The sequence below is a fragment of the Flavobacterium sp. genome (genome assembly GCF_041911335.1).
In the GTDB taxonomy this organism is placed as follows: Bacteria; Bacteroidota; Bacteroidia; order Flavobacteriales; family Flavobacteriaceae; genus Flavobacterium.
On sequence record NZ_JAYRPD010000058.1, the window covers coordinates 1 to 53,030 of the forward strand.

Annotated in this window: 46 protein-coding genes; 35 read left to right on the forward strand and 11 right to left on the reverse strand. The window is 31.9% G+C overall.

Features of this window, described 5'->3' with window-relative positions; genetic code table 11:
- The first annotated feature begins 256 nt into the window (after positions 1–256).
- Positions 257–1,645: a phosphoglucosamine mutase gene (gene glmM / locus ACE3PD_RS09690; protein WP_374401913.1), complete on the forward strand. Its 1,389-nt coding sequence runs from the start codon at positions 257–259 to the stop codon at positions 1,643–1,645.
- A gap of 37 nt (positions 1,646–1,682) precedes the next feature.
- On the opposite strand, the gene ACE3PD_RS09695 is transcribed toward glmM, so the two are convergent.
- Positions 1,683–2,123, reverse strand: a complete 441-nt coding sequence (locus tag ACE3PD_RS09695; protein WP_374401915.1) for a hypothetical protein — start codon at positions 2,121–2,123, stop codon at positions 1,683–1,685.
- Between the two features lie 111 nt (positions 2,124–2,234).
- The gene (locus ACE3PD_RS09700; protein ID WP_374401917.1) at positions 2,235–4,208 is read right to left on the reverse strand and encodes an endonuclease; all 1,974 of its coding nucleotides are present in this window, start codon (positions 4,206–4,208) and stop codon (positions 2,235–2,237) included.
- Between the two features lie 245 nt (positions 4,209–4,453).
- Here ACE3PD_RS09700 and ACE3PD_RS09705 point away from each other — a divergent pair, with 245 nt between their 5' ends.
- The 11 genes from ACE3PD_RS09705 to ACE3PD_RS09755 all read left to right on the forward strand — a co-directional run bounded on the left by ACE3PD_RS09705 (position 4,454) and on the right by ACE3PD_RS09755 (position 18,833).
- Complete coding sequence (locus ACE3PD_RS09705) at positions 4,454–7,204, forward strand: aminopeptidase (RefSeq protein ID WP_374401919.1); 2,751 nt, start codon at positions 4,454–4,456, stop codon at positions 7,202–7,204.
- A 183-nt stretch (positions 7,205–7,387) separates the two neighbouring features.
- On the forward strand, positions 7,388–9,790 hold the full coding sequence (locus tag ACE3PD_RS09710; protein WP_374401921.1) for a thiamine pyrophosphate-dependent enzyme: 2,403 nt from the start codon (positions 7,388–7,390) through the stop codon (positions 9,788–9,790).
- A 206-nt stretch (positions 9,791–9,996) separates the two neighbouring features.
- The gene (locus ACE3PD_RS09715; protein ID WP_374401922.1) at positions 9,997–11,397 is read left to right on the forward strand and encodes an anthranilate synthase component I family protein; all 1,401 of its coding nucleotides are present in this window, start codon (positions 9,997–9,999) and stop codon (positions 11,395–11,397) included.
- Positions 11,398–11,549: 152 nt separating this feature from the next.
- Positions 11,550–12,113 carry an aminodeoxychorismate/anthranilate synthase component II gene (locus tag ACE3PD_RS09720; protein WP_374401924.1) on the forward strand — a complete coding sequence of 188 codons (564 nt, stop codon included), beginning with the start codon at positions 11,550–11,552 and terminating at the stop codon, positions 12,111–12,113.
- 92 nt (positions 12,114–12,205) lie between these two features.
- Complete coding sequence (gene trpD, locus ACE3PD_RS09725) at positions 12,206–13,198, forward strand: anthranilate phosphoribosyltransferase (RefSeq protein ID WP_374401926.1); 993 nt, start codon at positions 12,206–12,208, stop codon at positions 13,196–13,198.
- 2 nt (positions 13,199–13,200) lie between these two features.
- Positions 13,201–13,986 carry an indole-3-glycerol phosphate synthase TrpC gene (gene trpC, locus ACE3PD_RS09730; RefSeq protein ID WP_374401928.1) on the forward strand — a complete coding sequence of 262 codons (786 nt, stop codon included), beginning with the start codon at positions 13,201–13,203 and terminating at the stop codon, positions 13,984–13,986.
- Entirely contained in the window at positions 13,983–14,618 is a 636-nt protein-coding gene (locus ACE3PD_RS09735; RefSeq protein WP_374401930.1) for a phosphoribosylanthranilate isomerase, read from the forward strand. Before trpC ends, ACE3PD_RS09735 begins: the two co-directional genes overlap by 4 nt.
- Complete coding sequence (gene trpB / locus ACE3PD_RS09740; RefSeq protein ID WP_374401932.1) at positions 14,608–15,789, forward strand: tryptophan synthase subunit beta; 1,182 nt, start codon at positions 14,608–14,610, stop codon at positions 15,787–15,789. Before ACE3PD_RS09735 ends, trpB begins: the two co-directional genes overlap by 11 nt.
- Before the next feature lie 108 nt (positions 15,790–15,897).
- Positions 15,898–16,659, forward strand: a complete 762-nt coding sequence (gene trpA / locus ACE3PD_RS09745; RefSeq protein WP_374401934.1) for a tryptophan synthase subunit alpha — start codon at positions 15,898–15,900, stop codon at positions 16,657–16,659.
- A gap of 83 nt (positions 16,660–16,742) precedes the next feature.
- Positions 16,743–17,300, forward strand: a complete 558-nt coding sequence (locus ACE3PD_RS09750; RefSeq protein WP_374401937.1) for an NfeD family protein — start codon at positions 16,743–16,745, stop codon at positions 17,298–17,300.
- A gap of 12 nt (positions 17,301–17,312) precedes the next feature.
- Complete coding sequence (locus ACE3PD_RS09755; RefSeq protein WP_374401939.1) at positions 17,313–18,833, forward strand: flotillin family protein; 1,521 nt, start codon at positions 17,313–17,315, stop codon at positions 18,831–18,833.
- A 65-nt stretch (positions 18,834–18,898) separates the two neighbouring features.
- On the opposite strand, the gene yaaA is transcribed toward ACE3PD_RS09755, so the two are convergent.
- The 3 genes from yaaA to ACE3PD_RS09770 form a co-directional block, all read right to left on the reverse strand.
- Entirely contained in the window at positions 18,899–19,657 is a 759-nt protein-coding gene (gene yaaA / locus ACE3PD_RS09760) for a peroxide stress protein YaaA (protein ID WP_374401941.1), read from the reverse strand.
- A 139-nt stretch (positions 19,658–19,796) separates the two neighbouring features.
- Entirely contained in the window at positions 19,797–20,834 is a 1,038-nt protein-coding gene (locus tag ACE3PD_RS09765; RefSeq protein ID WP_374401943.1) for an RluA family pseudouridine synthase, read from the reverse strand.
- A complete protein-coding gene (locus ACE3PD_RS09770) occupies positions 20,821–21,474 on the reverse strand; it encodes a PASTA domain-containing protein (protein WP_374401945.1) in 654 nt (217 codons plus the stop codon). The genes ACE3PD_RS09765 and ACE3PD_RS09770 overlap by 14 nt, the downstream gene beginning before the upstream one ends.
- A 180-nt stretch (positions 21,475–21,654) precedes the next feature.
- Between ACE3PD_RS09770 and ACE3PD_RS09775 the strand changes: the two genes are divergently transcribed.
- Positions 21,655–22,629 (forward strand): D-alanine--D-alanine ligase, encoded by a 975-nt coding sequence (locus ACE3PD_RS09775; RefSeq protein ID WP_374401947.1) that lies wholly within the window; start codon positions 21,655–21,657, stop codon positions 22,627–22,629.
- Between the two features lie 3 nt (positions 22,630–22,632).
- Positions 22,633–23,091, forward strand: coding sequence for a pantetheine-phosphate adenylyltransferase (gene coaD / locus ACE3PD_RS09780; protein ID WP_374401949.1), 459 nt, complete (start codon positions 22,633–22,635; stop codon positions 23,089–23,091).
- Positions 23,092–23,153: 62 nt separating this feature from the next.
- Here coaD and ACE3PD_RS09785 read toward each other — a convergent pair whose 3' ends face one another.
- From ACE3PD_RS09785 to ACE3PD_RS09800, 4 genes are all read right to left on the reverse strand, one after another.
- The gene (locus ACE3PD_RS09785) at positions 23,154–23,789 is read right to left on the reverse strand and encodes a class I SAM-dependent methyltransferase (protein WP_374401952.1); all 636 of its coding nucleotides are present in this window, start codon (positions 23,787–23,789) and stop codon (positions 23,154–23,156) included.
- A gap of 1 nt (position 23,790) precedes the next feature.
- Entirely contained in the window at positions 23,791–24,090 is a 300-nt protein-coding gene (locus tag ACE3PD_RS09790) for a type II toxin-antitoxin system RelE/ParE family toxin (protein WP_374401954.1), read from the reverse strand.
- A complete protein-coding gene (locus tag ACE3PD_RS09795) occupies positions 24,090–24,335 on the reverse strand; it encodes a type II toxin-antitoxin system ParD family antitoxin (protein ID WP_374401956.1) in 246 nt (81 codons plus the stop codon). Before ACE3PD_RS09795 ends, ACE3PD_RS09790 begins: the two co-directional genes overlap by 1 nt.
- A gap of 68 nt (positions 24,336–24,403) precedes the next feature.
- Entirely contained in the window at positions 24,404–25,750 is a 1,347-nt protein-coding gene (locus ACE3PD_RS09800) for a DEAD/DEAH box helicase (protein ID WP_374401958.1), read from the reverse strand.
- Positions 25,751–25,868: 118 nt separating this feature from the next.
- Between ACE3PD_RS09800 and mnmE the strand changes: the two genes are divergently transcribed.
- The 8 genes from mnmE (at position 25,869) to ACE3PD_RS09840 (ending at position 33,405) form a co-directional block, all read left to right on the forward strand.
- Entirely contained in the window at positions 25,869–27,269 is a 1,401-nt protein-coding gene (gene mnmE, locus ACE3PD_RS09805) for a tRNA uridine-5-carboxymethylaminomethyl(34) synthesis GTPase MnmE (RefSeq protein WP_374401962.1), read from the forward strand.
- A 219-nt stretch (positions 27,270–27,488) separates the two neighbouring features.
- Entirely contained in the window at positions 27,489–27,863 is a 375-nt protein-coding gene (locus tag ACE3PD_RS09810; RefSeq protein ID WP_374401964.1) for a helix-turn-helix domain-containing protein, read from the forward strand.
- A gap of 4 nt (positions 27,864–27,867) precedes the next feature.
- Positions 27,868–28,962: a site-specific integrase gene (locus ACE3PD_RS09815; RefSeq protein ID WP_374401966.1), complete on the forward strand. Its 1,095-nt coding sequence runs from the start codon at positions 27,868–27,870 to the stop codon at positions 28,960–28,962.
- Positions 28,963–28,964: 2 nt separating this feature from the next.
- Entirely contained in the window at positions 28,965–29,960 is a 996-nt protein-coding gene (locus ACE3PD_RS09820) for a DUF6617 family protein (protein WP_374401968.1), read from the forward strand.
- Between the two features lie 203 nt (positions 29,961–30,163).
- Positions 30,164–30,466 carry a helix-turn-helix domain-containing protein gene (locus ACE3PD_RS09825; RefSeq protein WP_374401970.1) on the forward strand — a complete coding sequence of 101 codons (303 nt, stop codon included), beginning with the start codon at positions 30,164–30,166 and terminating at the stop codon, positions 30,464–30,466.
- Complete coding sequence (locus ACE3PD_RS09830) at positions 30,463–30,747, forward strand: helix-turn-helix domain-containing protein (RefSeq protein WP_374401972.1); 285 nt, start codon at positions 30,463–30,465, stop codon at positions 30,745–30,747. The genes ACE3PD_RS09825 and ACE3PD_RS09830 overlap by 4 nt, the downstream gene beginning before the upstream one ends.
- 1 nt (position 30,748) lies before the next feature.
- A complete protein-coding gene (locus ACE3PD_RS09835) occupies positions 30,749–31,654 on the forward strand; it encodes a BT4734/BF3469 family protein (RefSeq protein ID WP_374401974.1) in 906 nt (301 codons plus the stop codon).
- Positions 31,651–33,405 carry a DUF3987 domain-containing protein gene (locus ACE3PD_RS09840; RefSeq protein WP_374401976.1) on the forward strand — a complete coding sequence of 585 codons (1,755 nt, stop codon included), beginning with the start codon at positions 31,651–31,653 and terminating at the stop codon, positions 33,403–33,405. The genes ACE3PD_RS09835 and ACE3PD_RS09840 overlap by 4 nt, the downstream gene beginning before the upstream one ends.
- A 40-nt stretch (positions 33,406–33,445) precedes the next feature.
- Here the strand turns inward: ACE3PD_RS09840 and ACE3PD_RS09845 are convergent, their stop codons facing one another.
- Both ACE3PD_RS09845 and ACE3PD_RS09850 read right to left on the reverse strand, forming a co-directional pair.
- The gene (locus ACE3PD_RS09845; RefSeq protein WP_374401979.1) at positions 33,446–33,955 is read right to left on the reverse strand and encodes a GNAT family N-acetyltransferase; all 510 of its coding nucleotides are present in this window, start codon (positions 33,953–33,955) and stop codon (positions 33,446–33,448) included.
- Positions 33,933–34,238, reverse strand: a complete 306-nt coding sequence (locus ACE3PD_RS09850; RefSeq protein WP_282787711.1) for a DUF1778 domain-containing protein — start codon at positions 34,236–34,238, stop codon at positions 33,933–33,935. Before ACE3PD_RS09850 ends, ACE3PD_RS09845 begins: the two co-directional genes overlap by 23 nt.
- Before the next feature lie 485 nt (positions 34,239–34,723).
- Between ACE3PD_RS09850 and ACE3PD_RS09855 the strand changes: the two genes are divergently transcribed.
- From ACE3PD_RS09855 to ACE3PD_RS09915, 13 genes are all read left to right on the forward strand, one after another.
- A complete protein-coding gene (locus tag ACE3PD_RS09855; RefSeq protein ID WP_374401981.1) occupies positions 34,724–35,020 on the forward strand; it encodes a helix-turn-helix domain-containing protein in 297 nt (98 codons plus the stop codon).
- Complete coding sequence (locus tag ACE3PD_RS09860) at positions 35,017–36,027, forward strand: virulence RhuM family protein (protein ID WP_374401983.1); 1,011 nt, start codon at positions 35,017–35,019, stop codon at positions 36,025–36,027. The genes ACE3PD_RS09855 and ACE3PD_RS09860 overlap by 4 nt, the downstream gene beginning before the upstream one ends.
- 23 nt (positions 36,028–36,050) lie before the next feature.
- Positions 36,051–37,616 carry an N-6 DNA methylase gene (locus ACE3PD_RS09865; protein WP_374401985.1) on the forward strand — a complete coding sequence of 522 codons (1,566 nt, stop codon included), beginning with the start codon at positions 36,051–36,053 and terminating at the stop codon, positions 37,614–37,616.
- Positions 37,606–38,730, forward strand: coding sequence for a restriction endonuclease subunit S (locus ACE3PD_RS09870; RefSeq protein WP_374401987.1), 1,125 nt, complete (start codon positions 37,606–37,608; stop codon positions 38,728–38,730). The genes ACE3PD_RS09865 and ACE3PD_RS09870 overlap by 11 nt, the downstream gene beginning before the upstream one ends.
- A gap of 12 nt (positions 38,731–38,742) precedes the next feature.
- Complete coding sequence (locus tag ACE3PD_RS09875) at positions 38,743–40,536, forward strand: DUF262 domain-containing protein (RefSeq protein WP_374401989.1); 1,794 nt, start codon at positions 38,743–38,745, stop codon at positions 40,534–40,536.
- Positions 40,526–42,745 (forward strand): DUF262 domain-containing protein, encoded by a 2,220-nt coding sequence (locus ACE3PD_RS09880; RefSeq protein WP_374401991.1) that lies wholly within the window; start codon positions 40,526–40,528, stop codon positions 42,743–42,745. Before ACE3PD_RS09875 ends, ACE3PD_RS09880 begins: the two co-directional genes overlap by 11 nt.
- A gap of 7 nt (positions 42,746–42,752) precedes the next feature.
- Entirely contained in the window at positions 42,753–45,899 is a 3,147-nt protein-coding gene (locus ACE3PD_RS09885) for a type I restriction endonuclease subunit R (RefSeq protein ID WP_374401993.1), read from the forward strand.
- A 6-nt stretch (positions 45,900–45,905) separates the two neighbouring features.
- Positions 45,906–47,978, forward strand: a complete 2,073-nt coding sequence (locus ACE3PD_RS09890; RefSeq protein ID WP_374401995.1) for a Piwi domain-containing protein — start codon at positions 45,906–45,908, stop codon at positions 47,976–47,978.
- 32 nt (positions 47,979–48,010) lie between these two features.
- Positions 48,011–48,577 (forward strand): hypothetical protein, encoded by a 567-nt coding sequence (locus ACE3PD_RS09895; RefSeq protein ID WP_374401997.1) that lies wholly within the window; start codon positions 48,011–48,013, stop codon positions 48,575–48,577.
- A 21-nt stretch (positions 48,578–48,598) separates the two neighbouring features.
- Entirely contained in the window at positions 48,599–49,159 is a 561-nt protein-coding gene (locus tag ACE3PD_RS09900) for a hypothetical protein (protein ID WP_374401999.1), read from the forward strand.
- Between the two features lie 37 nt (positions 49,160–49,196).
- A complete protein-coding gene (locus tag ACE3PD_RS09905; protein ID WP_374402001.1) occupies positions 49,197–50,051 on the forward strand; it encodes a TIR domain-containing protein in 855 nt (284 codons plus the stop codon).
- A gap of 1,043 nt (positions 50,052–51,094) precedes the next feature.
- Positions 51,095–51,511 (forward strand): hypothetical protein, encoded by a 417-nt coding sequence (locus ACE3PD_RS09910; protein ID WP_374402003.1) that lies wholly within the window; start codon positions 51,095–51,097, stop codon positions 51,509–51,511.
- Between the two features lie 271 nt (positions 51,512–51,782).
- Positions 51,783–52,427, forward strand: a complete 645-nt coding sequence (locus tag ACE3PD_RS09915; protein ID WP_374402005.1) for a DUF6266 family protein — start codon at positions 51,783–51,785, stop codon at positions 52,425–52,427.
- Positions 52,428–53,030 lie beyond the last annotated feature (603 nt).

The window sequence follows — 53,030 nt, forward strand, 5'->3', positions numbered from 1 at the left end:
AATGATAATATTTGCCCAAGTATAGGTTTATTTGTATTTTTGGAACGCCTGAAGAGTGACATGTTTGAAAATTTTTGAAAGTTTTTTCAAAATAAATCATTCTCAGGCACTTTTAAAAATTAAACTTTCGGACGGTAGTGTAAATATATAAAAATCTTTCTAATTTTTGACGAATTCCAATTTCTAACTTTTTATATTTGTGACACAATTCGGTTTACTATTAACCTTTTAAACCTGTAACCTTTTAAACAAAAAAATGACATTAATAAAATCAATATCAGGAATTCGTGGAACCATTGGCGGAAAAGTGGGTGATAATTTAACTCCGGTTGATGCGGTAAAATTTGCTTCTGCTTACGGAACCTTTCTAAAACAGAACATTGCAAAAGATAAATTAAAAGTAGTTATTGGTCGAGATGCTAGAATTTCGGGACCAATGATTCATAATTTGGTGGTGAATACATTAGTTGGATTAGGAATTGATGTTATCGATTTAGGTTTGTCTACTACTCCAACGGTTGAAATTGCAGTTCCTATGGAAAAAGCGGATGGCGGAATTATCTTAACAGCTTCACATAATCCAAAACAATGGAATGCTTTGAAATTATTGAATGCAAAAGGCGAATTTTTAAGTGGTGCCGATGGAGCAAAAATTCTAGAAATTGCCGAAGCCGAAGCCTTTGATTTTGCTGATGTGGATTCATTAGGAGAAGTTACTGAAAATCATGCTTACATGGATATTCACATTGATGAAGTATTAGAATTGCCTTTGGTTGATGCTGAGTTGGTAAAAACTAAGAAATTCAAAGTAGTTGTGGATGGTGTAAATTCTTCTGGTGGAATTATTATCCCAAATTTATTAGAACAAATGGGCGTTGAAGTGGTAAAATTATATTGCGAACCAAACGGCCATTTTCCTCACAACCCAGAACCTTTAAAAGAACATTTGGGTGATATTTGCAAATTAGTTGTAGAAGAAAAAGCTGATTTCGGAATCGTGGTTGACCCAGATGTGGATAGATTAGCTTTCATTTCAAATGATGGTGAAATGTTTGGTGAAGAATATACTTTAGTTGCTGTTGCGGATTATGTTTTATCGAAAACTCCAGGAAATACAGTTTCCAACATGTCGTCTTCTCGTGCTTTACGCGATATTACCGAAAAACACGGCGGAACCTATCAAGCGAGCGCTGTAGGAGAAGTAAATGTGGTAGAATTAATGAAGAAAACCAATGCAATCATTGGTGGTGAAGGAAATGGCGGAATCATTTATCCATCGTCGCATTACGGCAGAGATAGTATTGTTGGAGCAGCTTTATTTTTAACGTATTTAGCGAACCAAGATAAAACAGTTGCAGAAATTAGAGCAAGTTTTCCTCAATATTACATGAGTAAAAACAAAATCGAATTAACTCCTCAAATTGATGTAGACAATGTTTTAGCTACGTTAACCGAAAAATACAAATCGGAAAACATTTCCACTATTGACGGAGTTAAAATTGATTTCCCAACAGAATGGGTGCATTTAAGAAAATCAAATACAGAACCAATTATTAGAATTTACACAGAAGCACCAACACAAACAGAAGCTGATGTTTTAGCAGAACGATTTGTTAAGGAACTGAAAGAAATAGCCGGAATATAAAAACAAAAAGGTCAGATTTTAAATCTGACCTTTTTTATTATTTACCATTTCCTTTTCCATTATTTCCATTCCCATTATTCCCTTTTCCTTTTTTATGGTGATGATGGTGGTGATTATGACCTTTGTGTTTTTTTACTTTATATTTTGTTTTGTGTGAATAATTATAACGTTGAGGTCTGTCGCCATAAAAATCTAATTCTATTTGAGTACTTCTACCTAAATTAATTCCAACAAAAATTGAAGGAACTTTTACACTTACCGACCATTTTCCGTTATTGAAATAAATATAAGTTCCTTTTTGAATGTCATAATACATATTTTGGTCGGGAAAGTAAATATGTCTTGTTTTTGCTCTATACCCATGAGCAGGCGCCCAAGGTGGTGGCCCTTGTGAAAAAACGTCTGTTGGCACAACCAACATAAATACTAAAATTAATACCCCAAAAAGCGTTGCTATTCTGTTTTTACTAGTTTCCATAGTGATTAAATTTAATAGTTACTTTTATTAATAACCCAATAATACTGCCAAAAATTATGTTATTAGGAAATTTTAACTTGTTTTAACATATTTTTAAAAATAAATTTAACGCTATTTTACAATGATTTTTTTAGTTGTGTTTTGAACTCCATTTGTCACTTTAACCAAGTACATTCCGGCATTTAAATCTAACTTGACACGTGTTTCGTTTTCAAAATTTTCTGTCTGAAGTAACTGTCCTGTAATGGTATAAATTTCCACTTTTGAAGTTCCTTCTAAACCAGAAATAATTAAGTATTCAGAGGCTGGATTTGGATAAATTGCTACTCTATTATCAATTGGAGTTTGAGTCGATAAAGTAGAAAACCATGGCTGACCAAAATTAGCTCCAAAAATATAATCAGCTAAACTAGGATAATCTATAAATGGATTACGATTCATTTGCCAAGTGTAGATGTAATTATTACGATTCATTTCAAAATCGTCTCTTGGGTCGGTTGTATTCCAAGTTAGTAAAGTAGCTAAATCACCTAATATTTGGTTTCCTGAAATATCTGATGGATTACCATTAACTAAACTTAATGCGTTATATCTAACAGCCATATAAAACAATGATCTTGCTACATCTCCTTTCCATTTTCCTTGTGTTCCCAATGGTCCATTATAATCTCCTAAACCAAAATCTTTATTACTTTTAATAATATTTTCTTGTCCATCTTCAGCGTGTAAGTGATGTGCATCTGAATGAGCAGATAAAATATCATTTGCATTTGTTGGCAACCAAATATTAATTCCATCTGCAGTAGAGGATGTTCCTCCAGAAAAACCTCCTCTTGCTTGCGCAAAAACATGCTCTCTTACCCATTTTCCTACACCACTACTTCCAACTTGCTGATCTAATTTTGGTTTTGGTGACTCAACATAATACATCCAAACTTGATTACTATTTTCAGGATTTATATCAGCACTTTTGAGTATTTCCCAAATATCACCATAACTATGTGCTCGAACAACCGCTGGATTTGCAATTATATCTTGTAGCGCTTGCTTTAAAGCACTTCCTGATAATCCTTCTAATGAATCATAATATCCTACTGGAATTGTTGGTGTAACTAATCCATAAGTTGGATTTAAAGGGGTTCCATAGGATTGAACAATAAAATCGTTATCGTAAACTCTTACTGTAATATTATTATTATTTGAAACATAACCTAAAGATAATGGTTGAACATTAATTAACATTTCTTCATCTCCCTCATCAAAACTATCGTCTGTTAAAATAATGTTAGTTTGAGCTGAGCTTTGACCTATTGGAATTGTAACAAATAAATTTCCCGAATAATCGCTATTGTTAAAATTACCATTATTAATAGAGAAATTTATATTGAGGTCTGCAGTAGTAACGGGCTGACTTGTCGTAAAAACAATATCAAAGTTGTTTCCTTCATTATAACTTGTTTGAGAAGTTGAAACAGAAACATAATTTAATACTATTCCACTTCCGTCATTATTAACTCCTGGTGTTGGAGCTTTAACCTCATAAGTACCATCATTTTTTCTTTGAATTGATTTTGAAACCGAAGTTGATGTTTCAATATCGGCAGAACTTACTGATAAATTTAAAATCGACATTAAATTTGTTGCCACTGCAGTATTACTATTTGAATAAGCAACCGCATCTACTAAATTTATTAGAGTTGCCAAAGTTCCTGTAGTAGTTGTGTATGGAAAATCAGAACCATTGCCAAGATATAATGCTACTACATCTGGTCCGTTTTGAATTTTATTATTTGGAATATTACCTGCTGGAGAAGGCTCAACCATAACATTTCCAAAATGAATAATTCCGTTTATGTCTGTTACAAAACCATCTAAATCATAGGTGTAATAGCTAGAAGAATTTGATTCATTAAAAAAAACGAGTACATAACCATCCAAAGGAAAATTTGGTGTAGATGATTTTAATTCAATAAATTCCTTAACATCACTTCCAGGATTATCTGCATCTACCTCGTTAATAACAACTTGAGAGTAGTTAAACATTCCTAACATAAGGAATAATAGTGTAAGTAATTTTTGGGGCATAAAAACTAATTTTATCAAAAATACGAATATAAAAATGAAAGCACCATCATTTTTTAACAATACTTATTAATTTTAAGCATTTTTTAAGGCTATTGTACGAGTATTTTTATATTTTGCAGTCGTTAAGCAACTTTTTGCTTTGTTTGCCATCTAACAATAAAACTGATAAATTAATTTTGAAATATATTATTAAAATAATCATTTTCTTATTTCCAATTCTTGTTATCTCTCAACATTCTACTAGAATGATTGTTAGAGTTAATACAGAAGATAAAACGCTATTGATTAAACAGATTTTAACTTTTAACAATACTAGTAACGATACTTTAGACCATATTATTCTTAACGATTGGAATAATGCCTTCTCCTCAAAATCTTCTGCATTAGCAAAAAAATATTCCGATGAATATGTGAGAGCATTTCATTTAGCAACTGAAAAAGAAAGAGGGTTTACAGTAATAAAAACAGTTGTAGATGCTAATTATCAATCTGTAAATTGGAAAAGACCAAATGGGAAAGTTGATTTAATTAAAATAGAACTAAACCAACCTATTTTACCTTGTTCAAAACAAACCTTTACATTGGTTTACACTGTTAAAATTCCAGACTCAAAATTTACCAAATACGGCTACTATAATGATGGACGAATCATATTAAAAAACTGGTACTTAAACCCTTCTCGATTTGAACACAAACAATTCGTGCAGCAGAGCAATGAAAACTTAGACGATATTCCTAATGCTTTTTCCGATTTTAATATAGAATTTGAACTGCCAAATAACTTCAATTTAGCAAGTAATCTATTGGAAACCAATTCCATTGAGCAAGCTGAAACAAAAAAAATTACTTTACAAACTGAAAACAAAAGTGAAGTCGAATTGGTTCTTCAACCTGTTCTTACATATCAAACTTATAGAAATGAAATTATTGAAGTAAGTTGTGGAATTGATGACAAAAGAGTGAGTGACATTGACAAAGCCATTATTTTTGATCGAGTGAGTAGATTCACAGCTTCAAAATTAGGATTACCGATTGCTTCAAAGATTTTAATTTCACAAGAAGATTATGCACGTCAACCATTCTATGGATTAAATCAATTACCAAGTTTTTTGAGTCCGTTTTCTGACAACTTAATGTTTGAATTGAAATTTTTAAAAACCTATTTAAACAATTATTTAAAGGAAAACTTAAACCTAAATCAAAGACGCGATTATTGGATTTATGATGGAATTCAAATATTTCTAATGATGCAATATGCCGATGAATATTTTCCAGACCTTAAAATGACGGGAAATGTGGCAAATTTAAAAATATTAAAACCCTACCATTTTATCAACTTGGATTTTAACCAACAATACAACTACTTGTACATGTTGATGGCGCGAAAAAATTTGGACCAACCTTTAAATGAGCCAAAAAATAAACTGATAAAATTCAATGAACAAATTGCAAGTAAATATCGAGCAGGTTTGAGTCTTAAATATTTAGACAGTTATTTAGGAAATGACATTGTTCATAAAACGATTAAAGAATACATTCAAGAAAACCAATATTTTGGAACAAATTCACGTCAGTTTGAAACCGTTTTACTGAAAAATAGTCCAAAAGATATTAACTGGTTTTTTAGAACCGTTATAGAAACTCGCGATTTGATTGATTATAAGTTTGGAAAAGTAACTAAATCAAAAGATTCGCTATCGGTTAACATCATAAATAAAACGGGAACAAATGTTCCTATTTCTCTTTATCACATGAAGGATAATAAAGTGGTTCATAAGAGTTGGATTACCAATATCACTTCAGATTCCACGATTGTAATTCCGAGATTTGATGCTGACAAACTTACGTTGAACTATTACAACGAAGTACCCGAATACAATCTTAGAAACAACTGGAAATCACTAAAAGGTTTCTTTTTCAATAACAGACCCTTTAAATTTTTATTTTTTAAAGACTTAGAGGAACCTCATTACAACCAACTTTTCTTTGTTCCCGAAGTTGAATTTAATATTTATGACGGAATTGCTCTAGGAATGCGATTCAACAATCGCTCCATTTTAAACAAGCCGTTTACTTTTAGCGCAACTCCAATGTACTCAAGTAATACCGGAACACTCGTTGGAAAATTCTCTGCTGTTGTTGAAGATAATATTAGAGAGAAAGGAAAATTATACAATATTCGATATTTAGTTACTGGAAGCCGTTTTCATTACACCAAAGATGCTTTTTATACCAATTTTGTTCCAATTGTTCAATTTAGATTTAGAGATGAAAATTTAAGAGTCAATAAGAATGAATTCATTCAATTACGACAAGTATATGTAAACCGAGAAAAATCAGAATTTGTAACCGATTCCAATACAGAAAATTACAATGTTTTTAATCTAAAATATGGAAATTACCAATCAGAAGGAACCAAACACTTTTCCATCTTAAATGATCTACAAATATCAAATTCCTTCGGAAAAATAGCAACCGAAGTACATTATCGAAAACTCTTCGAAAACAATCGCCAAATTAGTTTACGATTTTTTGCCGGTGCCTTTATGTTTAGAAGTACGAATTCCGACTTTTTTAGCTTCGGATTAGATAGGCCTAATGATTATATGTTCGATTATAATTTATTAGGAAGAAGCGAAACTATTGGGATTTACAGCCAACAATACGTTTATGCTGAAGGTGGATTCAAGTCTAAATTAGATACAAGATTTGCCAACCAATGGATGACTACCATAAACGGAACTTTCAATATTTGGAATTGGATTCAAATTTATGGCGATGCCGGAATGTTTAAAAATCAATATTCAAGTGCGAAATTTGTTTACGATTCCGGTTTACATTTAAACTTAGTTCCTGATTATTTTGAACTTTTCTTACCCGTCTATTCTTCAAACGGATTTGCACTTGACGATGTTAACTATGGTCAACAAATTCGTTTTGTAGTGACCCTAACTCCTAAAACATTAATTTCACTATTTACCAGAAAATGGTTTTAATAGATTTTTGTCTATATTTTTAATAATTCAATAATTAAAAGTTATTTTTTAATGAATTCATTGCGTTTTTCAAATCAAAATCATTGATAATTTAATAATAATTAAAAAAATATCATCTCTAGTATTGTTTTATAAGTCGTTTTAATTAAATTTGTTGAATTATCAATTTCGTACAAACGGCATATGAAAACAGCAACAACATCGGAAGTAGTTTCTTTTGAAGATTTCAAAAAAGAAGTCCTTAACGATTATAAAATCGCCAGAATCAGTAGAGAATGTAGTCTTCTAGGAAGAAAAGAAGTTTTAACTGGTAAAGCTAAATTTGGAATTTTTGGCGATGGAAAAGAAGTGCCTCAATTGGCATTAGCGAAAGCGTTTCAAAATGGAGATTTTCGTTCAGGATACTACCGCGACCAAACGTTTATGATGGCAATTGGTGCTATGAATATCGAGCAATTCTTCGCTGGATTATATGGTCATACCGATATTAATTTTGATCCAATGAGTGCTGGTCGTCAAATGGGCGGACACTTTGCAACGCATTCATTAGACGAAAACGGAAATTGGAAAAACTTAACCCAACAAAAAAATTCGAGTTCTGATATCTCCCCTACTGCTGGGCAAATGCCGCGTTTGTTAGGATTGGCTCAGGCTTCAAAAATATACAGAAATGTTTCAGGTATCAACCAAACTAACTTCTCAGAAAACGGAAACGAAGTGGCTTGGGGAACTATCGGAAATGCTTCAACTTCAGAAGGTTTATTCTTCGAAACGATTAATGCTGCTGGTGTTTTACAAGTGCCAATGGTAATGAGCGTTTGGGATGACGAATACGGAATTTCAGTTCACGCACGTCATCAAACCACAAAAGAAAACATCTCAGAAATCTTAAAAGGTTTCCAACGCGATGAAGAAAACAACGGTTACGAAATCTTACGTGTTAAAGGTTGGGATTACCCAGCTTTAGTAGAAACGTATCAAAAAGCATCGCAAATTGCTCGTGAAGAACACGTTCCAGTTTTAGTTCACGTTCAAGAATTAACGCAACCGCAAGGGCATTCAACTTCTGGAAGTCATGAGCGTTACAAAAATGCAGAACGTTTAGCTTGGGAAGCAGAATTTGACTGTTTAGCTAAAATGAAAACTTGGTTAATCGATAATAATATTGCTACTTCTGAAGAATTAGATGAGATTGATAGCCAAGCTAAAAAAGACGTTTTAGAAGGTAAAAAAGTAGCTTGGACAAACTTTACTGCTCCAATTAAAGCTGAACAACAAGAATTAGTTGGTTTACTAAACACCATCGCTTCACAAAGTGAAAATAAAGTTTTTATTGAGAAAATCGCTAATGATGTTGCTTCAATAAAAGAACCTATTCGTAAAGATATTTTAGTGGCAGCCCGTAAAGTGTTGCGCATGATTATCAAAGAAAATACACGTGCTACTTTAGCTACTTGGATTGAAAATTATACGGAGAAAATCCAACCAAAATTCAGTTCGCATTTATTTTCGCAATCGGATAAAACGGTTTTAAAAACGAAAGAAGTAGCTCCAACTTACGATGCAACTGCTGAAGATGTAGATGCGCGTTTGGTTTTAAGAGACAACTTCGATGCTATCTTCTCAAAATATCCAGAAACGTTGATTTTTGGTGAAGATTCTGGAAATATTGGTGACGTAAACCAAGGTTTAGAAGGAATGCAAGAAAAATACGGAGAATTACGTGTTGCCGATGTAGGAATTCGTGAAGCTACGATTTTAGGTCAAGGAATCGGAATGGCAATGCGAGGATTACGTCCAATTGCCGAAATTCAATATTTAGATTATTTGTTGTACGCTATTCAAATCATGAGTGATGATTTAGCGACATTACAATACAGAACAGCGGGCCGCCAAAAAGCACCGTTAATCATCAGAACTCGTGGTCACCGTTTAGAAGGTGTTTGGCATTCAGGTTCTCCAATGGGAATGATTATCAATGCGATTAGAGGAATTCACGTTTTAGTTCCAAGAAACATGACCAAAGCAGCTGGTTTTTACAATACTTTATTAGAAACAGACGAACCTGCATTAGTAGTTGAATGTTTGAATGGTTACCGTTTGAAAGAAAAAATGCCAACGAACTTAGGCGAATTCAAAACACCTATTGGAGTGGTTGAAACTATCAAAACAGGAACTGATATTACGTTAGTTTCTTACGGTTCAACATTACGTTTGGTAGAACAAGCAGCAAACGAATTAGAATCAGTTGGAATTAGCGCAGAAATTATTGACATTCAATCGTTATTACCATTCGATATCAATCACGATATTGTGAAATCGGTTGCAAAGACAAATCGCTTGTTAGTAATTGACGAAGACGTTCCTGGTGGAGCAAGTGCATACATTTTACAAGAAATTGTAGAGAATCAAAATGCTTATAAACATTTAGATAGCGCACCTCAAACCTTAACATCAAAAGCACACCGACCAGCTTATGGAACCGATGGTGATTACTTCTCAAAACCTTCTGCAGAAGACATTTTTGAGAAAGTATATGCGATTATGAATGAGGCTAATCCAACAAAATATCCAAGTTTATATTAAAAAATTTGTTTATTCGAAAATTAATTAGAAATATTTGCAACATACAATTAAGAAAATGATTTCAATTTTAAACAATACTTGGTGGTGGTCTAACTTACGTCAAACGTCGTGAGCAAAACCTGCTATAGTATAATTTAAAACCAAATACATAGAAAAGGCTTGTCAATCACGACAAGCCTTTTTTTATTGTCAAAAATCACATAATTATGAAAAAATATAAATTACATACCAATTACAAACAAATTCTTGCCGATACCATTACGCCGGTGAGTGTTTATTTAAAAATTCGCGATAAATTTCCGAATAGCATTTTATTAGAAAGTTCGGATTATCATGCAAATGACAACAGTTTTTCGTACATCTGTTTCAATCCGATTGCTTCCATAAAAGTTGAAAATCAAAAAATTGAAATGAATTTTCCAGATGGGTTTTCAGAAATTATTCCGATTGATGCTGATGTAAACGTAGCGAAAGAAATCGAAAATTTCTCTAATCAATTTGAAACCGAAAAATCAGATTTTAAATTCATAACACAAGGATTATTTGGCTATTTAGCTTACGATGCCATTCAGTATTTTGAGAAAGTTTCGATTGCTAAAAAATCAACAGAAAACGAAATTCCTGAAATTTTTTACGCTGTTTATCAGAATATCATCGCGATCAATCATTTCAAAAACGAAGCGTATTTATTCTGTCATAGTTTCGATGGAAGCAACAATATCGCTGAAATCGAACAATTATTACAAGCGAAAAACTTTGCTTCCTTTTCATTTCAAAAATCAGGAAACGGAACTTCTAACTTAACTGATGACGAATTCAAAAAATACGTTTCGTTAGCAAAAAAACACTGTTTACGAGGCGATGTTTTTCAATTGGTTTTATCTAGAAGATTTTCACAAGGTTTCAAAGGTGATGAGTTCAATGTATATCGTGCTTTACGAAGCATCAATCCTTCACCGTATCTGTTTTATTTCGACTACGGAAATTTCAAAATATTCGGTTCATCACCTGAAGCACAATTAGTAATCAAAAACAATTATGCCGAAATTCATCCTATCGCAGGCACGTTCAAACGCACCGGAAACGACGAACAAGATGCCGAATTAGCCAAAAAATTAGGCGAAGATACCAAAGAAAACAGCGAACATGTCATGTTGGTCGATTTAGCAAGAAACGATTTAAGCCGAAGTTGCCATGATGTGAAAGTAGAAAAATACAAAGAAGTGCAGTTTTTCTCGCACGTGATTCATTTGGTATCAAAAGTATCGGGAAAATTAAAAGAAAATCATACTTTTATGGAGTTAGTTGCGAAGACTTTCCCTGCAGGAACTTTAACCGGAGCACCAAAAGTAAAAGCCATGCAATTGATTGAAAACATCGAAAAAACCAATCGAAGTTTCTACGGTGGAGCCATCGGAGTATTAGATTTTGAAGGCAATTTCAATCACGCGATTATGATTCGTTCCTTTTTGAGTAAAAACCATACGTTACATTTCCAAGCTGGTGCCGGAATTGTAGAAAGTTCATCCGAAGAAAACGAAATGCAAGAGGTGTATAATAAGTTAGGGGCTTTACAAAAAGCTTTAGATTTAGCAGAAAACATATAAACAAGTGCAAGAACAAGTTCAATAACAAATTGTCAAGTCGAGCGAAGTCGAGACTTTTTAGATTTAAATAATTTCTTAAATCTGTGTTCCAAAAAAAAGAACTTGAATTTTGAAATTGAATTTGCCCTTGAAATTGAAAAAAAATTAAAGAAATGAAAATAGCAGTTATAGACAATTACGATAGTTTTACATATAATTTAGTTCACTATTTAGAAGATTTGAACGCTGATGTAACCGTTTTCAGAAACGACGAATTTGAATTGAATGAACTAGAAAAATTTGATAAAATTCTACTTTCGCCAGGACCTGGAATTCCAGATGAAGCAGGTTTATTGAAAGAGGTTATCAAAAAATATGCTTCCAGCAAAAGTATTTTAGGAGTTTGTTTAGGTTTACAAGCTATCGGAGAAGTTTTTGGTGGCACTTTAACCAATTTAGAAAAAGTGTATCACGGTGTGGCAACCAAAGTCACAAAAACGGAAGACGACTTTATTTTCAACGACTTACCAAACGAATTCGAAGTGGGACGCTACCATTCTTGGGTCGTTTCTAATGAAAACCTTCCTGTCGATTTAATCGTAACTTCTACTGATGAAAACGGTCAAATTATGTCAATGAAACACGCTCATTTTGATATTCGTGGTGTTCAATATCACCCTGAAAGTGTCTTAACGCCTTACGGAAAAAAAATCTTAGAAAATTGGCTTAGCCATTAATTAGCAACAACATACACGCTTAATTTCCTACTTCACTAATACAAAATCAATGAAGTACAGCCCAACTTATATCCAATATTAAAATTACTGAAATGAAAAATATATTAAACAGATTAATTCAACACGAAATCCTAACCAAAGAGGAAGCCAAAGATGTTTTGGTCAATATTTCTTCGGGAAGTTACAATCCAAGTCAAATTGCAGCTTTCATGACGGTTTACATGATGCGAAGCATTACCATTGAAGAATTAGCGGGTTTCCGTGAAGCTTTGTTAGAATTGTGTATTCCGGTTGATTTTTCCAATTACAACACGATTGATTTGTGTGGAACGGGTGGCGATGGTAAAGACACTTTCAATATTTCGACTTTAGCTTCTTTTATTGTTGCTGGTGCTGGAATTAAAGTTGCAAAACACGGAAATTATGGCGTTTCTTCGATTTCTGGTTCGAGTAATGTGATGGAAAAAATGGGTGTGAAATTTACTAACGATTCTGATTTCCTAACCAAATCCATCGAAGAAACAAATATTGCTATTTTGCACGCACCACTCTTCCACCCTGCTATGAAAAATGTGGGTCCGATTCGAAAAGAATTAGGCGTGAAAACGTTTTTTAATATGTTGGGACCGATGGTAAATCCATCGTTTCCACAAAATCAAATGGTGGGTGTTTTCAGTTTAGAACTCGCTCGAATGTATGCCTATTTGTATCAAAACACTACTACCAACTACTCCATTTTACATGGTTTAAGTGGCTTTGACGAAGTTTCCTTAACCGATGAAGTAAAAATCATTTCGAATACATCCGAACAAATTTTAAAACCATCCGATTTCAAATTGCCCGAATGTAAACTAGAAACTATCAAAGGCGGAGCGACTGTTGATGAATCAGCTAAAATTTTCTATGATGTCATTTCTGGAAAAGGAACAACAGCTCAAAATAATGTAGTTTGTGCTAATGCAGCCATCGCCATTCAAACGGTTGAAAAATCGAGTTATGATGAAGCATTAACAAAAGCGCAAGAAAGTTTAGCCAGCGGAAAAGCATTGGAAAAATTGAAAAAATTAATCGCAATAAGTAATTAACCATGAACATTTTAGATAAAATCATAACCGACAAAAAAAGAGAAGTCGAATTAAAGAAAAATATTATTCCTGTTTCACAATTAGAAGCTTCTGTTTTATTCAACTCACGAACCTATTCATTAAGTAAACTTTTGAAAAATAGTGTTTCTGGAATTATTGCAGAACATAAACGTCGTTCGCCATCGAAATCGGTTATCAATAATAATCATTCTGTAGAAGATGTGGTTTTGGGTTACCAAAATGCTGGTGTTTGCGGAATTTCAGTTTTGACGGATGCTAAATATTTTGGTGGAAGTTTGGATGATTTATTGCTAGCAAAAGCTTCAGCAAATATTCCATTATTACGAAAAGAATTCATTGTAGATGAATATCAAATTTTAGAAGCCAAAGCTTACGGAGCTGATGTAATCCTATTAATTGCAGCGGTTTTAACTCGAAAAGAAATCAAACAACTTTCTGAATTTGCTCAAAGTCTAGGATTAGAAGTTTTATTGGAAGTTCACAATTTGGAAGAATTGGAAAAATCGATTATGCCAAGTTTGGATATGATTGGCGTAAACAATCGCAATTTAAAAACTTTTGAAGTGAGTTTGAATTACAGCAAAGAATTAGCTACTAAAATTCCAGATGAATTTGTAAAAGTTTCAGAAAGTGGGATTAGTTCAGTTGATACAGTTAAAGAATTACAACAATTTGGCTATCAAGGTTTTTTAATGGGAGAACATTTCATGAAAACCGAAAATCCAGGATTGGAAGCTCAAAAACTCATTCAAAAATTAATGTCATGAAGAATGTGAAACTAAAAATTTGCGGCATGAAAGAAACCGAAAACATCACGGAAATTTCGGCTTTACAACCTAATTATCTTGGTTTTATCTTTTGGGAAAAATCAAAACGAAATATGACTTTAGATGCTATTCCTGAACTTCCAGAAACCATAAAAAAAGTAGGTGTTTTTGTAGATGCGTCCATACAAGAAATTGCTGCAAAAATTAATCAATATCAATTAGACGTCATTCAATTACATGGAAATGAATCGGTTATTTTTTGTAGAAACGTAAAAAAACTTGGTGTTGAAGTCATCAAAGTTTTTTCTATGAATTCAAATTTCAATTTTTCTTTGGTTAAGGAATATGTATTAGCTGTCGATTATTTTCTTTTTGATACCAAAGGAAAACTGCCTGGCGGAAACGGAGTTACTTTCGATTGGAAAATATTGGAAAACTACCACTGCGATACTCCTTACTTTTTAAGCGGTGGAATTGGAACTACAGAAATTGACGGATTAAAAGAATTTCTAAAATCACCCGCTGCAAAAAAATGCTACGCAATTGATGTTAACAGTCGTTTTGAGAAAAAACCTGGAATTAAAAATATAATCAAATTACAAAAATTTAAAAAATTGCTATATGAAATATAATGTTGACGAAAATGGATTTTACGGCCAATTTGGAGGCGCTTTTATTCCTGAAATGTTGTATCCGAATGTTGAAGAACTGAAAGAAAACTACATAAAAATCATGGCCGAACCTTCTTTTCAAGAAGAGTTTAACGACTTGTTACAACAATTTGTAGGTCGGCCAACGCCTTTGTATTTTGCCAAACGTTTATCCGAAAAATACAATACCAAAATCTACTTAAAGCGAGAAGATTTATGTCACACCGGAGCACACAAAATCAACAACACTATCGGTCAAATTTTAGTAGCCAAACGTTTAGGTAAAACCCGAATCATTGCCGAAACTGGCGCTGGTCAACATGGCGTAGCGACAGCAACCGTTTGTGCGCTAATGGGATTAGAATGCATTGTGTATATGGGCGAAGTAGACATCAAAAGACAAGCACCAAACGTAGCTCGTATGAAAATGCTAGGCGCTGAAGTTCGTGCTGCAACTTCGGGGTCAAAAACCTTGAAAGATGCTACAAATGAAGCGATTCGGGATTGGATTAACAATCCGATTGATACGTTTTATATTATTGGTTCGGTGGTTGGACCTCATCCTTATCCTGATATGGTAGCGCGATTTCAAAGTGTGATTTCTAAAGAAATTAAATCCCAACTATTAGTTCAGGAAGGCAAAGAAAATCCAGATTATGTAATTGCTTGTGTGGGTGGCGGAAGTAATGCTGCTGGTGCTTTTTACGAATTTTTAGATGACGAAGCGGTGAAATTAATAGCTGTGGAAGCGGCTGGACATGGCGTTGATTCAGGGGAAAGTGCTGCGACATCAGTTTTAGGAAAAATTGGAATTATCCACGGAAGTAAAACCTTGTTAATGCAAACCGAAGATGGACAAATCACAGAGCCCTACTCTATTTCCGCTGGATTGGATTACCCTGGGGTTGGACCACTTCATGCCCATTTACACGATACCAAAAGAGCAGAATTTATCGCTATAACTGATTCCGAAGCCATGCAATCTGGATTAGAAGTATCAAAAACGGAAGGAATTATTCCAGCAATTGAAACCGCTCATGCTTTTTCAGTTTTGGATAAAAAACAATTCCAACCAAATGATATTGTGATTATTAACCTATCAGGAAGAGGAGATAAAGATTTGAATACTTATATTGATTATTTTAAAATTTAACCACAAAGACACAAAGAAGGCACAAAGTTCACAAAAAATTAAACATAGAGTTATTAAAAAAAACTTCGTGACTTAGCGCCTTCGCGGCAAAACTTAGTATCTTATAATATGGACAGAATCAACCAAAAATTACAAGAAAATAAAAAACTGCTTTCCATTTATTTCACAGCAGGATTTCCAAAACTAAATGACACCATTTCCATTATTCAGGAATTGGAAAAAAACGGTGTAGATATGATTGAAATTGGGTTACCTTTTTCCGATCCGTTAGCCGATGGACCAACCATCCAAGAAAGTTCTACAATTGCTATCGAAAACGGAATGACGACTTCGCTCCTATTTGAGCAATTGAAAGACATCAGAAAATCGGTTCAAATACCTTTAATTATTATGGGTTATTTTAATCCGATGATGCAATTCGGAATAGAGAAATTTTGTCAAAAATGTGCGGAAGTTGGGATTGATGGTTTAATCATTCCTGATTTACCACTATTTGTTTACGAAACCGAATACAAATCGATTTTCGAAAAATACCATTTGAAAAACATCTTTTTGATTTCGCCACAAACTTCGGAAGAACGAATCCAACAAATCGATGCGATTTCCGATAGTTTTATTTACATGGTGAGTTCGGCTGCCGTTACAGGAAGTCAATCTGGTTTTGGTTCTGAACAAATGGATTACTTCAAACGAATATCAGATTTAAAACTGAAAAATCCCCAAATTGTTGGTTTTGGAATTAAAGATGAAGAAACATTTCAACAAGCAACTAAACATCAAAAAGGAGCGATTATTGGAAGTGCATTTATCAACTTTTTGAAAGACAATCCGATTTCAGATATTTCTAAATTTATCAATAAAATCAAATAAAATTAAGAAAGTTCATAGTAATTTTTTGTAAATTGCAACTTTTTGTAAAAGTAATCGTATAATTACAAAACCAACTGACAACTATGAACTTTCTTGAACATTACGAGCCACTACTCAAGGCTTTTTGGTACATTGCGTTACCGGTAAGTATCTTTTTTCTATTACAAACCATTTCCACTTTCATTGGATTGAGCGGTTCTGAAACCGATGCCGATACTGATGGAGGGGATGGCGACATGCCATTTGAATTGTTTACCCTTCGCAACTTAATCAACTTTTTATTGGGATTTAGTTGGACTGGAATTTCGTTTTATCAATCAATCGAAAACAAAACGATTCTAATTGGAATTTCGGTTTTAGTCGGAATTCTTTTTGTGGCTGTTTTCTTTTTATTAATCAAACAAATTTTAAAACTTTCGGAAGACAATAGCTTCAAAATTGAAAATACTATTAATAAAACAGCTGAAGTATATCTTACAATTCCCGAAGCAAAATCAGGGAAAGGAAAAATTCAAATCAGTGTAAATGGTTCGTTTCATGAGTTGGATGCCATCACTAATTCATCCGAAAAATTAACTTCAGGAAGCGCTGTAAAAGTAGTAGCTGTGGAGCACAATTTAGTTATCGTAGAAAAAATCTAATCCTTTATTTATATGACACAAATTATCATTATTGTTGTAGCCGCTTTTGTGCTATTCGTTACTTTCGTGACCTTAATTTCACGATACAAAAGATGTCCTTCTGACAAAATTTTAGTTATTTATGGAAAAACTGGCGGCACTTCGGCTAAGTGTGTTCATGGTGGTGGTGCTTTTATTTGGCCTGTAATTCAGGATTATTCATTTTTAGATTTAAAACCAATTTCTATTGAAGCGAATTTAACTAATGCGCTTTCTCGTCAAAATATTCGTGTAGATGTTCCGTGTCGATTTACTATTGCGATTTCAACTGAAACAGATAGTATGAATACAGCTGCTGAACGTTTATTAGGTTTGGCGCCAGAACAAATTCAGGAATTGGCAAAAGATATTTTATTTGGACAATTACGTTTGGTTATCGCAACAATGACGATTGAGGAAATCAATTCGGATAGAGATAAATTCTTAGATAACATTTCGAAAAACGTAGATTCTGAATTAAAGAAAATTGGTTTAAAATTAATTAACGTTAACGTTACCGATATTAAAGATGAATCAGGTTACATTGAAGCTTTAGGAAAAGAAGCTGCTGCAAAAGCGATAAACGAAGCAAAAATTTCGGTTGCGGAACAAGAGAAAATCGGGGAAACTGGAAAAGCAGTTGCTGATAGAGAAAAAGACGTTCAAATTGCAGAAACTCACAGAGATCGTGATGTTAAAATTGCGGTTACCAATAAAGATAGAGAAGTAAGTATTGCTGCTGCTTTTAGAGATGAAAGCATCGGAAAAGCGGAAGCACAAAGAGATACTCGTGTAGCAACTTCAGAAGCAAATGCAATTGCTATTCAAGGAGAAAATGAGGCAAAAATCGCTATTGCACAATCAGAAGCAGCAAGACGTGAAAAAGAAGCAGAAGCATTACGTATTGCATTAGCATCTGAAAAAGTACAACAAGCAAAAGCATTAGAAGAAGCGTATCAAGCAGAACAAAAAGCAGAAGCTGCGCGTGCTGAAAGAGAACGTTCAACACAAAATGCGAATATTGTAATTCCGGCAGAAATTGCAAAACAAAAAGCCGTTATCGATGCACAAGCTGAAGCAGAGAGAATTAGAGTGCAAGCAAAAGGAGAAGCTGATGCGATTTTTGCAAAAATGGAAGCAGAGGCAAAAGGTTTGTATGAAATCTTAACGAAACAAGCAGAAGGTTACCGTGAAGTAGTTGGAGCTGCTGGTGGTGATCCAACAAAAGCATTCCAATTGTTATTAATCGAGAAATTACCAGAATTAGTTAAAACTCAGGTGGAAGCCGTTAAAAACATCAAAATTGATAAAATCACCGTTTGGGATTCAGGAAATAATACAGATGGTAATGGTTCGACTGCGAATTTCGTTTCTGGAATGATGAAAACCGTTCCTCCATTAAATGATTTATTCAATATGGCTGGTTTGAATTTACCAACGTATTTAAAAGGTGAAGATATGCCGAAAGACGCTTCAAGTTCTACAGAAGTTACACCAACTGAAGAAGTGAAGTAATTTTATTGAATTTTAAAATAGAAATCCCAAATTTGTAGAGAATTTGGGATTTTTTATTTTAAAATTTATCTTGTAAAAACCAAGGTATTTCCTTTACTTAAATTAGCATCAAAAGCGTAACCTTCGTAATTAAAACCTTTTAAATCTTCAATGGTTTCGGCGTTTGTATCAATAATGTAACGTACCATCATTCCTCTTGCTTTTTTGGCGAAGAAACTAATCATTTTCAGTTTTCCGTCTTTGTAATCTTTGAATTCTGGCGTAATCACTGGAACTTTTAAAGCCTTGGTGTCAACTGCACTAAAATATTCATTACTAGCTAAATTTAGAAACAATTCATCTTTAGTAAGTTCTTTATTTAAGGTATCCGTTATGGTTTTCTTCCAGAATTCGTAAAGGTTTTTCTTGGTTCCAATAGCAATAGAAGTTCCCATTTCTAAACGATACGGTTGCATTAAATCTAATGGTTTTAGAAGTCCGTACAAACCTGAAAGAATGCGTAACTTTTCTTGTAATACATCAACTTTTTCTGTTGGTAACGAATACACGTCTAATCCGGTATACACATCACCATCAAAAGCATAAACTGCTGGACGTGCATTTTCAGGAAAAAAAGGAACACTCCATTCTTGATTGCGTTGCCAATTTAATTCAGCCAACTTCTCAGAAATATCCATAAGCTCCATTAATTGCTTCGGTTTTTTCTTTTTTAACGTTTTTTGAATGGTTTCCGATTTCGACAAAAAAGCAGGTTCTGTGTAATTTGAAATTGGTAACGGACTCTCGTAATTCAAAGATTTAGCTGGTGATATAACAATTTTCATAGTTTCTTATTTCTGTTTCTCAAAAGTACGAAAATATACAAATGTTGGTTTATTAGTGTTATAAGATTTAATTATAGTACCATAAAAAAACCTCCAACTATCTTTTGATTTGGAGGTTCTAATTTTTAAATATTTTCTTTTATTCTTCTGTAAATGTTTGCGCTTTTGAATAAACCCTCCATTTATCAATGCATTCCTGTAAATCTTGTGGAATTGGAGAATCAAAACGTAAAAATTCTTTTGTGATGGGATGTTCAAATCCTAATGTTTTGGCATGAAGTGCTTGTCTAGGTAACACTTTGAAACAATTCTCAACAAACTGCTTGTATTTTGTAAACGTCGTTCCTTTTAATATGGAATCACCTCCATAACGTTCATCATTAAAAAGTGTGTGACCAATGTGTTTCATGTGCACACGAATTTGATGTGTTCTACCTGTTTTTAATTGACAAGAAACTAAAGTGACATAACCAAATCGTTCTAAAACTCTATAATGAGTTACCGCAGGTTTTCCTTTTTCTTCATCAGAATGAACCGCCATTTGCATGCGATTCGTGTCATGACGACCGATATTTCCTTCCACAGTTCCCTCATCCTCTTCAATATTCCCCCAAACCAAAGCAATATATTCTCTTTCAGAAGTTTTCTCCGCAAATTGTTTGGTCAGATACGCCATGGCAAAATCCGTTTTAGCCACCACTAATAATCCTGAAGTATCTTTATCAATTCGATGCACTAGACCTGGTCTTTCCGAACTATTCATAGGTAAATTCTCAAAATGATATGCTAATGCGTTCACCAAAGTTCCCGAATAATTTCCGTGTCCTGGATGCACTACCATTCCAGCTGGTTTGTTAATCACCAACAATTGGTCGTCTTCATATACAATATCTAACGGAATATTTTCGGGTGTTAGTAATTGCTCGTAAGTTGGATGAGCTAAAACTAAACGTACAACATCACCTGCTTTTACTTTGTAATTAGACTTCACCGGAACATCATTCACTAAAATAGAACCGTTTTCTGCTGCTTGTTGTATTTTATTTCGAGTAGTATTTTCAATCATATTCATCAAAAATTTATCCACACGCAAGGCTGATTGCCCTTTGCTTGCTTCAAAACGATGATGTTCGTATAACTCGTCTTCGAGTTCAGTTCCTACATTATAATCCGCCATCTTCTTCTTTAAATTCTTCTGGTTGTGCTTCTTCTGTTGGTGGTAATGTATCGGCTGGTTCTTCTGAACTAAAAGTTTCTTCGTTAAACACTTCTTTTCCATCGCCTAATACAAAATCCAATGTTGAATTTTTCTTCACCTTATCTCCTGCTCTTAAACGCCTTCCATCTTGAAAAATTTGCAATACAATATCCTTAGCAATGTGCGGTTTATAAGTGATTTTTCCCTCTTTTAAAGTCAGGGATTTTATTGTAGCCGAAATTTGTCGAAACGTTTTATCTTTAAATTCAGGAATTGTGATATCGGTAAATTCACCAGCATTTAATTTTACATAGACTTTACGACCATCTTTAACCAAACTTCCTGCTTTTGGATCTTGTTCTAAAATCGTAAAAGGTGGAAAATCTGCATTAAATTCAACGGTATCTAATAAGAAGACTTCTAAATCTAATTCGTTTAGTTTTTCTTCAGCGATTTCCAACTTCATTTTAGATAAATCGGGCACTTTAATTTCCTGACCATGATTGGTTCTAAAATCTAAAAACTGAATTACTAAAAATGTGAAAACTACCACAATTGTAGCCGCTAAAAAAACTTGAGTAAAAAATGTTTTACTAGTTAAATATTTAAATAAACTCATACAAAATGATATTTTGACAAAGATATAAAAATCAAAAAGAATTTACGAAGCAATTCATTTTGATTTCTACACCTTTTTAAAACGAATGAATTGCAAAAATATTTCTTTGGCAATCGAATAAAAGAACGTAAAATCTCAATAAATAATGTAATTTTGTGTATCACTTTTAGAATTTCAAAAATGAAAAACGTTGCCATTATCATGGGAGGCTACTCTAGCGAGTACAAAATTTCGTTAACTAGCGGAAATGTTGTGTTTAATAATATTAATCGTGCTAAATTTAATCCGTATCGTATTCATATTTTTAAAGAAAAATGGGTGTATGTGGACGAAAATGATGCCGAATTCCCAATTGATAAAAACGATTTTTCAGTAACCGTAAATGGAACGAAAATCAATTTTGATGTGGTTTTTAATGCAATTCACGGAACGCCAGGTGAAGATGGTTTGATGCAAGCTTATTTTGAATTAATCAATATGCCTCAAACATCTTGCGATTATTACCAAGCAGCATTAACGTTCAATAAACGTGATATGTTGTCTGTTTTAAAGCCTTACGGAATCAAAACGGCGGAATCGTATTATTTGAATTTAGGTGATGAAATCAATATTGATACAATTTTAGCGAAAGTAGGCTTACCTTGTTTCGTAAAACCAAATAAATCAGGCTCAAGTTTCGGAATTTCGAAAGTAAAAACTAAAGAAGAATTTCTTCCAGCTATTGAAAACGCTTATAAAGAAGACGATGAAATCATTATTGAAAGCTTCCTTGACGGAACAGAAGTTTCTGTTGGTGTAATTAATTATAAAGGAACGGTTACGGTTTTACCAATTACCGAAATCGTATCCGAAAACGACTTTTTTGATTACGAAGCGAAATATTTAGGCAAATCAAAAGAAATTACGCCTGCTAGAATTTCCGATGAATTGAAAGTAAAAATCGAAACGGTTGCCAAAAGAGCTTACGAAGTATTAAAGATGAAAGGTTTTTCGAGAAGTGAATTCATTATCGTAAATAATGAACCTCACATGTTAGAAATGAATACAATTCCAGGTTTAACTACAGAAAGTATTTTACCACAACAAGCTCGCGAAGCAGGAATTTCATTACCAGAATTGTTTGAAAACGCTATTGAATTGGCTTTAAATAAGTAAATTATGAAAAAAGCAATATTTCCAGGTTCGTTTGACCCAATTACTAACGGACATTTCGATATTATCAAAAGAGGCGTTTCTTTATTTGATGAAGTAATTGTGGCGATTGGTGTTAATGCTGAAAAAAAATATATGTTTTCCTTAGAAGACAGAAAACGTTTCATAGAAGAAGCTTTCAAAGACGAACCAAAAGTTAAAGTCATCACCTACTCTGGTTTAACGATTGATTTGTGCAAAAAAGAAAAAGCAGAATTCATCTTACGTGGACTAAGAAATCCAGCCGACTTTGAGTTTGAAAAAGCCATTGCTCACACCAACCGTGTCATGTCGAAAATAGAAACGGTTTTCTTGTTGACAGCCGCTCGAACTTCATTTATTTCTTCAAGTATTGTTCGTGATGTGTTGAGAAATGGTGGAGATATTTCACAATTAGTTCCTGAATCTGTTTTAGATAAGAAATAGTTCTAACACGAATTTCACGAATTGACACAAATAGATTAGTGTAAATTCGTTAAATTCGTGTTTTATTTCTCAAACACAATCAACTTCTCTTTTATAAGTAAATTCGAAAAGTGAAATTCGGATTTTATCCATTCTAAAGTTTTGGGTTGGTAAATAAAAACATGGGTAAAATCATCTTTGTAATACCAATTTTCAAAAGGTGTTTGATTGTGGTAAATGGCTGTTTTGCAATATAATTTACCTTTCGGAAGTAGTAAACTTTTCAGCAATTCAAATTCTTTGTATGGTTGATGAAAATGCTCCATTACTTCACAACAGGAAACATAATCGTATTTTTGATTTAAAAGCGATGCATCATTCGCAAAAAACAAATCGTAATTCTGCACTTGATAGCCTTTATCCGTCAACATTTTAGCAATAACGGGACCCGTTCCTGAACCGAAATCCAAACCTTTAGCTTCTGTAGAAAAATCATGTAAAACAGCATTAACTATTGGTGAAACAAAGTTTTGATAGCGTCCATCAAAAACATCATTATTGTGTTTTTCGTAATGTTCTTTTTCTTCTACAGCAGTTAAAAAAGTATGTTTAGGTCTGAAAATACCCTCGCAATTTGTACATTTATAAAACAAATGTTTTGGTTTTTCACAAAAAAGCGATGCTTTGGAATTACAAAGTGGACAATTTGAAGAAGTCATTTTATTCGCTTAATCTAATTTCAATATCCATTCTTTCATGTAAAACTCTCACCACTTCAATTTCTTTGGATTTGGTTATTCTAAAAAATATCAAATGCGACTTTACTTTTGAACATCGATAATCTTTCCTAATAGTTCCAAAATCACGAGCCATTTCAAAATTTGCTACTATATATTCAATTTCATCAAAAATTAAATTATAGTAACGGTCTGCTTGCTCAACGGACCAATTTTCTGCAGTATAAATCCAAATTTTGTTAATGTCATTAAGCGCTTGTTCGCTAAGTATATAAGTTGACATTATTTTTGAAAGTTTGCTTTAAGTTGTTCTAGGTTTTTGTTACGATCAAAATTTTTAATTTTTGCACTTTTTTCTCCAATCTTAAGCTCATTAATTAATGATTTCGACTTATTTTCTTCTTGTTCAAAAACTCTTAAAGCAGTTCTAACAACCTCACTAACAGAACTATATTTTCCTGTTGCCATTTGTTCATTGATGAAGTTTTCAAAATATTCACCTAATAATATGGAAGTATTTCGTGCCATGACTTTTTTTATCAAATATACCAAGAATTGGTATTTGTTGCAAATAATTCTAATTAATTTTAAAAAAACTAATCCTCCTCTTTCTTAATCACTTTTCTTGCTACTTCAATTTTATACTTTTTCCCTTTCATTTTCTCCTCTTTGATGTTTTGCAATAGCGATTTAACTTTTGGATATTTTACTGCTACAAAGGAAATAAAATCTTTGACTTCGATTAATCCAATATCATCTTTTTCCAGTTTTCCTTTTTGCGAAAAGAAACCAACGATATCAATTTTATTCAACTTATTTTTCTTTCCTCCGCTTATGTAAAGCGTTTGAAACAAAGGCGCTTTTGGCAATGATTTTGCATTGGAAACATCTAATCTACGTTTGCCATAATCAAAATAATCGGTTTTCTTTTCGGTTTCGTTTACCAAAACATAAGCCGTTCCGGTGGCTAACATACGAGCGGTTCTTCCGTTTCGGTGTGTGAATTCGTCTTCTTTAGCTGGCAAATGATAATGGATTACGTGATTCATTTCGGGAATATCCAAACCACGTGCGCCTAAATCGGTTGTAATCAAATAGGAAACACTGCCATTTCTGAACTGAATTAAAGCACGTTCTCTCTCGTCTTGGTCTAATCCACCATGATAAAACGTAGAAATAATGCCTTTTTGAGTCAACATATCATGAATGCGTTCTACCGCTTCTCTATGGTTACAAAAAATAATCGCAGCTTCGGAATTTAAAGAGCAAATCAGCTGAAACAACGAATCAATTTTGTCCTTAGATTTCGAAAATACGATGCGAATATCTAAATTGTCATTTTGCTTCTCTTTCGGAATAAAATCCAACACTTTCGGATTGACCACCTTTGTATATTTCGGAATTTCCACACCTGAAGTCGCAGAAACCAAAACACGTTTGTTTGCTTTTGTAATTTTTCCAATGATATACGACATTTCTTCATGGAAACCCAATTGTAACGACTTGTCAAACTCGTCTAAAACATAGGTTTTGATGTTATCCGTAGCAAAACTTCCTCGTTCTATATGATCGGCAATTCTTCCTGGTGTTCCAATTAACAACGCTGGCGGATTGCTTAAATTCTTAAATTCCGTTTCTATCGAGTGACCACCATAACACGTATTGACTTTATAATGTGTGCCCATTTTTTTCCAAACTTGTTCAATTTGCAAACCTAATTCGCGAGACGGCACTAAAATCAAGCATTGCACACCTTTCAATTCTTCTTCTAATAATTGAAAAATAGGCAGCAAAAACGCTAACGTTTTCCCCGAACCTGTTGGAGAAAGCAATAAAATATTATCTTCATTCAAAATAGCCTTTTGGGCTGCTTCTTGCATTTTGTTTAAACTTTGAATACCAAGATTCAATAGTACATTGTTGGAATATGGATTTTGACTCATGCGGCAAAGATAGTGATGATTGTTGAATTAATATTTTAAACCTTAAACTATCTCGTTAACTCAAAATCAATCACTTTTTAAATATAACTTTTCTATCTTTGTACCTTAAATTTAGAACATGATTCCACAAGAAACCATAGTTGCTTTGGCTACACCATCTGGAGCGGGTGCGATTGCTATTATTCGATTATCTGGTAAAGATGCTATTACGATTGCATCGGAAGTATTTCAATCGGTTTCTGGAAAAGATATTACGAAACAGAAAACCCATACGATTCATTTAGGACATATCACAGATAATGGAAAAATATACGACCAAGTACTGCTTTCTATTTTTAAAGGTCCGAATTCATACACTGGGGAAAACGTTATTGAAATATCGTGTCATGGTTCTACTTTTATTCAACAACAAATCATCCAATTATTACTTCGTAAAGGCGCTAAAATGGCTCAAGCAGGTGAATTTACCTTGCGTGCTTTTTTAAACGGAAAATTGGACTTATCACAAGCAGAAGCGGTAGCAGATTTGATTGCTTCGGATAATGAAGCGTCACACCAAATTGCGATGCAACAAATGCGCGGTGGCTTCAGTAACGAGATTGCCAAATTACGTGAAGAATTATTAAATTTTGCTTCCCTAATTGAATTGGAATTAGACTTTGCCGAAGAAGATGTAGAATTTGCCGATAGAACACAATTCCATGAATTATTAGAAAGAATTGAATTCGTTTTAAAACGTTTGATTGATTCGTTTGCTGTTGGTAATGTTATCAAAAACGGAATTCCAGTAGCTATTGTAGGCGAACCTAATGTAGGGAAATCGACTTTATTGAATGCTTTATTGAATGAAGAACGCGCCATTGTTTCCGATATCGCAGGAACAACGCGTGATACGATTGAAGATGAATTGGTTATCAATGGAATTGGTTTCCGATTTATTGATACGGCAGGAATTCGTGAAACGAAAGATGTGGTAGAAAGTATTGGAATTCAGAAGACATTTGAGAAGATTGAGCAAGCACAAGTAGTGATTTATTTGTTTGAAAGTTCCAAGTTTCAAGTTTCAGGTTCACAATACATTACCGAAATTGAGAAAATAAAAAATAAATACCCATTAAAACAACTTATTGTTGTAGTCAATAAAATCGATTTAATTTCGGATGGAGAAGTAAATCAAATTCGCCAACAATTAGAAGAATTGAATGTTAAATTGGCAACTATTTCAGCTAAAGAAAAATCAGGTATTGATACACTTAAAGAAGAATTACTTTCTTTAGTAAATACTGGCGCACTTAGAAACAACGAAACCATTGTAACCAACACGCGTCATTATGATTCACTATTAAAAGCTTTAGAGGAAATTCAAAAAGTGAAATGGGGATTAGACTCGGGACTTTCTTCTGACTTAATAGCGATTGATATTCGCTCTGCTTTGTATTACTTTGGCGAGATAACCGGTGAAGTTACCAATGATGAGTTGCTGGGGAATATTTTTGCGAATTTCTGTATCGGGAAGTAACCACACTTCTCTTTCTTGTTAAGCATCTGTTTTTGTTGGGTTTACGGATTTTTTTCTTCCTTTATTTGTTGCCAAACTGCCTTTTTTTAAATATATTTGTTGTTCAATTGTTGCCATAATATCATTTTTGTTGCCCAAATAACCAAATGATATAAAGTAGAGAAATAGTGCTACATATTGCTACACTTCGCTACCTATTGCAACATAAAGCAACATTTTATGAGCAGTAATATTTCTATTCCAAAAGTATGTAATCATTGTGGCAAAACGTATATTGCCCACAAAACCACTACAAAATATTGCAGTCACAAATGCAATCAACGTGATTACAAATTAAAAGCCAAACAGCAAAAGATTGAACAAACATTACTGGAACAACAAAACATAATTGTTTCAAAAAATGATACTCAAATCTTAAATCCAAATTCTTTACTAACTAAAAGCTATTTATCCATCCAAGATACTGCCGACCTCATCGGTGTAAGTCGTTGGACTATTAATAGAATGGTAAAACGTGGCGATTTGCAAATTCACAAATTTGGAAGAAAGAAAATTATTCAGAAAGAGCAAATAGAAAACCTTTTTAAATCTTAATACTATGAAAGTCACACTAAGAGAAAGATTAAAAGGTAATAGCATCAGTTTATATCTTGACTATTATCACAAAGGAAAAAGAAAAAACGAGTTTTTAAGACTATACCTCAACCCAGACCCGAAAACAAAGGCTGAAAAAGATGTAAACAAAAAAACACGAGAGCTTGCAGAAACTATTCGAGCACAAAGACAAATAGAAATGCAAAACGGAACTTTTGGCTTTCATGATATTGAAAAGCTAAAAGGAAGTTTTACAGCGTATTTACTAAAGCTTTCTGAAGACCGTAATACAAGTGATGGTAATTATGGTAATTGGGATAGTATGATAAAACACTTTAAAACCTTTGCTCCTTACGATGTAAGCTTTCAAGATTTAGATAGAAAGTTAGTAGAGAATTTCAGAACCTATTTAGATTCTAAAGCAGAATCCAAAAGCAAAAAGAAACTTTCTCAAAACTCTAAATATTCATATTTCAATAAATTTAAAGCTGCACTAAAACAAGCTGTTAAAGATGGTATTATAAAAACCAATCCAGGTGAAGGTGTTGATACCTTTAAGCAAGGAGAACCGCAAAGAGAATTTCTAACTTTAGAAGAATTACAAAAATTGGTTCCAGTAGAATGTGAACTGCCAGAACTAAAAAAAGCATTTTTATTTTCAGCACTTACTGGTTTACGTTGGTCAGATATTGAAAAACTAAAATGGTCTGAAATCCAACACTCTAATGATTATGGCTATTACATAAGATTCAGACAAAAGAAAACCAAAGGAGCAGAAACACAACCAATCTCAGAACAAGCAGTAAGCCTATTAGGAGAACGCAAAGAACCTGATGATAAAATCTTTGATGCTTTGCATTATAGTGCTTGGTCAAACCTAAAATTACAGCAATGGGTATATAAAGCAGGTATTCATAAAGATATTACGTTCCATTGTGCAAGGCATACTTATGCAACATTGCAATTAACACTGGGAACTGATATTTATACGGTATCAAAAATGTTAGGTCATAAAGAATTGAGAACAACTCAAATTTATGCTAAAATCATTGACGAGAAAAAACACGAAGCAGCTAACAAAATTAAATTAGATTTCTAGTTATGAGTAAAGATATTATTAATGATCTAATCTATATAAATCCTGTATCAAAAGACAACAGAACAGATACAAAGATTAATGAAGAACTAAAAAGTTTAGTAAAAGAATATCCTATTGCAACCCCTCTTTATGAGATTGATTTTAAAAAGGCTATTACTCCTATTCGTAAATATTACACGGAACTAATAAAAAACTTCATTACAAGTAAGCTGAACGAAATAATTTCAAACAGCAAAACAGATAAACTAGAGGAAGAATACCAATATTTATATGCAGTTGCCGAAAGCGGGATAAAACAATATTTTAGCTTTATTAGAGAGCATATCGAAAATAATAATCTTACAGAAGATTTATACAAAAGTCCTTCCAGAGACAAAAAAAGTGATGAAGCTTATGTAATTCATTTTATGAAATACAATTGCATAATGTTATTTATGGAACTTCAAGAACGTTTCAAAGGTAAAGCCGAGTTTGAAATAATGGAATTGGAAGAAATACAAGAAACATATTTATATGAAGAAGCTTCAAAAGATTTAGTAATCAAACCATACGAAGGCAGTCCAATTCATTACACCGAGAAAATCAAGGAAGAAGCAAAAGCTTTCAGACCTATTAAAGGAGATTTAGAAGACAGACGTGAAAACAATAAAATAATCAAATTTGATGATTTAATTGCCAAACCTGACCAATTTGTAATTCATGAAAAAACATTGAATGAATACGGCATAATCGATAACGAATATGAGTTTATTTTCAAAAAAGGAAACAAACAGCTTTTAGCTGCATTTATATTACAACTAAAAAACAAAGGCTACTTCAATGAGTTTACTTTCCCGGGCAGAAAACCTATTAGAGATTCTAAAATCTATAATTTTTTTGAACACCGCTATGGTAACAATAGCGATATAAATAAAGAGTTCAGAAACTTTAGAGGTAAAGATGAATTGAAATTTAAACAATTAGTAGATAATACCTATTGGTTAGACAAAATATCCTAAAATCAAAAAGTGGTATTATCAATTCATAATACCAAACCATAATACCAAAAAATATTTTAACCTCTTTATTTACAATAGGTTACTAATACCATTTTTTCCTTTTTCTTCCTTACCAAAGTGCCTACCCTATCTTCGCTAAGTAATTGATAACCAATTATGACATTAGCGCTGATGTCCATTTTTAATTAAATCTTTTAACGAAGATGGACACTATTATTTTAGAAAAATTAGAACGCATTGAAAAATTGCTAGAAACACAGCAAGCAATGCAAAAGCAAGTACTAAACTTTAACGATGCTTGCATTTATTTAGAACTTTCCCAGTCACACTTGTACAAACTTACGAGTACTGGAAGCATTCCTCATTACAAACCTAATGGGAAAAAACTGTATTTCAATCGCCAAGAACTTGACAATTGGCTTTTGAGAAATAGAAGCAATTCTATTGACGAAATCGAACAAGAAGCAGCTAACTACTTAATTAAGAAAGGAAGGGTGCAATTATGATAGAGTTAATGGACTTAGCAATGGAAATGTCAAAAGACATTCAATATTTGAAAGCTTATATAGAAGCCTTAAAAAATCAAAAAAGAGGAAAGTTAAGTGATGAGTGGTTAGACAATCAAGAAGTACTACAAACACTTCATATAAGTCCACGAACACTACAAACCTATCGTGACAATGGTACACTTCCATTCAGTAAAATTGAAGGTAAATTCTATTACAAATCAAATGATATAGAAAACCTTTTACAGCGTAATTATACCAACAAATCAAAAGACAAGTAGTATGATTACAAAGGAAAAAATACTGAACAAAACGCACTACGGTTTAAATATCTACGCGTTTATATTGAGACAGTTTTATCCTAACGCTACCGTTCTCTCTCTTCATGGGAGAGAATGTAGTGTTACTTGTAACCCTTACAATCAGGATAAAGAAACATTATTAGTAAGCATAGTTAATAATTGTGCGGTACATAAAGATAACGAAATTTTGGATTTTCATGGAGATGTCTTCGACTTTGCTCAATTGTATTTTCAATGTAACAATCAAACGGAATTACTTCAAAAAATCAATAAAGTAATGCATTTGAGAATTGATACAGAAGAAACAAAAGAGTGCAATTACATTGAACAAGAAGACACAACTTGGTATGTAAAATGCAGTTTTTACAAAGCTCCTGTAATGAATGTATTCCCATCGAAAGAATTAAAATTAAGCGAGATATACGATTTAATTACAAGCAATACTTACGAAAGCGTTACAAACCATTTAAGGACGATTACAGACCTTAAAGAGAAAAAAAAGTACAAAGCCAACAAATTTGATTATGTAACCTTCTCAGGAACTTTTACAAAGCGAAACGATGAAGATTTAATCAAACATTCACTATTAATGACAATTGATTTAGATCATTTGGAAAATCTAAACCAAACTAGAGAAATGTTATTGAAAGATGAATATTTTGAAACCGAATTACTTTTCAAATCTCCTTCGGGTGATGGTTTAAAATGGATTATAAAAATTGATTTAGAACAAGCAACACATCAAGAATATTATACCGCAGTATCTAATTATTTAGAGCAGCAATACAATATCAAAGTCGATGCATCTGGTAAAGACATTTCCCGAGCTTGTTTTTTATGTTATGATTCCGAAGCTTACATTAACCCTAGACACACAACAAAATGAATAAGAAAATATTTAATCCAAAAGAATGGTTAGAAGTTCCTGCAAAGCAAGAACCTCAACCAAAACACATACCTAATCCTATTGTTTCCGACAATCAGTTTGAGAATTACTTACAACAAATTGAATACACAGGAACCGACATAACACAGGGCTACGACAATTGGAGAAACATAGGCTTTGCTCTTGCTGACGAATTTGGCGAAATGGGTAGAGACTATTTCCACAGAATAAGTAAATTCAATAGTGCTTATGATTACAAAGAATGTGATGTACAATACAACAATTGCTTAAAAGCTAAAGGAACAGGCGTTACAATAGCTACAATCTACTATTTAGCACAACAGAACAACATTAAAATACATAATGAAAAACCAATAGTAAATAATGAAGTTACCGAAGTAAAAACAGAGAAAACACCAGTATTTCCAAGTCATATTTACGACACCTTACCACTATTCCTAAAAGATTGCGTTAAACCTGCAACAACAAATGAGGAAAGAGATATTTTGTTATTGGGAACACTCACAACATTAAGTGCTTGCCTTCCTACCATTTATGGTATTTACGATGGTAAAAAAGTAATGGCAAATTTGTATCTGTTTGTAACAGCTCCAGCATCAGCAGGCAAAGGAAGATTAACCCAATGCAAACAATTAGTACAGCCAATTCACAAACTAAAAAGGGAACAATCCACTTTAATGAAAAAAGAATTTGAAGCTAGTTTAGTTTCCTATAACCAAGAAAAAGGTAAAAATCCAAATGCCGAAAAACCTGCAAAACCACCCGAAAGAATGTTGTTCATTCCTGCCAACAATAGTACAACAGGAGTATTTCAATTGTTGTTTGATAACAATGGTGAAGGATTAATTTTTGAAACCGAAGGCGATACATTAGCACAAGCATTTAAAAGCGATTATGGCAATTATTCCGATGGTTTTCGTAAAGCATATCATCACGAAACAATAAGCTATTACCGTAGAACAGACCGTGAATATGTAGACATTGAAAACCCATGTTTATCAACGGTACTATCAGGAACACCAAAGCAAGTTTCAGCTTTAATACCAAATGCAGAAAATGGTTTATTCAGTCGTTTTATGTTCTATTATATGAACATCACACCTATTTGGAAAAACGTATTTGAAATCCAAACCGAAAATGGTTTAGACGATTATTACAACGAACTAGGCGGACAATTTTTGGAGTTCTACAAAGCGTTAAACAACAACCCGACTATTCAAATTAAATTGAGCCAAAGCCAACAATTACAATTCAATGAGTATTTTTCAAAAGTGCAAACCAAATATTTGAATATTCAAACCGATGATTACATTGCTACAATCAGAAGAATGGGATTAAATGCCTTTCGTTTAATGATGGTAATCATAACTTTACGAATCATGGAAGATGGAGATTGTTCCACTACTAGAGAATGTGATGATATTGATTTTCAAAATGTACTCGATTTAGTAACGGTTTTGACACAGCATAGTAGCAAAGTGTTTAACGATTTACCTGTTGAAACTCCAGTTGCCACAAGAACAAACCGTAAAGAAAAATTCTTGGAAATGCTTCCCGTAGCTTTCACAACAGCCGACTATTTAGCTATTGCAGAGAAATTAACTATTCCTCACAAAACTGCCGAAGGCTACATTACAGCATTTACAAAAGCAGGTTTAATACATAGAGAAATGAATGGAAAATACCGCAACATGAGTAAACAAGGAAATAAGGATTTTAAGGGAAAGTGAGTAAAAAAATAAAGGAGTGTCTTTTAAACACTCCTTTTATTTATTGTCCAATCACAGGGATTGATTCTTCAATGGTTTTCATAGCCATAAACATCTTTTTTGAACCAGGTAAAAAGATAAACCCATAACTCGAATAAAATTCTTCCGCTTGCTCATCAATTGGGTCAACAACAACAGCTAAAGCCCCAATGGTTTGTGAAACCTCTACACATCTATTCAATGCATGAATAAGCAAATATTCTCCTAGTCTTTTCCCATGCATTTTTTTATCTAATGCTAACCTACCTAATAAAATGGTAGGTAAATCTCCATACGAAGGCGGAAGCCTTGCTATCATATTGGCAGGAAACAATGTCCTTTCAATCGAATTACTCGACAAAGTGTAATACCCAAAAACTGTGGTATTTCCCTCTTCTGTCATTACATAACAAGCTGATAAATCTCTTTTTACATCTTGACTAGCTTGCGTTCTAATATAATTATCTAATAGTGGTTTCCCACAATCAAAACCACTCTTTTCATGGCTTTTACTCAACAGCTGTATTGTCACTTTCATTACTCAAATAAAATTTATTATAATTCATTTGAGCTTTCTTAAGCTTAGCATTTGGCTTTGGCGGATTAAGTATTGCATCTAAAAATATCTTCTTATCCTCAATTGTTTTTAAAATAATATTATTATCCCTAATAATATCACTCGACTCTTTGTTAATACAAAAAACAACAAATTCGGACAAACTCTTAAAACCTCGCAACTCAGACGCATACTTAACAAGCTCCTTTTGTTCTTTGCTAATTCGAACATCGATTCTGTCATTAACTAATGTTGCCATAATAAATAAAACTCTTTAATAAATATGTTCTTTCTGAACTCCTAATAACTTAAAATAATAATAAATGTCACTCTGACTATAAACTTGTCCTTTTTGACCCTAATTTTTCTTCAGTCCTTTCGACTTAACTGTAATCTCCAATAAAATATTTTTTCATTTTTTATCATTATCAAAAATGTAAACTTTTTCTAAACTAAACACCGCTTTAATAGCTTGATTACTTCAATAAATACGTGTTTTTCAATTTCTTACTAATACAAATAATGTACCAAAAACAATTCTAATAATAAACGATAGTTCGAATTAGCTTTTGCAAATGTACGTGTTTTTTACGTACAAAACAATAACATTAAAATATTTTTTTCCTTATTCCCTCAAAACCCTCAATCTCTTTTTTTAATGTGAATAACTTTTATTTTCTCTTGTTTGGTTAGTCATTACTTTTTCTTACATTAGACAAAATTTGACAAGTCAATTAATGTAGCATGAACTTTGGAGAACACATAAAACAATTGCGAGAGCAAAACCAACTATTACAAAGGCAAGTAGCAAGTGTCCTAGAAATAGATACCGCTATGCTCAGTAAAATAGAACGAGGAGAACGAAGAGCAAAAAGGGAACATATTCCTTTATTAGCAAACTTACTTCATTCAAACGAAAAAGAGTTATACACAATTTGGTTAGCCGACCAAGTATATGAAATTATAAAAGAAGAAAGTAATCCATCAGAAATAGTACAAGTAGCAATAAATGAATTAAACAAAACAAATAATAAGCAATGAGTAACCTAGAACCAATTAATAATTTTATTCTGTATAATACCCCAAATGGAGAAGTTTCTCTTAAAGTATTAATTCAAAATGAATCTATTTGGCTTTCTCAAAAAATGATGGCTGAATTATTTGATGTTGGGGTACCTGCAATCAATAAACATCTAACAAATATTTTTGAAAGTGCTGAATTAGAAGAAAATTCAGTTATTTCCATTTTGGAAACAACTGCAGCAGATGGTAAAAACTATAAAACAAAATTTTACAATCTTGATGCTATCATTTCAGTAGGTTACCGTGTTAATTCTACTAAAGCTACGCAATTTAGAATTTGGGCTACCAAAGTATTAAAAGAATTCATTGTAAAAGGTTTTGCAATGGATGACGACCGTTTAAAACAAGGTTCAACCGCTTTTGGTAAAGATTACTTCAAAGAATTGCTTGAAAGAGTGCGTTCTATTCGTGCAAGCGAAAGAAGAATCTACCAACAAATCACCGATATTTTTGCAGAGTGTAGCATTGATTACGACCCAAAAGCCGAAATCACCAAAAATTTCTATGCCTTGGTGCAAAACAAATTCCATTTCGCCATTACAGGGAAAACAGCTGCCGAAATCATCTATTTAAAAGCCGATAGCTCAAAACCGCAAATGGGATTAACAACTTTCAAAAATGCGCCTGATGGTAGAATATTAAAATCAGATATTGAAGTTGCAAAAAACTATCTAGAGGAAAAAGAAATAAAACAACTCGAAAGAACCGTTTCAGGATATTTTGATTATATCGAAAACCTCATCGAACGCCAAAACACCTTTACAATGGAAGGCTTAGCCGAAAGTGTAAACAAGTTTTTAAGCTTCAATGAATACAAAATACTCGAAGGTTTCGGAAAAGTATCCCATCAACAAGCCATAAGTAAAGCAGCTAAAGAATACGACATTTTCAACAAAACACAAAAAATAAACTCCGACTTCGATAAACAAATTAAAGCACTGGAACAAAAAAATAAAAAGAAATAATACTACTCAAACAGAATAATATAATGGCAAAAAAGGATACTGAAAAATCAAAAGCAATTGAAGAAACACTTTGGCAATCGTGTGATAAATTAAGAGGTTCTGTAGATCCTGCGGAATACAAACACGTAGTCTTAGGGTTAATATTCTTAAAGTTTGCTAGTGATAAATTTGAAGAAAGAAAAGCAGAGATTATTGCAGAAGGAAAAGAAAAATATGTAGAAATGAAAGACTTCTACAATATGAAAAATGTTTTCTTTTTAGAAGAAATCTCAAGATGGTCTTATATCAGTAAAAATGCCAAACAAGACGATTTAGCTTTAAAAATTGATACTGCACTACATACAATCGAAAAAAACAATCCAGCTTTAAAAGGTGCATTGCCTGATAATTATTTTTCACGTTTAGGTTTAGATAAAACCAAATTAGCTTCATTGGTAGATAAAATTAATGAAATCAATACGCTTGAAGATAAAGAACATGATATTATTGGTCGTGTTTACGAATACTTTTTAAGAAAGTTTGCTATCAAGGAAGGAAAAGGTAAAGGAGAATTTTACACTCCAAAAACCATTGTAAATCTTATGGCTGAATTAATTGAACCTTACAACGGTATCATTTATGACCCAGCTTGTGGTTCGGGTGGTATGTTTGTTCAGTCCATTAAATTTATCGAAAATCATCAAGGAAATAAAAAAGAAATATCTATTTACGGACAAGAATCCTCTCCTACTACCTATAAATTGGCAAAAATGAACCTTGCCATAAGAGGTATTTCTGCAAATTTAGGATTAAAACATGCCGATACTTTCCATGATGACCAACACAAAGATTTAAAAGCCGATTACATTATGGCAAATCCTCCATTCAATCAAAAAGATTGGAGAGGTGAAAATGAACTAAAAGATGACCCACGTTGGAAAGGGTATGATGTACCTCCAAAAAGTAATGCCAATTATGGTTGGATATTAAATATGGTTTCTAAATTATCAGATAATGGCGTGGCAGGTTTCATTTTGGCTAATGGTGCTTTATCAGGTGGTGGCGAAGAATATAAAATCCGAAAAGCTTTAATAAAAAACAATCTTATTGAAGCCATTATCATTATTCCTCGTAATACATTCTATACAACCGACATTAGTGTAACGCTTTGGATAATAAACAAGAATAAAAAAGAACGCACCATACAAATTAACGACCGTCAAAAAAACTACCGTAACAGAGAAAAAGAAGTCTTGTTTATGGATTTAAGACGTTGGGGCAGCGAATATGAAAAACAATTCGTAGAACTAACCGCAACTGATATTGAAAAGATTGCAGAAAACTATCACAACTGGCAACAAACAGACTGGGAAACAACGTATAAAGACGTTCCTGAGTTTTGCAAATCAGTACACTTTGACCAATTAAAAGAAAACAAATATTCATTGGTACCAAGCAAATACATCGATTTTATAGATGTAGATAGCAATATCGATTTTGATACCGAAATGAAACGCATTCAAAAAGACTTTAAAGCATTGCTTAAAGAGGAAAAAGAAAGCCAAGAACAATTAATTAACGCTTTTAAAACACTTGGCTATGAGTTATAAAAGATTAGGTAATTATATTCAATTGGTAGATAACCGTAATAAAGATTTACAGGTTACAAATCTCTTGGGTATTAACATTACAAAAAACTTTATGCCCTCTGTAGCTAATGTTTCTGGCACTGATTTATCTAAATATAAAATTATCCAAAAAGGTCAATTTGCCTATTCTGCTATGCAAGTAGGACGAGATGAAACCATAAGACTAGCATTATATACTGATAATCAACCTGCAATAATTTCTCCTGCATATTCAGTTATTGAAGTAATTGATGAAAATGAACTATTACCCGAATATATGATGATGTGGTTTCAAAGACCTGAATCAGACAGATATGGTTGGTTTATTAGCGATAGTAGTGTTAGAGCAAGTTTAGAATATGACAGACTTTGTGAAATAGAAATCCCAATCCCTCACATAGACGAGCAACGTAAATATGTGGCTTTATACAAAGGTATTTTAACCAATCAAAAAGCCTATGAAAGCAGCTTAAACGATTTGCAATTGATTTGCGATACCTATATTGAAGATTTAATTAAAAATGAACCTCCTAAAATACTTGGAGAGTATATTGAAAGGACTGAGGATAGAAACTCTGATAATAAGATTACTGAAGTTCGTGGAATGAGTACAGAAAAAAAGTTTCGTGTACCTAATTCTAGAGTTAATTTTAACAAACTATCAAACTATCGTATTGTTAAAAATCGAGAATTTGCATATGTTCCAACAACTGATACATGGAGGTGTTTAGCAGTTGCATTATCTGATTTTAATTTTGATATTGTTGTTTCACCAATATATATAACTTTCAAAGTAATAAATGAATTGAAATTATTACCTGAATATTTGTTTCTTTTTATGAAAAGAGAAGAATTCGATAGATACGCACGATTTCATTCTTGGGGCAGTGCCAGAGAAAATTTTAATTGGGATGATATGTGCAATATCAATATACCAATACCTAGTATCGAAAAACAAAAAGCAATTGTAACGATATATCATACATTAGAAGCTCGCAAACGTATAAACGAGCAGTTAAAAGCAAGCATAAAACCTATTTGCCCTGTATTAATGCGTGGGGTGGTACAAAACGAACTAATGGCAAATGCAAATTAAGTACAGCTAACAATGAACAACGACATAAAACTAAAAACCATTACAGAACTATTAGGGTATCATTTCTATATCCCCGATTATCAGCGTGGCTACCGCTGGACACAGCATAATGTTTCACAACTATTAAATGATATTTGGGAATACCGTAACGAAACCGATAATCAAAATAAGTTTTATTGCCTTCAACCTTTAGTAGTACGCAAAAAACAATGGCAAGATGCACAAGGCAATACTATTGAGGGTTATGAGCTAATAGATGGGCAACAGCGTTTAACCACTTTGCATAGAATTATTAGTTTTTTAAGCAGAGCTGTAGGTATTGAAAATTTTAAAAACGAGTACGGAAAAGACCTTTATACATTAGATTATAAAACACGTCCAGAAACCAAAGCATTTCTGCAAACTACAGATTATAATGATACTAAACCCGATTTATATTATTTAAGTCAAGCCTACGCAACCATAGAAGAATGGTTTACATTAGACGGTAATGCTATTGGCAGACAAGGTAAAAACACTTTTTTAGATACCTTATTACCAACCGTGAGAACTGATAATAAATTACCCGAATGGAGTGTTCAAGTAATTTGGTACGAAATAAATGATGCTTCACAAAGCAGCGAAGATTTATTTATTCGTTTAAACAGAGGTAAAATTCCACTTACCAGTGCCGAATTAATTAAAGCAAAATTCGTTAACCAAAACAGTTTTAAAGAATTTACGGATGAGCAAAAAACTAAACGAAAAACACAACTGATACAGTTATGGGACGAAATTGAAAACCAACTGAATAATCCAAAATTTTGGTCGTTTATCAGCAACAAACCTTTTAACTCATATAGCAATAAAATAGAATACTTATTTGATATTGCCACACACAAAGGCAATTCAAAAGATCCATTGTATAGCTTCATCCATTTCTTCAACGAAAAAGAAACTGCAGATACACTATGGAATAAATGGGTTACAATTGAAGAAATATTTAGAGCTCTTAGTTTTTGGTTTACTGATAAAAATTTATATCATAAAATTGGTTATGTAATTGCAACAGGAACAGATATTAACGATTTAATTCATTTAAAGAAAAGCTATCCTAAAAGCAAATTTGAAAGTCAATTGAACAAATTAATTGGTAAAGTAATTCCAGAGGATTGGCAAGAACTAAACTATAATAACAAACATGAATTTTCTAAAATTCTCGATACACTATTATTTGTAAATGTAGAATTAACCAGAACCAACACCAACGAGAATGATTTCTTTCCATTTTATTCCTATAAAAATTCAACCAAAAGTTTAGAACACATTCATGCTCAAAATGTCGTAGGTATCAACGAAAACAAAAAAGAAGATTGGTTAGCTTGGTTAGAAGCTCATCTATCCATTTTAAAATCGGTTGGTATTGACAATCAAAAAGTTGAAAAAATAGTAAAAGAAGTAAACGAAATTCGTGAAACAATTAAATACGAAGACTTTAAAGATGTAAGTAGTAAAATTTTAAGCCTAATACCAAATGATGGTGAAGATGAGAATGAATACTTACACAAAATAAACAATTTAGCAATTCTTTCCATTGAAGATAATAGCATATTAAGCAATTCTGTGTTTGAAGTAAAAAGAACAAAAGTAATAGAACTAGACAAAAAAGGTTCGTTTATTCCTATTGCTACTAAAAGAATATTTCTAAATTATTATGTAGGTGAAGAATACAAACAAAGTTGTGTTTGGACAAAAACCGAAAGAGATAATTATCTCAAAGAAATGGAAAAATGTATAACGCCTTATTTAGTAGAAAATGAAGCTTAGTTTTTTAGATATATTAGAGCAAAAAATTGAAATTCCTATTATTCAAAGAGATTATGCTCAAGGAAGAATAAACAAACAAGTAGATAAAATCAGGCACGATTTTTTAGATGCGTTATTTACAGCAATTGAAAAAAGAATTGCTTCAAATAGTTACGAACTAGAATTAGATTTTGCTTATGGGTTTCAAAGAAATACCTCAAATGATAATACATTTATTCCTATCGATGGGCAACAAAGATTAACTACGTTGTGGTTACTTCATTGGTTTATAGCTAATAAAGAAAAGGAAGAAGAACAAAACTTGGCTAATTTTATGTACGAAACCAGATATAGTAGTACAATATTTTGTCAAGAACTAATAAAATTTAAACCAAACTTTGATAAAAAAACAATAGCACAAGAAATCAAAGACCAATCTTGGTATTTTGAAACTTGGGATTACGACCCTACCATACAATCAATGTTGGTAATGCTAAATGCTATTGAAGAAAAGTACAATAATTTATCGCAAACTCCCATTTGGCAAATAATTACCCAAAATGGTGGTCCATTCTTTTTCTATAAACTGAATATGGACAGTGTGGGCTTATCAGATGATTTATATATCAAAATGAATTCAAGAGGCAAACCACTAACCGAATTTGAGTATTTTAAAGCTAATTTTGCAGATTTAATTACATTTCCTCAATTAAAAGAACGCTTCGAAAAATCTATCGACCAAGAATGGATTGATAGTGTATGGAATGTAATTCTGCAAGAAGATATTGAAGAAGATATTGCTTTAATTGTTGATAATAGCTTCCTAAATTTGTTCAATTACCTTACTGGAATTTTAGCAGCTAAAAAAGAAATCAAATACAAGAATACTTTCGAAAGTAAAGAAACACTTAAATTAATATTTGAGCATAAAGAAGATTTTGAATTTGTATTCGATATTTTAGATGCAATTTGTAAACAATTAAATGAAAACCCAGATTTTTGGATAAATCATTTTTACTTTGAGAAAGAACAATTTAATAAAGACAAATGCCGATTATACTTCTTGCATCAAGAAGAAAATCTATTAAAAAGATGTTTGTTAGTTTACGATGAAAACAGAGGTTTTTCATTGCAAGAACATTTGTTGCTTTACATTTGTTTAATTCATATTAAAACTCCAATAAATGATTTTTCAAATCAGTTCCGATTATTGAGAAACATCATAATAAATTCTGACTTTCAATTAAGAAACGAAACAATTGGTGCTAATTATTCCGAAATAGAAAATTATTTAAGAAACTATGATTTAAGTAAACTTAAAACTTTTAAAACCGACCAAATTAAAGAAGAAAAAGAAAAACAACTATATATTCAATCAAATAGCAATAGTACAGAATATATCAATAAATTAGAAGATTCTGATTTATTAAGAGGTTGTATTTCAATCTTTGATTTTGATAACAAATTAAAAGATAGAGCCATACAATTTTTAGATTTTTTTGATGAAAATGAATTTACCAAAGATTTTAATGTAAGAAGCAATGTTTTACTTTCATTTGGTGATTACTCCCAAAATGATGTTGGTGGTTGGTTCAACTTAATGTCATCAAATACAACTGTAATTAGAAGATTTTTCACAACACCAGGGTTTGGAAAAAACAAAGATATTTATAGTAAAACCAGACCTGTTTTAAACAAATGCCTTGATTTTTTAAATGGCAATTCAAAAACTTATAATCAAATTATTCAGGATTACATACTCGAATCAGAGAAAAATGGTAGAGATTGGAAATACTACTTTTTAAAATACCCATCATTTAGAAATAATTGTAACAAAGGATTTTATTATTGGTTTAATGCAAATACTGATTTTCATTTCAATAAAATGAAAGAAAAACAATTCAATGGTTACAATTGGTGTCCTTTCCTATTTGAAATAAATATCCAAAATCAATCCAAACATGTAAGTTTAGAGAATTATAACAACTATTTAGAAATATTTAGACATAAATCTACAATAGGCATTCAATTTTTTCAAAATGAAATTAAACTAGTAAATCGCAACAAAGAGGAAAGAGAAAATTGGATGTATGAAATGTTATTAGAACAAAATAGCATTAATGAAGAAGGAGAAATAAAAATACTCCAAACCAAAGAAAATTTAGATGCAGAAGATAGAATTGAAAAACTACAAAATCTTGTTTTAGAAATTCTTGAATTGAAAAAGTAAAATTGATATGAAATTTACAGAAGCCAAACTAGAAGAAGCATTTATTGAATTATTAGGTAATGAAAATTATCCTCATTATCTAGGCAATACTATTACTCGTAATCCTGATGAAGTTTTAATCGAGGAAGATTTAGTTGAGTTTCTTCTTAATCGTTACAAAAAGGAAGGATTAACAGTTACGGAAGCAAAATCAATCGTTTTGCAACTAAAAACATTGTCTTCTGCAGACCTTTATGAAACGAACAAAACAATAATGCGTTGGTTGGCTGATGGGTTTTCTTTCAAAAGAGAAGATAGAAACAATAAAGACATTTGGGTCTATTTAATTGATTATTCTAAAGACAACAAAAACTCTTATAAATTTGTCAATCAACTTGAAATAGTTGGAACTGAAAAAAGAATCCCTGATGGTATTATTTATATTAACGGTATTCCTGTTGTGGTTTTTGAATTTAAAACTGCCATACAAGAAAACTGCACTATTCACGATGCTTATACACAGTTAACCACACGTTATCAAAGAGATATTCCAGAACTTTTCAAATACAATGTGTTTTGTGTAATAAGCGATGGCGTTAACAACAAAGCAGGTTCATTTTTTACTTCTTACGAGTTCTTTTATGCATGGCGTAGAGTTTCTGGTCTAGCAAAAGAAGTCGATGGGATTGATAGTATGTTCACTTTAGTACAAGGAATGTTACATCAAAATAGATTAAGAGATATAATACAAAACTTTATTTACATACCCGATAGCTCAAAAAAGAATGAAAAAATAGTATGTCGTTACCCTCAATATTATGCAACAAACGCATTATTTGAAAACATAAAAAAAGCACAAAAACCACAAGGTGACGGAAAAGGCGGTACTTATTTTGGTGCTACAGGATGTGGAAAAAGTTTTACAATGCTTTTTCTAACAAGAAAATTAATGAAGAGTGTATTTTTTGAAAATCCCACTATCATTTTAATTACAGACAGAACCGATTTAGACGACCAACTTTCTGATGAATTTACAAATGCAAAAAATTTCATTGGAGATAATACAATTACCAGTGTTGAAAGTAGAGCCGAATTAAGAGAATTGGTTCAAGGTAGAGCGAGTGGCGGTGTATTTTTAACAACCATACATAAATTTACAGAAGATACCGAATTACTGACTGATAGAGCTAATGTTATTTGTATTTCTGATGAAGCTCACAGAAGTCAAACCAACCTAGACCAAAAAGTAAAAGTAACTGAAAGTGGCGTAAAAAAGACTTTTGGTTTTGCCAAATACTTACATGATTCTCTACCAAATGCTACTTATGTTGGGTTTACAGGCACACCTATTGATGCAACTTTAGATGTTTTTGGAAAAGTAGTTGATGCCTACACAATGACTGAATCTGTAAAAGATGAAATCACGGTTAGAATAGTTTATGAAGGTCGTGCAGCTAAAATAGCTTTACAAAATAGTGAACTAGAAAAAATAGAGGAATATTACCAAGTTGCAGAAGAATCTGGAGCAAATGAATACCAAATAGAAGAAAGTAAAAAGCAATCGGCTAATATGAATGCTATTTTGGGTGACCCAGACAGACTAAAAGAATTAGCTTCAGATTTTATTAAACACTACGAAAACAGAATTTCTGAAGGTGCTACTGTAAAAGGAAAAGCAATGTTTGTATCAAGTAGTCGTGAAATTGCTTATGAGTTTTTCAAAAATGTAATTGAATTAAGACCCGAATGGAATAAAATTAAAATAGCCGAAGACGGTGCAACATTATCTGATAAAGAGAAAAAGGAAATTAAACCAATGGAACGTATCAAAATGATTATGACCAGAGGAAAAGATGATCCAAAAGAATTATACAATTTATTAGGCACTAAAGAATATAGAAAAGAATTAGACCGTCAATTCAAAAATGAAAAATCAAACTTCAAAATAGCCATTGTAGTGGATATGTGGCTTACAGGTTTTGATGTTCCTTTTTTAGATAGTATTTATATTGACAAACTAATACAACAACATAATTTAATACAAACAATTTCAAGAGTAAACAGAAAATTCAAAGGCAAAAATAAAGGTTTAGTAGTAGATTATATTGGCATAAAAAAGCAAATGAATTTAGCATTAGCCAAATACTCTAAAGGCGAAGGAGATAATTTTGAAGATATTCAACAATCATTGGTAGTGGTTAGAAACCATTTAGATTTAATCGCTAACATAATGCACAATTTCGATAGTACTAAATATTTCAATGGTTCATCATTAGAACAATTGAATAACTTAAATATGGCTGCTGAATTTGTGCAACAAACGAAAGAAATTGAAACTCGTTTCATGGGCTTAGTAAAAAGGTTAAAAGCAGCTTATGATATTTGTGCCGGTAGTGAACAATTGACTCAAACAGAAAGAGATTACACTCATTTCTATTTAGCCATTAGGTCTATTGTTTTCAAACTAACAAAAGGAGATGCACCAGATACAGCACAAATGAATGCTAAGGTTCGTGAGATGATTAAAAATGCATTACAAAGTGATGGTGTTGAAGAAATTTTCAAAATGGGTGATGAAACGCAAACGGAACAAGATATTTTCGACGAAGACTATTTAGCTAAAATTGATAAAATAAAACTACCAAATACTAAAATAAAATTACTACAACAGTTATTAGCAAAAGTAATTGGAGAATTAAAAAAAGTCAATAAAGTCAAAGGGGTTGATTTCTCTAAAAAAATGGAAAGTCTTGTAAACAGATATAACGAAAGAGATGAAAATGATGTGTTTAGAAGTGAAGTTTATGAAGAAATGGCAGAACAACTAACCAATTTAATATGGGAAGTACATAAAGAATTTTCTGCTGGTAACACGTTAGGAATTGATTTTGAAGAAAAGGCATTTTATGATATTCTAATGGAATTATGTGTGAAATATGATTTTACATATCCTGAAGATAAATTAATAGAATTAGCTAAAGCAATTAAAGATTTAGTAGATGAACAAGCAAAATTTCCTGATTGGAGCAAACGAGATGATATAAAATCAGCCCTTAAAGTTGGTTTAATATTATTGTTAGATGAACATGGTTATCCACCTGTAGAACGTGATGAAGTGTATAAAGAAATATTTGAACAAGCTGAAAATTTTAAAAAAAATAGACCTATAAAATAACACATTATGAGCCAACAATTGTATTTCAACCTACTAACTTTTGACTGGCCACAAAAGCCTATAACGCTTTACTTTAGTTTAGAACAAATTAGAGGAAGTGTATCGGTATATAAATCAAACCACCCAAACAACATAAACGAAATATTCCCTAATCTAGGAAATGAGGGAATTGAGAAAATCTACACCACTTTCGATAAAAATGTCGAAGGCACTACCCCATTGGAAATTGATTTCAATGATAAAAATGTTTTTTTCTATAAAGATTTTCTAAACTACAAATTATACCATTATTTTAAATCCATAACAGGTGTAGTAGTTACGCGTAACTTTATCAAAGAACCTCAAATTTGGATTATCAATAAAAATGAAGAAAAGAAGGACTTTTGGGTATTCAATAAGTTTTCTTTAAAAATCCAATTCAGTAAAGTATCAAAATTTCCTGAGTTAGTTATTGCTTATGATGACACTTCAAAAATGTGTAAAAAATCTGTTATTAAAGTATTAGAAGATGTCCCAGCAACATACATAAAAAAGATAATCAATAACAAATCAGTATTGAATTATCAAAAAATTGATGCAGAACTAAAAACAAGTCTAGACCTTGAAAAATCATGGCCTATACTTAATCGTGAGTTAGCTTCAAAACTAAATATCGATGTAGAAGTAGAAAGAACAAAAAATAGATACATACGCTACAAAACAGCTATTGATGAGTTTGTTCAAACCTATTTAAACAATGTAGATTTTAAAACCCTTATTCCCTTACATTCCTTAAACTACTTACCAGTTGAGGAAACAAGAATATTATATGTAGACAGAAGTTGCAATGACCTTGTATTCAAAGGTGGTGAAATTGGTTTTACTCCAAAACTAGACTTTCCAACAAAAGGTGCTTTGGTAACTTCACCAAAACCAAACATTACGATTTTTTACATCTATCACGAAAGTCACGCTGATGTTTGTAAAGAATTACATAATCATTTGCAAAAAGGAACAGGAACATATTACAAAGGCTTATACAAATTTGCTAATATCGAATTCCATACCGATATGTCATTAGCAATAAAATACAAAGATGAAAATAATCCATTACCAGAGATTATAGAAAAATTAAACAATAGTAATTTCAATTACGAAAACACTTATGTAGCATTTTACATTAGTCCTATTGCAAAGTTTGACGAAGATAAAACACGTAAAAAAGTATATTACAGAGTAAAAGAAGAATTACTCAAAAGAAGAATTATTTCTCAAGTAATTGATTTTGATAAACTAAAATCAAAAATCAACAACTATCAATTCGAATTAAACAACATATCATTAGCCTTGTTAGCTAAATTAGAGGGTAAACCTTGGCAGCTTTCCACAAGTTCAAACAAAGATTTAATTATAGGTGTTGGAGCTTTTAAAAATGTAGACGAAAACACTAACTACGTGGCAAGTGCTTTTAGTTTCAACAATAGTGGTTCATTTAAAAAGTTCGAATACTTTACCAAAAGTGATACAAATCTGTTAGCAGGTTCAATTTGCGATGCAATACATCAATATGCAAACCTTGAAGAGAATCCTACTAAAGTAGTCATTCACTTTTACAAAGAAATGAGCGACAAAGAGTTAAAACCCATCATTCAAAAAATGAACAGGCTAAATCTCGATTGTCCTTTATACATCATCAACATTAATAAAACCAATTCAGAAGATTTAATTGCTTTTGACAATAATTGGTACAATCGTTTAATGCCAAAAAGTGGTACCATAATAAACATTGGGAAAAAAGAATACCTACTTTTCAACAATACAAGATACAACGATTCCGAAAAACATTCAGAACAAGAAGGCTATCCATTCCCTATAAAACTAAAAATTTCATCACCCAATAACGAAGAAGATTTAGACAATTTCGAAATCAAAAAACTTATTGAACAAGTATATCAATTCAGTAGGCTATATTGGAAATCATTAAGACAACAAAACGTACCAATAACCATCAAATACCCAGAAATGGTAGCCGAAATAGCACCTCACTTCGAAAGTGGTAACATTCCACCTCACGGTAAAGAGATATTGTGGTTTTTGTAAAATATTAAGTTCAAACATTTTTAACAAATATTATGAGTTTTAAAAACATATTTTTTAAACAAGAAAATCCTGAAAAATTATCAGATTTTCAAATTATAGATTTTGTAAATACTTTATTAAGTATCAATTATAAAATAGAACTGATAAATGGTTTAACAAATGTAATAAACGATGAAAATATTCAATTTGAAAATATTGTAGTATTCTCTAATCCAAATAAATATAGTTTTGATAATAATAGAGTTAATTTATCTAATGATGCCTTTTCAGATTTTTTAATTTCAAATGGTCATTTTTCATCTATTTACCCTAACTTATTAATAAACGACTACAACATTATATCTTATTACTTTTCACATTTTAGAAAAATATTTTTTAATATAGATGAAGATTTCAAAAGAGATTGGTCTCTAAATAAAGCTATTAAATTATATAATGCTAACATATTGAAATCTGAAGATATTAATAATAATATACACGATACAGCTTTCCAAAAAACAATTGAATTTCTAAAAGGTTTTTTTACAGATCAATCAATTAAATATGGTATTCCTGAATTATTAAAAAATATTGATTCTAAAACTGAAGAAATATTATAAAGAAGGAATAATTATGAATCGATGTTTCTTGCCTTTAATGATGAGGAGATTGAAAATTCTGATTATAGAAAAAAATACATATCAGACATTATCAGTTTAATTCGTATTAATGATTTTCCTCAGATATATCACATTAACACTACTGATTTTTATCTTGATAATTTCTCTTTCAACAATTTTATAGATTATGAAAACTTTGCAATCAAAAGTATTTCACATGAAAGTCCATGGTCAATCTTAGGGCTAATAGAAGTTGGAGCTGTTATATACTCTTTTTATTTTGGTTATTTAAAACTTCAAAATTACAAGGTAAATATCCAAAAGAATAAAAAAGATATTCAAAAAAATGATATAGAATTAGCTGATAAAAAGAATGCTAAAGTTATAAAACTAATTGAAGAAATCACCAAATCTAACTCAGATTTAAAGAATATTACAGACAATATAGAAAAAATAAAAGATCCTTTCATAAAGTTTGAATTATTAAATGAATTGGAAAATTGTGTTTACAAATTACAATCTTCTACAAAAAAATATAGAATTTCAATTGCACTAGATGATTTGAAAACTTCATTGCAATAATTGATTAATTGTTAATCTAAAACTTTAAGAAAAATCTATGAATCCAAGTTATTATCAAAATCAAATAAATAAAATAGAAAAAGATATTGCAGATTTTCAAAAAAAAATTGCAGAAGAGAGTAAAAAGGAGAATGATAAGAATAAACAAATTGATACAGTAAATAAATCAATAAATAAAAATACTTCTTTATCTTCATTACAAAGTAAGCATAGACAAATACAAGGTTATCAAAACGATATTTATAATTCTAAGAAGAAAATTGCCGAGTATCAAAAAAAAATAGCAGATAAATCAATAGAGTTAGGCAGAAAAAAACAAGATTTAAGAAAGGCAGAAGAAAACGAATTAAAAAAACAAAATAAACAACAAGTAGATTTTCAACTTAGCCTTCAAAAAAAAATTGATGAGCAAAAATCTCAATTAGATTTTTTAATTAATCAAAATTACTCCTCTAAGCAAACGACTCAAAATATAGATAATTATAAAAATAAAAAATATGATTTTTTTATTTCACATGCATCTGAAGATAAAGACGATATAGTAAGAGATCTTGCTGATTCACTAAAAAATAATGGTTTTGAAGTTTGGTATGACGAGTTTGAATTAAAAATTGGTGATAGTTTAAGAAAAAAAATTGATGCTGGTTTGAGAAATTCAAGATTTGGTATAGTTATCATTTCACCATATTTTGTTAAAAAAAACTGGACTGAGTATGAATTAAATGGCATGGTAGCAAGAGAAATGAATGGTCATAAAGTAATTTTACCAATTTGGCATAAAATATCAAAAGATGAAGTACTTGAATTTAGTCCAAGTTTAGCTGATAAAATGGCACTCAACACTTCAATTCACTCAACTGTAGATATAATTAATGCACTAAAAGAACTATAATATTCCCATCATGAGATTTTCAAATATGAGTAATTCATAATTACAATAGTATTAAGTAATTTGTCTTTTATTTTTAATTCAACAACACTAACTATTAATTTATTACAATTAATTATATATACATTAATAGGAACGCTATCGCTGTCGTATTTGCGTCCCACCCAGCCCAACGCTCCCCACCGCTTAAGTGGTTTCTCCCACCGCACTCAGCACTTGTTTTTCCCTATGTGCAGTACTTTTCCTTGTCTGTTTTATTCTCCCAACCCCATCGCACATAAAACAGCCAGATAAAAGCACTGCACTCCCAACCCAAAAACAAGAGCTGAAACCCAACGCTAAAACCACTCCCAAGCTATATTTACATAATGATGGCAACATTATAGTTCAAAAAAAAGAGATAATATTGGAAAAACGTTATTTTTTTGAACTATAATTTCATTATGTAAAATAGCCGCGCTCCAACGCTCCCACCCGAAATAGGAACAGTATTTTCATTGTTTTTTGAAGGTGCAATACAATTCCATAACAACATTACAGCAAGCATTGAAAACCCTAATTTCAATCAACACTCTTGCACCCTCAAAAATCAAAGCCTAAAAAGAGTAACAAATTTTTGTGCTGGATATAAAGCAGTTTTATTTGTTTTTTCAATGGTTTTTATATCCATCCCATAAAATTTGTTACCCTTTCAGAACTACCCGATTTAAAAAGAAAATCCCACCAAAAAACAACTCCCGATTAAGTCAAGGAAACAAAACAAAAAAAATAAAAAAAAGAATGCAAAGGTAAGTTTCGGGTTTACAAAAAAGCAAGTTCAAGCCTACGGTTTTTAAAAAAATCTCCACCCAAACATTTCCAATCCACTTCCCGATTAAACAACGAAAACCCTATTCCAGTTCAACCATATGGGTAGTATTTTTTTAAAAAAACTTGCTTTTTTGAAACCCTACACTAGAACAGATGGCTTTCTTTTTTTTCCTTTTTTCTTTTGAAAAATTTTATGGCGAAGCATGAAATGCGAGCATAACTTTAAATCCGATATTATGACTTATCACAATGTATTTACACACCAAAAAGACAGAGTTTACAGCCAACCCCACTTCTTCGTTTTAAGTAAAGGAAACAATAGCGGAAAACCTCTAAAAGAACCTTGCCCGAACTGCTTCGTAATACTGGTAAAAACCGAAGAAGAAGCCGAAAACCTCTATTGGATAGCATTAAGCTTATGGAAATCAAAATTCTGGCATCAACACTTAGTCGGTTCAGTTATTCCGTTTCTTCGATTACAGGAGTTTAAAAGCAATTTCAGAGATAAAGTGTTACAAATCTACAAGGAACACAAAAAACACACTGAAAACGTGGAAAAACTCAAAAAACTAGAAAGTCTATCAAGTATCTACAGCAAAAATTTAGACACCATAGAAAGATTAAAAGCTGCAATACTTCATTATTACCTCTAATCCAAGCCCGATTTTTTCGGGCTTTTTCTTTAAAAATCTCATTGAAAATTTGCCATATATGACACTAAAAAAATGTTCCTGCATTATTTTGCACTTTGTCATAAATAACTTGTCATAACTCAAACAAAGCAACAAAACGCAAAAGAATGCAAAGCCTTATTTAACAAGAGTTTAGCACAATTATTGCCCTATATTTACACAAATGGTACAGCTCTTGGACAAAGCCGTATCAAGTCCAAACAAATTTCTAATTCTTAAATTTTTAATCCAAATGGGAAAAATTAATCAAGGTATTCTAGGAGGAGTATCAGGTAAAGTAGGTAATGTTATCGGTGGTAACTGGAAAGGTATTGACTACATCAGAGTAAAACCTTCAAATGTTGCAAATCCGAGAACAGCAGGTCAAGTAATGCAAAGAACAAAATTTACTGTGACTTTAGAGTTTTTACAAGCGATTAAGCCTTTTGTTAAAGCAGGTTACAGAAACCTTGCAAACAAAAAGACAGAGTTTAATGCTGCAATGTCTTACATCTTAAACAATGCAATTACAGGAATAGATCCTGATTACATTGTAGATTACACATTAGCACTTTTGAGTAGAGGTGGTTTATCAATGCCTTTAAACCCTTCAGCTGATGCTTCAACTTCTGGAGAGGTTACATTCACTTGGGGAGACAACTCGGCTGAGAGTAATGCAAATGCTACTGATAAAGTAATGTTGTTAGTTTACAACCCAGCTAAGAAAGAATCTGTTTCTATTGTTGGGGATGGGAACACTCGTGTTGATGGTTCTTACAATGTAGCTATTCCAACTACCTATGCAGGAGACACTTTAGAGCTTTTTATAGCGTTTATGTCGGCTGATGGAACACAACTATCAAACAGCATGTATTTAGGCTCTCAAATCGCAGGATAAGTTTAAATTACTTAAAATTAAGTCGCTCACAGTAGCGACTTTTTTTATATATTTACATGCTGACAAATAAATCAACTTTCCTTTATTTACTTGTTTTTAAGCCTTTATTTATATGAATTTGATGCTTATTTGTTGCCCAAACCTTGTAAAGCATTATAAATACTACTAACTTCAAATATTGTATCGGGAAATAAATTTACTTTCTTTTAGTTTTTCTTACTGTCTTTTCCTTGACCTACAAGGGTTTACAAAGATTTATACTTGTTTATGTTTTACCATATTAGTACATTTGTTACACCTAACGTACACCTTCAAGATCAAAAGGTGTAAAAATGTACACCTGTGAAAATTAGTTTAAAAAAGAAAAAATTAAAAAATGGCATGTATAGCCATTACTTAGAATACTACAATGGTTCTAAAATAGATAAAGATGGTAAACGTATTCATATTAGAGAATTTGAATGTAAATCATCAGCAAAAAGTGGACTGATTTAGTTCAAAACTAAGAGAGTGTTTTCAAAAATTATTAACTTTGAAATAGTATGAAAACACCTAAGAAAAAAACAGCAGAGAATTTCATCAAAGACATTCGTAGAAATACAC

Excerpts from the sequence above, each read along its gene's own strand:
- ACE3PD_RS09880 (WP_374401991.1), top strand. The coding sequence starts at position 40,526 with ATGAAGCTTAGTTTTTTAGATATATTAGAGCAAAAAATTGAAATTCCT.
- ACE3PD_RS09700 (WP_374401917.1), bottom strand. The coding sequence starts at position 4,208 with ATGCCCCAAAAATTACTTACACTATTATTCCTTATGTTAGGAATGTTT.
- ACE3PD_RS09800 (WP_374401958.1), bottom strand. The coding sequence starts at position 25,750 with ATGAGTCAAAATCCATATTCCAACAATGTACTATTGAATCTTGGTATT.
- ACE3PD_RS09735 (WP_374401930.1), top strand. The coding sequence starts at position 13,983 with ATGAAGAATGTGAAACTAAAAATTTGCGGCATGAAAGAAACCGAAAAC.
- ACE3PD_RS09820 (WP_374401968.1), top strand. The coding sequence starts at position 28,965 with ATGAGTAAAGATATTATTAATGATCTAATCTATATAAATCCTGTATCA.
- ACE3PD_RS09890 (WP_374401995.1), top strand. The coding sequence starts at position 45,906 with ATGAGCCAACAATTGTATTTCAACCTACTAACTTTTGACTGGCCACAA.
- ACE3PD_RS09785 (WP_374401952.1), bottom strand. The coding sequence starts at position 23,789 with ATGACTTCTTCAAATTGTCCACTTTGTAATTCCAAAGCATCGCTTTTT.
- ACE3PD_RS09915 (WP_374402005.1), top strand. The coding sequence starts at position 51,783 with ATGGGAAAAATTAATCAAGGTATTCTAGGAGGAGTATCAGGTAAAGTA.
- ACE3PD_RS09850 (WP_282787711.1), bottom strand. The coding sequence starts at position 34,238 with ATGGCAACATTAGTTAATGACAGAATCGATGTTCGAATTAGCAAAGAA.
- yaaA (WP_374401941.1), bottom strand. The coding sequence starts at position 19,657 with ATGAAAATTGTTATATCACCAGCTAAATCTTTGAATTACGAGAGTCCG.
- trpC (WP_374401928.1), top strand. The coding sequence starts at position 13,201 with ATGAACATTTTAGATAAAATCATAACCGACAAAAAAAGAGAAGTCGAA.
- glmM (WP_374401913.1), top strand. The coding sequence starts at position 257 with ATGACATTAATAAAATCAATATCAGGAATTCGTGGAACCATTGGCGGA.
- ACE3PD_RS09770 (WP_374401945.1), bottom strand. The coding sequence starts at position 21,474 with ATGAGTTTATTTAAATATTTAACTAGTAAAACATTTTTTACTCAAGTT.
- ACE3PD_RS09765 (WP_374401943.1), bottom strand. The coding sequence starts at position 20,834 with ATGGCGGATTATAATGTAGGAACTGAACTCGAAGACGAGTTATACGAA.
- ACE3PD_RS09875 (WP_374401989.1), top strand. The coding sequence starts at position 38,743 with ATGAACAACGACATAAAACTAAAAACCATTACAGAACTATTAGGGTAT.
- ACE3PD_RS09815 (WP_374401966.1), top strand. The coding sequence starts at position 27,868 with ATGAAAGTCACACTAAGAGAAAGATTAAAAGGTAATAGCATCAGTTTA.
- ACE3PD_RS09775 (WP_374401947.1), top strand. The coding sequence starts at position 21,655 with ATGAAAAACGTTGCCATTATCATGGGAGGCTACTCTAGCGAGTACAAA.
- ACE3PD_RS09715 (WP_374401922.1), top strand. The coding sequence starts at position 9,997 with ATGAAAAAATATAAATTACATACCAATTACAAACAAATTCTTGCCGAT.
- ACE3PD_RS09860 (WP_374401983.1), top strand. The coding sequence starts at position 35,017 with ATGAGTAACCTAGAACCAATTAATAATTTTATTCTGTATAATACCCCA.
- ACE3PD_RS09885 (WP_374401993.1), top strand. The coding sequence starts at position 42,753 with ATGAAATTTACAGAAGCCAAACTAGAAGAAGCATTTATTGAATTATTA.
- ACE3PD_RS09900 (WP_374401999.1), top strand. The coding sequence starts at position 48,599 with ATGTTTCTTGCCTTTAATGATGAGGAGATTGAAAATTCTGATTATAGA.
- ACE3PD_RS09750 (WP_374401937.1), top strand. The coding sequence starts at position 16,743 with ATGAACTTTCTTGAACATTACGAGCCACTACTCAAGGCTTTTTGGTAC.
- ACE3PD_RS09695 (WP_374401915.1), bottom strand. The coding sequence starts at position 2,123 with ATGGAAACTAGTAAAAACAGAATAGCAACGCTTTTTGGGGTATTAATT.
- ACE3PD_RS09790 (WP_374401954.1), bottom strand. The coding sequence starts at position 24,090 with ATGTCAACTTATATACTTAGCGAACAAGCGCTTAATGACATTAACAAA.
- ACE3PD_RS09895 (WP_374401997.1), top strand. The coding sequence starts at position 48,011 with ATGAGTTTTAAAAACATATTTTTTAAACAAGAAAATCCTGAAAAATTA.
- ACE3PD_RS09830 (WP_374401972.1), top strand. The coding sequence starts at position 30,463 with ATGATAGAGTTAATGGACTTAGCAATGGAAATGTCAAAAGACATTCAA.
- ACE3PD_RS09755 (WP_374401939.1), top strand. The coding sequence starts at position 17,313 with ATGACACAAATTATCATTATTGTTGTAGCCGCTTTTGTGCTATTCGTT.
- coaD (WP_374401949.1), top strand. The coding sequence starts at position 22,633 with ATGAAAAAAGCAATATTTCCAGGTTCGTTTGACCCAATTACTAACGGA.
- ACE3PD_RS09835 (WP_374401974.1), top strand. The coding sequence starts at position 30,749 with ATGATTACAAAGGAAAAAATACTGAACAAAACGCACTACGGTTTAAAT.
- ACE3PD_RS09870 (WP_374401987.1), top strand. The coding sequence starts at position 37,606 with ATGAGTTATAAAAGATTAGGTAATTATATTCAATTGGTAGATAACCGT.
- ACE3PD_RS09905 (WP_374402001.1), top strand. The coding sequence starts at position 49,197 with ATGAATCCAAGTTATTATCAAAATCAAATAAATAAAATAGAAAAAGAT.
- trpA (WP_374401934.1), top strand. The coding sequence starts at position 15,898 with ATGGACAGAATCAACCAAAAATTACAAGAAAATAAAAAACTGCTTTCC.
- mnmE (WP_374401962.1), top strand. The coding sequence starts at position 25,869 with ATGATTCCACAAGAAACCATAGTTGCTTTGGCTACACCATCTGGAGCG.
- ACE3PD_RS09795 (WP_374401956.1), bottom strand. The coding sequence starts at position 24,335 with ATGGCACGAAATACTTCCATATTATTAGGTGAATATTTTGAAAACTTC.
- ACE3PD_RS09840 (WP_374401976.1), top strand. The coding sequence starts at position 31,651 with ATGAATAAGAAAATATTTAATCCAAAAGAATGGTTAGAAGTTCCTGCA.
- ACE3PD_RS09825 (WP_374401970.1), top strand. The coding sequence starts at position 30,164 with ATGGACACTATTATTTTAGAAAAATTAGAACGCATTGAAAAATTGCTA.
- ACE3PD_RS09855 (WP_374401981.1), top strand. The coding sequence starts at position 34,724 with ATGAACTTTGGAGAACACATAAAACAATTGCGAGAGCAAAACCAACTA.
- ACE3PD_RS09710 (WP_374401921.1), top strand. The coding sequence starts at position 7,388 with ATGAAAACAGCAACAACATCGGAAGTAGTTTCTTTTGAAGATTTCAAA.
- trpD (WP_374401926.1), top strand. The coding sequence starts at position 12,206 with ATGAAAAATATATTAAACAGATTAATTCAACACGAAATCCTAACCAAA.
- trpB (WP_374401932.1), top strand. The coding sequence starts at position 14,608 with ATGAAATATAATGTTGACGAAAATGGATTTTACGGCCAATTTGGAGGC.
- ACE3PD_RS09720 (WP_374401924.1), top strand. The coding sequence starts at position 11,550 with ATGAAAATAGCAGTTATAGACAATTACGATAGTTTTACATATAATTTA.
- ACE3PD_RS09810 (WP_374401964.1), top strand. The coding sequence starts at position 27,489 with ATGAGCAGTAATATTTCTATTCCAAAAGTATGTAATCATTGTGGCAAA.
- ACE3PD_RS09865 (WP_374401985.1), top strand. The coding sequence starts at position 36,051 with ATGGCAAAAAAGGATACTGAAAAATCAAAAGCAATTGAAGAAACACTT.
- ACE3PD_RS09910 (WP_374402003.1), top strand. The coding sequence starts at position 51,095 with ATGACTTATCACAATGTATTTACACACCAAAAAGACAGAGTTTACAGC.
- ACE3PD_RS09705 (WP_374401919.1), top strand. The coding sequence starts at position 4,454 with ATGATTGTTAGAGTTAATACAGAAGATAAAACGCTATTGATTAAACAG.